This window comes from Kitasatospora sp. NPDC048365, from assembly GCF_043200835.1.
GTDB classification, from domain to species: domain Bacteria; phylum Actinomycetota; class Actinomycetes; order Streptomycetales; family Streptomycetaceae; genus Kitasatospora; species Kitasatospora terrestris.
In genome coordinates this window covers 98198-154944 of sequence record NZ_JBICYJ010000018.1, presented here as the reverse complement: position 1 = coordinate 154944, position 56747 = coordinate 98198, and the positions used below count along the sequence as shown (strand labels likewise).

Sequence of the window (56747 nt, the reverse complement as noted above, 5' to 3'; positions counted from 1 at the left end):
GGCGTCCCGGTCGCCCGGCGGAGCACGTCCAGACGCTGGTGCAGCAATGCCTGTTCGAGTTCCAGCAGCGCGGGGCCGGGTTCGACGCCGAGTTCCTCGCCGAGGACGTGGCGGGCCCGGCGCAGTGCGGCCAGGGCCTCGCCCTGGCGGTCCCGGGCCCACAGCGCCAGGGCCAGCAGCCGCCAGCCCTCCTCGTGCAACGGCTGCTCCCGGGTCAGCGCGCCCGCGTCGTCGAGGGCCTGTGCGACCTGCCCGCAGCCCAGCCGGGCGGCGGCCAGCCGTTCGCGGGCGGTGCGGTGCACCTCTTCCAGCCGGGCGCGTTCACCGGCCGTCCACGGCTCGTCGGCGAACTCCGCGTACGGCTGCCCACCCCAGGAGGCGAGCGCCTCGGCCAGGCCCTCGGCGGCGACCCGGGCGGGCAGCCCCGCCTCCGAACACGTCGCCACCCGGCTTTCGAACGCCCAGGCGTCCACCGCGTCCTGCTCGACGGCGAGGGCATAGCCGTAGGGCGCGCTGACGAGCAGCCGCGCGGGCGTGCGCGGTGCTCGTTCCGGTTCGAGGACGCGCCGCAGACGCGCGATGTAAGCCTGGAGCGATCCCTGCGCACTCGACGGGACACGTGTCGGCCACAGCCGCTCGATGATCCGCTCCGTGGGCACCACGGCCCCACGGGCCAGCAGCAGTTGGACCAGCACCATACGGGCGAGCCGACCACCGGTGTCGACCGGCCGGCCGTCGACCTCCACCCGGAACGAGCCGAGCACCTTCCATACGATCATGACAAGGACATCATAGGAGCACGGGACGGCGGCCACCGACGGCAGCGGGAATACCGGGATCGCCCCCGCGAGTTGCGGCTCGTACGTCCCACACGGGAGGGCTGTGACGATGAGGGGGAGCGCAGGATGAGGGCGGTCGGGTTCCGGACCAATGGGGGCACGGGGGTGCTGGAAGAGCTGGACCTGCCGGAACCGGCGCCGACTGCCGGTGAGGTGGCTGTGCGGGTCGCCTTCGCAGGCGTCAATTTCGCCGAGGTCCAGCACCGTCGTGGTGAGTTCGGAGCCCCTGACGGGCCTGGCGGAGTGGACGTCCCCGGGCTGGAGGTGGCCGGGGTGGTCGTCGCGCTCGGTGCGGGGGTGAGCGAACCGGCGGTCGGCGAGCCGGTGGCCGCCTACCTGCCGGCCTTCGGTGGCTACGCCGAGGTGGTGACGGCAGACGTACGGTTCGTCAGGTCCCTGCGCACCGGGGCGGGAGAGGTGGACCCGGCCGAGGCGGCGGGGTTGCCATGCGTCTATCCGACGGCCTTCGGCGTGCTCGGGGACGCGGGCCGGCTGCGGGAGGGCGAGGACGTGTTGATCCACTCCGCGGCGGGGGGCGTGGGCTTCGCGGCTGCGCAACTGGCCCGGGAGTTGGGGGCCGGCCGGGTGTACGGGACGGTTGGCGGGGCGGAGAAGATTCCGTACACCGCCGGGCTCGGCTACGACGAGGTGTTCCTGCGCGAGGGTTTCACGGAACGCCTGACCGAGGTGACCGGTGGGCGGGGCGTGGATGTGGTCCTCGATCCCGTCGGCGGTCCGATCCGGGAGCAGAGCCTGGCCGTGCTGGCGCCGTTCGGCCGTGTGGTGGCCTACGGAGACCTCGGTCGGCACCAGCAGTGGACGGCCTCGGTGTGGGATCTGTGGAAGAGCAACCGGACCATCGCGGGGTTCAACATCGGTGACCTCGCCCGTCGATCTCCCGAGCGGATCGGTCAGTACCTCGCCGAAGCACTCCGACTGCTCGCGGCGGGGCGGATCCGGTCCGGGGTGACGCAGATCCTGCCCCTGGCCGAGGCGGCAGAGGCGCACCGGCTCCTGGAGACGGGTACAGGCCGAGGCAAGATCCTCCTCTCGTTCACCTGACCCCGCTGCCGCACGCCCGCCATGGCCGTCACCCCAGGACGAGGCCCACCCGCCCCGCCCGGGCGGGTGGTGCCGTGCCTGGTGTCCTGGTTAAGCCGGTGGGCAGGGTGTAGGGCCCGCCGACGATCCATCCACGTACCCCGGCGGACTCAGCCCCTGCGCGGCGAGGGCTCGTTCTCCGACCTCTGGGTGCGGGGTGGAGCGGTGGTGGGCGCCGCGGTCGACGCCCTGCCGGTGGCTGCCCCGCGCTCGGCCTTGGACGAGGCTCGAGCAGCCGCCGCGCTGACGGACATGGGTACAGGGTGGTCACCGGCCGGGCCCTCGGCCCAGCTCCGGTCCCGGCCGAGTTTGCGGGAACTGTTCCCGGATCTCGCATCGCCGCAGCGGGTCCTTGACCTCACGCTCGCGGTGGGTCTTCGGGTCGGCTGACACGTACTCCGACATCACGACCATGAATGGCCGCGGGCAGCGGGAGAAGGGCTATCGGGCTGGGCCGCGAGACCGCCGATGGGCCACGGCATGGAGTCCGGAGCAGATCGCCGGCCTTTGGTCGTACGTCCTCGCCGCGGCTAGGGTGTGGCGCCGTACTCGGCAGATCGCTCCCGGGGGGTGGGATGGGACTCATGGACGCGGACCACACGCGGCTGGTGAAGGTGGCGCAGGCCGGTGACGACCGGGCACGCGAGGAACTGGTCGCCGCCTACCTGCCGTTGCTCTACAACATCGTCGGGCGTGCCCTGAGCGGACACGCCGATGTCGACGACGTCGTCCAGGAGACCCTGCTGCGCATGGTGCGCGACCTTCCGGACCTGCGCGCGCCGGAGAGCTTCCGGTCCTGGCTGGTGTCGATCGCGCTGCGCCAGATCAGTACCCAGCGGCACCGGCAACGCGTCCTCGCCGACCGGACCGCGGTCGTCGACGAGGCACACCGGATACCCGACCCCGGTGCCGGGGCCGAGGACATGACGATCCTGCGGCTGCACCTGTCCGACGAGCGCCGCGAGGTGGTCGCAGCGGGCCGGTGGCTCGATCCGGACCACCGGGCGCTGCTGTCGCTGTGGTGGCAGGAGGTCGCAGGCTCGCTGAGCCGCGACGACCTCGCCGCCGCGACCGGCCTCACCGCCGCCCACGTCGGAGTGCGCGTCCAACGCATGCGCGAGCAGCTGGACCTGAGTCGGACGATCGTCGCCGCGCTGAATGCCGATCCGCGCTGCGCGAGCCTGGAGGAGGCCGTCGCCGGCTGGGACGGCATCCCTGCCTCGGTGTGGCGCAAACGGATCGCCCGGCACACCCGCGGCTGTCCCAGCTGCGCGCCGGCGACGGCCGAACGGATTCCGGCCGAGCTGCTGCTCGTCCGGGTCGCACCGCTGACGGTCCCGGCCGGGCTCGTCGCCGCGCTGGCCGTCAAGGGTCTGCTGCCGGGTGCGGCCACGGGCGCCGCCGCGCTGGCCGGGGCGCCCGCCGCCGTCGGCGCGGCGACGGGGGGCGGTCTGCACGCCTCCCTGATCGCCAAGCTCTCCGCGGTGACCGCCCATCCGCTGGTGTCCCTGGCCACCGGTGCCGTGATCGTCACCGGGGCCGCCGCCACCTACGCCGCCTGGCCCGAACCGCCGCAGCGGGTGCCCGTCGCCGCCGCTCCCACGGCCGGCGCAGTCACGCCGACCCCGTCGCGCGCCGCCGCTCCGGCCGGACCGTCCCAGGCGAGCCCGTCCGTCGCCGCGGCCGTGGTTCCGCCCGGCCCGCTGTCGCTGGAGTCTGTGGCCGGTCCGGGCCTCTTCCTGACGAACGCCGGCGACTTCGCCTCGCTCGAGCGCGCCGACGCCGCCAGCCCCGCGCGGACGCGGCAGCGCGTCACGTTCACGGTGGTCCGGGGCCTGGCCGACACCCGGTGCGTCACCTTCCGCGCCGCCGACGGCCGCTATCTGCGCCACCGCGACCTGCGGCTGCGGCTGAGCACCGACGACGGCAGCGAACTGTTCCGGGAGGATGCCACCTTCTGCCCGCTGCCCGGGGCGGTCGCCGGGTCGGTGACCCTGCACGCGCACAACTACCCGGGATCGGCCATCCGCCAGCGCGACGGCGGCATCTGGCTCGACGGCGACAACGGTACGCGGGACTTCGCCGACCAGGCCTCGTTCATCGTCCGCAGCGCCTGGGCCTGACAGCGACGACCGGGCGGCGGGCCCCGGCATAACGTTTTCCGTCTGCGAGATACCTCACGGGGGCGATCGTCCGGGCGGTGCCGATTTTCCGTTACGAGGCCGCCGGACCGGAAGCCTCCTGTGTGTGGGGTGCTCCTCCCGGCCGCCCGCCCAGGACGGGCCGCCGCGGGAGGGGCCCCGACGCCCCCGTTCAGGCATCCAGGAAGAGAGCCGATCCGCATGACGCAACACACCCACCAACCCCCGGCCGGGGCACGCACGAGCGCGGCGCACCGGGTGACCCGCGGCCCCTGGGGGGAGTCGTGAAGGGCCTGCACCGGCTCAGCCGGCGACGCCGCGTGGTGGCGATAGGGACCTCGGCCGCCGCGCTGGTGGCCGGAGTCGTGGCGCTCCTCCCCGATTCCGCCGGAGCCGCCGCACTGGGCACGCAGGCGGCCCCCTCCGGCAGGTACTTCGGCACCGCCGTGGCCGCCGGGCGGCTCGGCGACTCGGCGTACACCGCGATCGCGGACCGGGAGTTCACCATGATCACCCCGGAGAACGAGATGAAGTGGGACGCGATCGAGCCGTCCCGCGGCAACTTCACCTTCGGGGGCGCCGACCAGATCGTCAACCACGCCTCCGCGCACGGCCAGCGGATGCGCGGCCACACCCTGGTCTGGCACTCGCAGCTCCCGTCCTGGGTCGGCTCGATCGGCGACGCCAACACCCTGCGCAGTGTGATGGACAACCACATCACCCAGGAGATGACCCACTACAAGGGCAGGATCTACGCCTGGGACGTGGTCAACGAGGCCTTCGAGGACGGCGGCAGCGGCCGGCACCGCAGTTCGGTGTTCCAGAACGTGCTGGGTGACGGCTTCATCGAGGAAGCCTTCCGCACCGCCCGGGGCGTCGATCCCGCGGCCAAGCTCTGCTACAACGACTACAACATCGAGAACTGGTCCGACGCCAAGACCCAGGGCGTCTACCGCATGGTCAAGGACTTCAAGTCCCGCGGCGTGCCCATCGACTGCGTCGGGTTCCAGAGCCACTTCGGCGCCGGCGGCCCGCCGTCCAGCTTCCAGACCACGCTGACCAACTTCGCCGCGCTGGGCGTGGACGTCCAGATGACCGAGTTGGACATCGCCCAGGCACCGTCCACCGGCTACGCCGACGCCGCCAACGCCTGCCTGTCCGTGGCCCGGTGCACCGGCATCACGGTGTGGGGCGTCCGGGACAGCGACTCCTGGCGCGGTGGTGAGAACCCGCTGCTGTTCGACCGCAACGGCAATCCCAAAGCCGCCTACACCGCCGTCATGAACGCCCTCAAGGCCGCCGCCGGCACCGGAACGGGCGGGACGGGCGGCGGGAGCGGAGCCGGGGAGATCAAGGGCGTCGCCTCCGGTCGCTGCCTCGACGTCAACGGCTTCACCACCGCCAACGACACCCAGCTGCAGCTGTGGGACTGCCACGGCCAGGGCAACCAGCGGTGGACCTACACCTCCAGTCGGCAGCTGATGGTCTACGGCAAGAAGTGCCTGGCCGCCAGGGCCAAGGGCACTGGCAACGGCACGGCGGTGGTGATCGGCGACTGCACCGGCGGTGCCGACCAGCAGTGGACCGTCAATGCGGACGGCTCGATCGCCGGCGTCCAGTCCGGACTGTGCCTCGACGCCGTCGGCGCGGGCACCGCCAACGGCACCAAGATCCAGCTGTACGCCTGCTGGTCCGGCGGCAGCAACCAGAAGTGGACCGGCCTGTCCGGGACGCCGACCCCGACCCCGCCGGGCGGCAGCTGCGCGCTGCCGTCGACGTACCGGTGGTCCTCCACGGGCGCGCTCGCGCAGCCGAAGAACGGGTGGGCCTCGGTGAAGGACTTCACCGACGTGGTCTACAACGGCAAGCACCTGGTCTACGCCTCGAACGTGAACGGGTCGGCGTACGGCTCGATGATGTTCAGCCCGTTCACCAACTGGTCCGACATGGCGTCGACCGCCCAGACCGGGATGAGCCAGGCCGCGGTGGCCCCCACGCTGTTCTACTTCGCGCCCAAGAACATCTGGGTGCTCGCCTACCAGTGGGGCCAGTCGCCGTTCGTCTACCGGACCTCCGGCGACCCGACCAACCCCAACGGCTGGTCCGCGCCGCAGAGCCTGTTCACCGGCAGCATCCCGGGCTCCGGCACCGGCCCGATCGACCAGACCCTGATCGCGGACGACCAGAACATGTACCTGTTCTTCGCCGGCGACAACGGCAGCATCTACCGCGCCAGCATGCCGATCGGGAACTTCCCCGGCAGCTTCGGCTCCTCCTACACCACGGTCATGACCGACACCGCGGCCAACCTGTTCGAGGCACCCCAGGTCTACAAGGTCAAGGACCGGAACCAGTACCTCATGATCGTCGAGGCCCGCGGCGCCACCGAGCAGCGCTACTTCCGCTCCTTCACCGCCACCAGCCTGAGCGGCACCTGGACCCCGCAGGCCGCCACCGAGAGCAACCCCTTCGCCGGCAAGGCCAACAGCGGCGCCTCCTGGACCAACGACATCAGCCACGGCGACCTGGTCCGCACCAACCCCGACCAGACCATGACCGTCGACCCCTGCAACCTGCAACTCCTCTACCAGGGCAAGAACCCCACCGCCACCGGCCCCTACGACCAGTTGCCGTGGCGACCGGGCCTCCTCACCCTCCAGCGCTGACCCGACCGGCGTAGAGCGAAGAAAGTTCCGGGCGCACGGCAACCCTCTGCCCGGCCCGCGACCACTAGGGAGCGGATCCCGGCCGAATCCGGTGCCGGGATCCGCTCCTCCCTCGTGCACGGCTTTCAAGGAGAACGTCTACCCATGAGCAACTCCCCCCACAGCGGACGCCGCGGACGGCACCGCCGCCGCCTGAGCGCGACCGCCCTGGTGATCGGTGTCCCCGTCGTGGTCGGGTCGTACTTCGTGGTCACCCACGAGGAGTCCCAGGCGGCGACGGTCGACGGCGACGCGTACTACCGGCTGGTCTCGGTGCGCAGCGGAAAGGTGCTGGACGTCAACGGCTTCTCCACCGCCGACGGCACCCGCATCCAGCAGTGGACCGACCAGAACACCGCCAACCAGCAGTGGCGCCTGAAGCCCGTCGGGGACGGCTTCTACGAGCTGGTGAACCGCAACAGCGGCAAGGTGCTGGGGATGGCCGGCGACTCGACCGCCCGGGCGGCCGTCGCCGAGCAGCAGACGGACAGGTCCGCCGCCTCCCAGCAGTGGCGGATCGACGACGTGAGCGGGTCCGACGCGGTGACCTTCACCTCCCGCAGCAGCGGCCAGGTGCTGGACGTGTCCGGAGCCTCCACGGCCCAGGGCGGCGCTGTCATCCAGTACCCGGGCTGGGGCGGCACCAACCAGCAGTGGAAGCTGGTGAAGGTGGCCGGGGGCGGTACCCAGACCGGCGGGAACGGCCCGTACGCGTGGAAGAACGCCCAGGTGGTGGGCGGCGGTTACGTCACCGGCCTGGTCTTCAACCAGCGGGAGAAGGGGCTGCTGTACGCGCGCACCGACATGGGCGGTGCCTACCGCTGGGACACCGGCGCCGAGCAGTGGATACCGCTCACCGACTGGGTCGGCGAGAAGGACTGGAACCTGCTGGGCATCGACGCGCTGGCCACCGACCCGGTCGACCCGGACCGGCTGTACCTCGCGGCGGGCACCTACACCAACGACTGGGCCGGCAACGCGGCGATCCTGCGCTCCACCGACCGGGGCCGCAGCTTCCAGCGCGCCGACCTGCCGTTCAAGCTGGGCGGCAACGAGGACGGCCGCGGGGCCGGTGAGCGGCTGGTGGTGGACCCGGGGAACCACGACACGCTGCTGCTCGGCACCCGCAAGAACGGGCTGTGGCGCTCCACCGACCGCGGTGCGACGTGGAGCCAGGTCGCGTCGTTCCCCGTCAAGGACGGGGCGAGCAGTGGCGGAGGCATCGCCTTCGTGACATACGGCCCGGCCGACAGCAGGACGGTCTACGTCGGCGTCGGCGACCGCTCCACCTCCCTGTACCGCTCCACCGACGGCGGCAGCACCTGGCAGGCCGTCCCGGGGCAGCCCACCGGCCAACTGCCGCAGCACGGCGTGGTGTCCGGCGACGGCTCGCTCTACCTGACGTACACCAACGCCCTCGGGCCCAACGGGGTGACGGCGGGCTCGGTGTGGAAGTACTCGCCGGCCGGCGGGGCGTGGAAGGACGTCTCCCCGTCCAAGGGCGGCTACGGGTTCTCCGGCCTGGCCGTCGACCCGCAGAAGCCGTCCACGGTGATGGTCACCACCCTCGACCGCTGGTGGCCCCAGGACGAGGTGTACCGGACCACCGACGGCGGCACGACCTGGAAGGCGCTGGCGGACAAGTCGGTGCGGGACGCCTCCGCCGCTCCGTACATCGGCACCGGCATCGGGCACTGGATGACCGCCCTGGCCATTGATCCGTTCGACTCCGGGCATGTGCTGTACGGCACCGGCAACGGCATCTGGCGCAGCAAGGACGTCACCGCCCACGACAGCGGCGGCACCAGCCACTGGACCGCGGGGGCCCGCGGGTTGGAGGAGACCTCGCTCGCCGACGCGGTCGCCCCGCCCGGCGGCGCCACCCTGGTCACCTCGATGGGCGACCAGGGCGGTTTCCGCTACGACTCGCTGACCGACGTGCCCGCCGGCCGGCTGAAGAACCCGTTGATGAGCAGCAGCACGGACATCGACTTCGCGCAGTCGAACCCGTCGGTGATGGTCCGGGTGGGCCGCGGCGGTGAGCAGGACGGTGCCTACTCCACCGACGGCGGCGTCACCTGGATCGGCTTCAAGGCGAAGCCGGCCGGTGCCCAGATGGGCCGTGTCGCGCTCGCGGCGGATGGCTCCACCATCGTCTGGACCGGGGCGGGCCAGGCCCCGTACCGCTCCACCGACAAGGGGTCGAGCTGGTCCCGGGTCAACGGCCTGGGCACCGATGCCGAGGTGGTCGCCGACCGCGGCATTGCCACCACCTTCTACGCGCTGGTCGGCGGCACGCTCCACGCCAGCACCGACGGCGGCGCGACCTTCACCGCACGCACCGGCAACCTGCCCTCCGGCCGCTTGGTGGCCACCCCGGGCGTCGCGGGGGACCTGTGGATCTCCGGCGGCGGGAACGGGCTGCTGCACTCCACCGACGGAGGCCGCACCTTCGGCGCGCTCGGCTCGGTGCGCTCCGCCTCCGCGCTCGGTTTCGGCAAGGCCGCGCCCGGCGCCACCTACCAGGCGTTGTACCTGATCGGCACCGTCAAGGACGTCACCGGAGTGTTCCGCTCCACCGACGCGGGCGCCACCTGGGTGCGCATCAACGACGACGCCCACCAGTGGGGTGCCATCGCCAGCATCGGCATCATCACCGGCGACCCCGACCGCTACGGCCGGGTCTACATCGGCACCAACGGACGCGGCCTCCAGTACGGCGACCCGTCCTGACCCACCGGCCCGCACGGGGCCGCAGGCCGTTGCGCCTGCGGCCCGTGAGGCTGCACGCGGCGCTGACGCACGGTCAGCCGAACAGGCGGCGCTGGATCTCCCGCCGGTAGTCCTCCAGCGTCCGGCCGAGGTGCACCACCGTGGCCGCGGCGGCGTCCGCGGGGCGGCCGTCGCGAATGGCCCGGTAGATCGCCTCGTGCTCCTCGACCGCTGCCTCGGCGGCGGCGCCGAGCATGTCGTGGCCGAACATCCGCAGCAGGTCGAGGGCGCGGACCTGCCCGGTCGGGCCCTGTCGGAAATTTCCGACAGGGCCCGAGGCGATCGCTCTTCGCGGTGGTCCTTGGTCTCAGCGGGGGAGCGGCGGGAGGTGGGTGACCATGCGCGGGGCCTGATCGCGGGCGCGGAAGCCGAAGCTGGCGAGGGTCACGCGTTCTCCGGCGCTGAGCGGCGTCCGGCCGTGCGGCGTGAGCGCCCCGTCGAACACGACACAGTCTCCCGGCGCGAGATCGCACTCCAGGTAGCCGTCGGTGCCGATGAAGACGGTGGTACTCGCTGTGGGCGCAGCGGGGAGGCGTTCGTGCTTGAGGCACAGGATCAGGTTGGCCTCGCCGAAGCCGAACTTGTCCACGTGGAAGTCGAGGAACTGCCCCTCTTTCAGGTAGGCGATGTAGACGGCGGTGTGCGGGTGCTCCACCTCCAGGCCGGTGGCCCGGGCCACGACCGCGGCGAGGTCGCCCCGCCCGGCGAAGCGGTTCGCCGCGTCGCCCACGGCCGCATTCCACTTGCCGTTGTGCAGGTAGCCGTCGGCGGCCACGGCCTCCTCGGCCTCCTGCGCCATGGCGGCGATGAGCCCGGCGGGGAACGGCTGGTCGCGCAGGTGGACAGGCCGTACACGCTGGTGCTCGGTGATGTCCCGCACCGCGTCCCGGATGGCGGGGAAGTCCTCCGCCCACCGATCCGGGGTGCGGGCCGTGGTGCGGGATTGCAGCCACGAGTTCCATTGCTGACTCCTGCGCGCGGCTTCTTCGTCGCCAGCGCCCTTCCGGCCGATCAGCATCTCGACGCGGCGCAGTGCGGCCCCGGTGGACTCGATCAGCTCGGTGTCGCCCTTGGCGATCCGGAGCTGCATGGACTCTTGGAGGTGGGTTCGGGCCGCAGTGAGTTCGCCCTTCTCCATGAGGTGCTTGCCGAAGTGCTGGAGGGCGAAGTCGACGAGTTCCGGGTGCGTGCTGCGGGCGGTGTCCAGGGCAGCGCGGTAGAGCGCGTCCGCGATGTCGAACTCGCCGGCGTAGCGGTACGCGTCGCCGAGGTTGAGTTCGGTGGCGACGACGGACCGGCTGTTGGCCGCCGCTACGGCAAGGTCGAGTGCCTGCCGCAGTAGGGTGCGCCCGTCGTCGTAGTTGCCCAGGACCACTGAGCCGATGCCGGCCCAGCGGGCCAGGACCCGTGTCCGGTCGGCGTCCGTGCCGGCGGGCCGCGTCCGCAGCTCCTCGCGGAGCCCTTCGACAGCGGTGGCCAGCTTGTCGCGGTCGGCGGGGACCATCCGCAGGTCCTCGTCCTGTGCGATGAGGTGCTGCAGCATCTGCCCCTCCTACAGCTCGTCGGTCTGCTGGCGCAGGTCGGCCAGCAGTTCCCTGCCGTGCACGGTGAAGTGTTCACTCAGCGACTCGAGTTGGTCCATGAGGTAGCGGACGGCCGGCATCCCCTCGTCGTAGGCGGCCTGGAAGGTCGCACGCTCGCCTGCGGTCAGGTCGTCGCGGTCGAGCTCGACCCGGCGGAAGCGCAGCAGTTGGTTGTACACGCAGGTCGCGTGGAAGGCCCGATCCACCTCCCAGAACTGGTTACTGGCCACACCCTGCGTGGCCCGCCACGCGATCTCGATCTTGGGTGAGGTCGTGGAGGAGTACCCGTCGGCGAAGACCTGGTGCGTCAGGACGTGGAAGCTGATCGACTGGTGGGTGCCCTCGTGCAGGATGTTCTCCGCGAGGAAGAGGTGGGACGGCTCCGGGCTGACGGTGTTCGGCGGGATGTGTTGCCGCGCCTTCTCGGAGAACACGATGACATAGGGCAGCGCCGGGTCGCTGGAGCTGGTCAGCGAGGAGGTGCGGACGCCGGCCTTGAGGCCCACCCACAGAAGTCCCCGGACGAACTCCCGCACGCGGGCGAAGCCCTCGGGATGGACCGAGGCCAGCCGCTCCAGCGCCTGGGACAGTGCCGCACGGCGCTCGTCGGTGTGCTCGACGATTTCGTAGTCCGCGAGGCTGATCTCGTCGGCGATCTGGCCGGGCAGCTTGCCGTCGAACCAGTCGAAGCCGGCCCCGGACACGTTCACGCTCTCGCTGCGCAGGTCGCGGGCGCGCTCCGCGTAGGGGGTGCCGGACTTCACGAGGCGCTCCATGAGGGCGAACGGGAGCGCCCACTCTGCGCCCTCCCGCAGAAGTGTCAGCGCCGGGTCCTTCCGTCGGAGGTCGAAGAAGGAGTCGGCCTTGACGGTAGTGGCGATGGTGGTCTGCATGTGGACTCTCCTTGGTCGAGATGTGCTGCGGGTTGGCGGGTGCGCAGCGGGGGGGGGGGGGGGGGGGGGGGGGGGGGGGCGGGCCCCCCCGCCCCGCCCCCCCCCCCCCCCCCCCCCCCCCCCCCCCGCCGTGGTGTCAACTCGTTGACCTCGGTTCAGGACCGGGTCAGACCTCGGTGCCCTCGGGCGCGAAGTCCGGGACGGAGTGGTCGAGGCGCCGCGTCAGGTTGTCGACGGCCGCCCCCGGCTCCGGCGCGATGTCCGGGACGGAGTGGTCGAGGCGCCGCGTCAGGTTGTCGACCTTGATGCTGTCGTTCATGCGGGTCATTCCTTTCACGAAGGTCCATCCGGCGCCGCGGGATTCGGCGCCGGCCTTGCTGCCCCTGGTGCTCGTACGGTCCAGGGGAGTCATGGAGGCTGCGGCTGCGCTGCGGACAGCGGCGCTGCAGCGGGGCTCGGGTCAGGTGGCTGGCTGGGAAACGCGCAGGTCGGCGTGGACGGTCTTGCCGCGAGGTTCCGGGGTGGCTCCCCAGTGACCGCCGGTCAGCTTGTGGACCAGGGCCAGGCCCCGGCCGGAAGTGTCCGCAAGACCGGCGGTGACCATGACGGGCAGCGCGCGGGAGCCGTCGCGAACGCTGATCCGCACCGTCCGCTCGGTAATCCGGCGAATGGCGACGACCATCTCCTGGTGGCAGCCGGTCTTCGCGGCATTGGACACCAGCTCGCTGACGATGACCAAGGCGTCGTCCACCAGGTCGGCCAGTTCCCACTGGGTGAGCTTGTCGCGCACCAGCCGGCGCGCCGCGCGGGCGGACTGGGGCTCGTAGGGAAGCCGCGCGGTCGCCGGGTGGACTGCCGGAAGCGGCTCGGTCGTGGTCGTCACAGCCGACGCCTCCGTGCCCTCGCCGCCGCGCTCGGCGCAGGCGTCTCCGCCGTGGTGAGGAACGCGTTGCGGTCGGCCGCGAGCGTGGTCAGGGTCTGCCACGTCTCGGTGGTGCCGGCCAGCATGTCCCGGGACCTGGTGACGATGCCCCGGACGCTGCCGTCCGACAGTGCCATCACCACCTGGTCCCAGCCGGTCCGGCCGGTCAGGTCGGGACCGGGCACGAGGTCGGTGGCCGTCAGGACGACCGTCCAGTCGCGCAGCTCGGCGTACCGGCGGCAGTGGACCGCATGGCGCGGGGCAGCGGTCTCGTCGTCGGCCGCGATGTACAGCGCGATCGGCACACGGCCGGGAGTCGGTCGCCCTTGCAGGTGATGGCGCGTCAGCATGCGTCCACTGTCGCGACATTCTCACGCTGAGTGAACGCTCGGGGCGTATCACTACCGAAGGTCAGACCGGCCGGGAGTGATACGCCGCGTATCACTCAGCGCAGGATCGTGGAGGTTCCCAGGATCGTGGAGAGCTTGCGCAGCTTGGCGGTGGTGGCACTGCCTTCGCCGGCGCGCTGCGCGATGACACCGGGCAGGGCCTGGTGGCGGGCCCACCCGGGAGCGGCGGAGCAGACCTCCAGCAGGGTGTCGAGCGCGGTGTCTGACTGCCGGGTGTCCACCTGGGCGAGTGCAACATCCAGCATCAGTCGGTTGCGCGCGGAGGGGGTCAGCGTGCTGGTGTCGCCGATCGACGAGAACAGTCCGAGCGCCTTGCCCGGCCGGCCGGTGGAGACGGTAATGCCGATCGCCTGCGCGGTGACCGTGGTCGGTCCGAACGCCGTACCGTTGACCGTCACGTCCCGGCCCATCCGAGCCGCGACCGCGTGGGCCTGGGACAGCAGGTCATCCGCTGCCTCGACACTTCCGGCCCGGGCCGCCACCACGGCCGCGAACGTCACGTGCCAGCCGTAAGTGGCGAGCAGGACCGGGTCACGGTCGCCATAGCGCGGTTCGATCGCCTCGTACGACAGGCGAGCGGTCTCGGCGGCCTGGTCGAGCCGGGAGTCCCGCAGGTAGATCCAGGAGCGGCCGGAGGCGACCATCGCGGCGCGCATCGCATCGCCGCCTCGCTCCGCCTGCGCCTGTGCGTGCCCGATCGCCGCGTACGCGAGATCGCGGGCACCGAACTGGTTCGCCACATACGCGGCCAGCCGGTAGGCGTCGGCCAGCACGCCGGCTGCCGCGCACTCCTGCCCGGAAGGTGTGTTCCGCTGCGCGGCGGCCGCCTCCCGCAGTGCCGGCGCGACCAGGACGCCCGCGCGCAGGAAGTCCCCGGCCCGGTAGGTCTCCCACGCTGTCCGAAGCGCGGCGGCCAGTTCGGCCGTCGTCGGCGGCCGAACATCGGTGCCGACGCCGGCGGCGGTGTCGTGCACCGCGCGCGACAGCACCCGCACCATCGCCCGGTCCGAGCCGTGCATCGCACGCCGCGGAGCCTGCTGACCGAGAATCACCGACACGTCCGCATGGAGGGCGTCCGAGATCCGCAACAGCGTCTGCAGGCTGACCCCGAGGTCCCGTTCGGCCTTGCGGATCGTCGCCACCGACAGACCGGTGGCCTCCGCCAGCTGCTCCTGCGTCACATCAGGCCCACGGAGGATCTTGATGCGCTCGCCCGTGGTGTAGTCACTCCACTGCGTCATGCCGGCTCCGCCTTCCGAACGCTCGCCTGTACTCCGGACGGTACCCGCCCCAACGGGCGGGCGGACATGGAAAGTCAAGGAGACCACCTTGGTCAGCCCCGGCGCAGCAGCGCGGGGCTAGTCGTCCTCAGTGGCGCCTGCAAGGAGACCGGCGTGCTGCAGCTGCACGAGCTTGAGTGCCGCGTCGGTGTCGTCCAGCGAGGTGGACAGGAGCTCGGCATGTTCGGCGGTCGACTTCTGCAGAGCGGCGAAGCGCCGGTAGAGCTTGTCCGCCTCATCCGGCCAGCCGCTACGGTGGGCGACGGCGATGTCCTGGGCGAGCTTGCAGGAAGTGCGCCACGCGGGCTGTTCAGCTCATTGGTGTAGCGCCCCCCACCGTGACGCCTGGTTCGATCGGCTGCGAGCGCAGAGGTACTGGGCAGGCGCCAGCCGAGCCGTGCGCCGAGCGGCTGGCGCGTGCTGGCGGCGGCACCCCTGCGCCTGCCGACGGGCGAGGCTGCGGCACACTCTTCTGCCGCCCGATGGGATTGACGCTCTGGATTCCACCGATCTCACAGTATTGATTGTGCTACGTTCCGTAAGCTAACCGACCATTGATGACCCCGGCGGTGCGCCAACACCCCGGGGTCCGGCACCAGGAGCGAAACCTCCGATGCAGGTTCATCGTAGCGCGCACGCGCGCGACTTCACCGTGTTGCCCAACGCAGCTCTTCAGGACCGTCGTCTGTCTTCACCGCTCGCGGCCTCCTTGCCGATCTGTTGTCCCGGCCGAACCGGTGGCGTGAGGACGCCCGGCACATGGCCGACACCAGCACGCAGAGCCGTGCGGCCGTCCGAAAGGCCCTCAGGGAGCTGACGGAGGCCGGTTACTACCGGGTGGAGAAGGTCCGGATGCCCGACGGCACCATCCGCTCGGAGGCGCACGTGTACGACACGCCGCAGGCGGCAGGGTCGGCGGCGACGCGGTGGCCCGTTGAAACGAGAAGTACAAAGGCCAAGCCGGATGCGCCCCGTCCGGCGCCCGGTGAGGCGGACTTCGCTGCGGCTGGCGTCCCTGAAGTAAAGAACCCGGTCAAAGAACCCGCCCTCCCCGGCGGCGTGCAGGACGAGCGCGGCGGCGCAGGAGAACGGGCGCGGCGCGCTGATGCGCGGGTGCCAGCCGACGTGGACGGGCGGGTTCGCGAGGCGGCGGTCGAGCTGCATTGCGTGCTCGCAGCCGAGCCCAGGCTTCGACTCGGTTCGGTGGAGGCGCTGCAGCTTGCGCCCCTGGTGGCCAGGTGGCTGGGGGCCGGCTGCGGTCGGGCCGAGCTCGCGGCGGCGCTGTTGCCGGGGCTACCTCGGACCATCCACTCGCCTGTGGCGATTCTCCGGGATCGGCTGATGCGGAAGATGCCGGTGACGGTTGCCGGTGACCGTTCCGCCGAACGGCTGGGGGAGTGCCCGAAGTGTGCTTGTCCGAGCCGCGGTTCACGTCTCTGCGGGACGTGCCGGGGAGTACCGGCGGCACCCGGGGGCCTCACCATCGGCAGGGGCGAGGCGGCCACGGCGTCGGGTGCGGCCCGGGCACGTGCGGCGATGAGAGGAGCTCGGGAACTCGCGGACGCCAGGCGCTGCCACTGACAACGCCAGCGGTCAGGGCACCCCCGGCGTGGTTGCGGCGATGGATTCCCGACTGGTCACGACTGCAATGTCGGGTCCGCGGCTGGGAGGGCGAGCTTGCCGAGGACCAGTTCCTTCTGGATGTCCTCGGGCGAGCGGGCGAAGGGCTATCGGTATCGGTTGCGTGCACGCTCGGTGCCATGGACATCGGCAATCTCGCGACGCATGGCACGAGCGCGTTCCTTGAAGTCGCGCGGTTCGTCGGGTTTCTGCGGGGGCGTGAGAACACTTCGGGCCCGTGCTGCCGATGCGCGTACCCGTTGTGTGTCGAGTGCGGGGTCGCCTGTGAACGCGAGTGTCTGGCGGCGATCGGCGTCGAGGCGGGCCCGGGGAAGACGAATCCCCTCCGCCGCAGCCGCCTGCCCGATCGCGGTGTCCGCGTCGGCTGAGGCCGTGCGGGCCGCGTTGTAGGCGTTGACGACAGGGACGATCTGCTCGGCCGCCGTTGCGTACCACCTGGTCCACCCTCTGGCCATCTGTGCGGCCAGGGTGTCGCCGTGCGGGTTGTACGACGGATCAGAGCTGAGGAGCACACCTCCGCGCACCATGGATGTGGTGATCTGTGGGAAGTGTTCAGCCAGTACCTCGCCGCTCGCTGCGACCGCTCGAACCGCGCTGAGAAGGTCGACCACCGAATCGGGCCCCTGAACGATCTGGTCGGTGTCGCGGGTGGGACGCCTGAACCCGTCCAGCGGAGTCCATCCGGAGGTGAAGAGCGTCCGACCGAGCCGCACTGCGATGAACTCTGCCTCGCGGAGGACCGGAGGCGAGGTGCCGGTGGGGATGGAGGCAAATGTGTCGTGCCAGACAGTGCCAACCGAACGCCAAGCCAAGCTGGAGGTTCGCAGCCGGGCCGCTGCCTCTACATAGCCGCCTGCTGAGGTCGCGTCGGACGTAATGGCATCCAGCGAATGCTCGATCAGCCTGGCACCGAGGAGCTGGGACCTGGAGATGTGATTGGCCATACTGCGGAGCTCGACGACGCTGAGGTCGGGCATCCGTTGTGCCTGCTGCCTGACCACCTGGGCCGCGAGCCACTCGGAACTGGTGACGACTGCACGGTGGGCGCTTTCCATGGACTCACCGGGTTGTACGGGGACGGGCGGGCCGGAAGGCGCGAGCGGCAGCTCGCCGATGCTTGACCCTGCCATTGCCGCAGGTGGCCATGCGAAGGAGAACCGGTTGTTGATGCTGGTTGCGGTCAGCTCCAGCTGGCCGGCCAGCACGTTGACACGCGTGCTGAGCGGCGCGCGATCCCTGGAGTAACGGCGGACCGGTGGCGACAGCCTGGCGAGGTGCATGGCGGTGAACCCGGCCATGCTTGCCGTAGCAGCAGCTTCCGCGAGGATCTCGTAGGCGGCGGCCGGTGAGTCGAGATACGCGGCGTACTGGCTGCGCGGCTGGCCGCTCGGTGCGTGATGGCTCGCGAGGACGTCGCCCCCGAGGGAGAGCATTCGTGCGGTGTCGGCGAGCCGGCTTGCCACAGGATCGGGCGCTGGCGGTGAGACGGCCGCTGCGCGCCGTAGCTCTCGGTTCAGCGACTCCAGGCCGAGCTCGAGGCTGGCGAGCTCGTCGCCGGCCACTGCGCCGGCATCTGCGACAAGGGGGCCGAAGCGCCTGACGACAGGCTGCAGGCGGCCACACACATCGGCCAGAGCCTCAGCTCGGGCTGCGTGCTCACCCTCGGAACAACGGTCTTTCGTCGCCGACAGACCGCTGAGAATCACCTGGAGTTCGTCGGCGGCGGTTCCGGTGAACTCACCCCAGGACGGTTCGGTCATGACGGCTGGCGACCGTCGGGGGCGGCGGCGTTGCGAAGCGCAATCGCAACCTTCCTCACGCACACCGCCGCTTTGTACCGGTCGTGAACCGTCCTGGGTACCGTGGCTTCGCGGCCGAGGTCAGCCAACTGATCTGCGGCCGCGTCCAGGCGCAGTGCGAGTGAATCGACTGCCGGAGTGGCGATGTCCGGGGGCCAAGCGTCGGGCACGGTTTCCGGGAGCGGAAGAAGACCGTCGGCAGAGGCGATGTGGATGGCAGCGGTGAGCGCGGAGAGCTCGTCGTACCGGTCGTCGGTCTCGGCGGCGCTGGCGATGGCCTCCGCGGTCTGTGCGGCCTTCTGCAGCAGCACTGATGTGTTTCGCTCGATGGTCTGGATCGTGGTGATGTCAGACATGGAGTCCTCCGTGAGGTCGCTGGTGCCGGTGCGGTACGTTCAGGGTTGCTCCGGGCGGAGCGCTGGGCCGCAGACTCGAGCTGTGGAGAAGGTCTCTGTCGCCGAACCTTTGTCGCGATGGCAGGGCGCCCGAGAGGCTGACCGCCTTCGAGCCTGACGCCGAGAACTGCTTCGGCTGGGAGACTCACAGACTCGAGCCTGAGGCCGTTCGACGAAGACAGTCTTGTGGAAAAGTCCGTTTCCGCGTGATTCGCTATCACCCGATCGAGTGGGTGACATCCGGGGCGCTGTTCTGGGCACTCGCCGAGAGGATGTGCGGGCTCGCAAGGAGGACTCACGATGAGCGGTTCGACACGGGCTTCGAAGCCGAAGGTGCTGGACCTCGAGGGCGCTCAATGGCTTGCTGCGCCCGGTGCGGAGGATGGCCCGCAGGTGGCCTTCGTGGGTGACTTCATCGCACTGCGCAGCGGTGCTGACTTGGACTCACCTGCCCTGATATTCGATCAGGACGAATGGCAGGCCTTTCGGCGGGGGGCAGCGCGCGGTGAGTTCAGCGACCTCCGCTGAGCGGAGCAGCGGAGTGGCTGTTGGGTGGCCGGCCCGGCGCCGTAACAGAGCTGGACCGGCCGGTCGGGTATGGGTCAGCCGACCACCGGGACGAGCGTGTCGCTTCCGACGGCGGTGGTGAACGCCGAGAACTTCGGGCCGGCGAAGACAAGGGCCGGACCGTGCGGGTCCTTGCTGTCGCGCGTCACGATCACGCCGTCCGCAAGGGCACCGCACTCCACGCAGTCATCGTTCGGATTGCTGTCGGTCGACTTGCGCCATGCCACAGGTAGGTCGGAGGCAATGAGGTATGCGGACGTCATGTGAGCTGCTCTCTCTTCTCGTTGATGAGGTCCACCGACTTGGTGGGATCGACGGCCGTCGCCATGATCTCGTTGAATGCCGAGCGGTAGATGTCCACGTGCTCGGGTTCCTCCACCCAGTTGCTGCTGAGCATCCCGCTGAGGAGGACGAGATCGAGATCGCGATGCCGGAACTCGAGCAACGCGAACGCACCGGTCATGCCGGCGTGCGGAGGCGCTGCGGTCGGCATCACCTGGACAGTGACGTTCGGCAGGGCGCTGAACTGAAGGAGCTTGTCGAGCTGATCGCGCATCACCCCATCGGGAACGTCGATGGTCAGAGCGGACTCGTGGATGACCGCCCACAGGCTGAGCGGTGCCTCTGAGCGAGTCAGTACGGCTTGCCGGTTGATCCGTACCTCGACCTGTTCCTCGACACTCGCGCGCTTGAGCACTCCACTGGAGATGATCGCCTGCGCGTATTGGCGGGTCTGCAAGAGCCCTGGGATGTAGGCCGACTGGTAGGTCTTGTGGCCGACGGCCGTCTCCTCCAGGCGAATGAGGTCGGTGTAGAGCGGGTTGAGCTGTTCGTAGCTCGCTACCCAGCCAGGGCGGCGCTTGTCTCGCAGGGTGTCGAGCAGGACCGACGCGAGGTCCCGGTCGCACTCGTAGTACTCCAGGAGCAGGGCGACGACCTCCGGCTTCAGCTGAACCCGGGCGTTCTCGTATCTCGACAGCTTCACCAGGTTGAGGCTGGGGACCGCTGCTACAACCTCCTCCGCCGAGAGCCGCTTGGACTCGCGGAGCTTCTTGAGCTCGGCGGCGATCCGCCGCATCCGCACCTCGGGAACTGCAGCTGCCATCTCGATCTACCCCTCCTGGCCTGTCCGTGCCCAGTGTGCACGGCCCACAGAGCCGCTCGCCACCACTGTCGCAGTTCGAAGCCCACCGCCTAGCCCCCAGAAATGAAAGTTTTCATATTTGGGTGACATGCCTTGCGCTAACGCTTCGTCAGGAGTCATGCTCGTTAGGTAACGGAGAGCGTTCGCCTGGTAACACTGGGCGCTGGCTCGGTTCTTTGCGTGGTCGCGTCCTTCCCTGGGGTATCCCGGGTGGGCCGGCTCGCCAGAGGTCTGCCTTAGGGCCAGCCGCCTCCGTCGGCATCGCTCCCTTGCACCGCCAGGAGGTATCCGTCATGCCTACGTTCCGAATCCGCCTGATGTCGTCCGAGTCCGCCGTCCCCGTCGCACGCAAGCGACTGCTCAGGCAGCTCGAGTTGTGGTGCGGGCCGCTGCGCGACTCCGACACCGAGGTGATGGAGCTGCTCACCTCGGAGCTGGTGACCAACGCGGTCCGGTACGGGCGGACCACCGTGGTGGCGCTCCACGTGACGGTCACGCCCGCGAACACCGTTGTCGTCGGGGTCGTCGACCGGAACCCGCAGGTGCCGCAGAGCAGGAAGGCGGACGACGACGCCGAGGCGGGACGGGGACTCTTCCTGGTGGAGGCGCTCGCCGAGCGGTTTGGTATGCAGGCCACGGCGGAAGGGAAGACCGCCTGGTTCGAGCGGACGTTGGAGACGCCGATCCCGGCGTCCTTGTGGGAGTCGCCGGCCGTCGTCACCGCAGTCGACGACAGTCCGCAGTGCCGACGAGCCCTGCTCGACGCGCGGGTCCGTGCCCAAGTCCCGCGGCCCCGCGTCGGAGTCCTTCGCCTGCCTCGGCTTGTACGGCCGTTCGGTGTCGCCGGGGTGGCCGACTACGGGACCCCCTTCGGGCGCCGCCTGCGACGACCGGGCTCGTCGGAGTGACCGTTCGGGGCTGAGGCCTGGCAGCCTGTCGGGCTGCCAGGCCCGGATGGACCGTCGCTGCTTCCGTGAAGGCCATGCCACCGCCGCGACCCTTGCGGCGGAAGTGCAGCCCGATCGGAGGCCGCCGGGCTCCCGGCGGCCCGAGCTCGGTCCGTCCCCCACCTCGCGGGTCTCGTCGATCGGCCCGAGGAAACCAGCCCAGGACGGTCGCCACTCCGGTGCGCGTGCAAACCGCGACCGCAGCTGGCGTCGATGTACAGAACGACCGGATAACTTGCACGCCTTGTAGCAGATATTAGACCGGTCGGACGTGGACGGCGTGAGCTCGGCCCTCCAATTGGAAGCTGAGGGACAACTGGCCGTCGCGGTCGAGGAACGTCTTCACCCGCTCCGCAGAACCCTCGCCGAAGAAGTAGCGGTAGGCCTCGTACTGCGTCCATCCCAACGGGAGAACCCGCAGAGCCGCCCAGAGCGCCGAGAGGGCTTCTGGGAGTCGGGAGAAGGTGGCGGGCTCAGTGATGCCCTCGATTTCGACCTGGTACTGGCGTGTGTTCCGGTCGGTGACCATGTCCGAGGGCGTCATTGCACACCGCCGACGGACAGGCGCTCAGTGCACCCCGTTTGGTGGTAGTGCCACGTGCCTTCGCTGGCGCTCGCCTGGGTGAAAGGGCCAGCCGGGTACAGCGGAGATGTGGTGTTGCCAGCCCCGCGACGAAGGAAGGCCGGGCTGGCGTCCTCCGCACGCAGGTCAGCGCTGTCCCGAATCGTGTTTGCTGTCACGTGGAGAACGATTCCGCGCCGGAATCCCGCAAAGTGACACAACGTGTGTCACTCTGCCTCAGATGGCCTTGGCCCATCGAGCGAAGGCCAGCAACTCGGAATTGCGGCCGCGATCGAGGCGGACGAGCGTCGCCAGCTCGGCGCGAACCTGGCCGTGTTCTCGGACGTGCTGTGGAGCGATCTGCCGTGCAACTTGCAGAGATTCGCGTGCGCGCTGAGGCTGTCCAAGAGCCATATGTGCCCGTCCCAGGTCGATGTAGTAGTGCGAGCGTCGCTCGGCGGGGAGGTCGCCCGGAGGCGACCAGCGAGTAGCCTCCGCCACGGCTGACCCGAGGTTGTGAAGGTCATTCAGCTCGACGGCCACCGCCAGGCAATGGATCCGTACGGAGTCGGGGCCCACCGCAGTGCCGTCGTACAGCCGCTCCGGCACGATTCGCGCAAGGCGTTCGGCTTCGGCGAGATGGTGCCGTGCGTTGTCTGCATCCCGCATTCGGCCGGCCACGACTGCAGCTCGCATGTGGAGGGCGGCCGCTGCGGCGGTCAGGCGGACAGTGCGTGGTGCCGGGAGTCTGTCGGCAGCGGCCTGGAGCGAGCGCAGGCCGCCGCCGAGCCGGTTGCTTGCGAAGAAGGTCTCGGTGCGTACGTAAGCCGCGGCGGCATCGAGGGCGGCGTCCTCAGCGATGGCGGAGGCCCAGCGCATCAACTCGACCAGCCTCGCTGACAGGTCTCGGTAGCCGTACTTGTAGGCGACGGCGTCGGCTGAGCGGATTGCCAACGCGAGAAGGTGGGACGCACGTTGCCGGTCATGGCCGACGGACTGGTCGACGGCTCGGAAGAGCTCCTCGAGCAGCGCGGGGGCCCGCTCGGCGAGCCGTCCGTATCGCGAGTTGACCCGGTCGTCGGTCATGGCCGCCACGTCACGGGCGATAGCGTCCAGGCCCCGGGTCGGGCCGTCCGCGGGGAGGTCGTAGTCCGCGATGGCCGCCTGGAGCGCGGGGATCGCCACATGCACGCGGGAGTCGGTGCGTCCCGGCCCGCCGACCAGCTCGTCCGCTGTGGTCCGCAGCGCCTGGGCGAGCGCGTCAAGGACGGCGTCACTCGGCGTCCGGGTGCCGGCCTCCACCTGGCGGATCATGCTGATGGAAACCCCGGACGCGGCGCAGAGCTGGGGCCTGGTCATGTTGGCCACCGCGCGCGCTGTGGCTACCCGGTACCCGAGCAGGGAAGCGCTGGGCATAGAAGGACTCCGTTCTGTGCGACCGCTGGAAACGCTCTACAACTGCGGTGCTGAAAGCGCTTCGTGGCTCGATCTCCGGCGGTTCATCAGTTCTGTCCGACGAGGAGTTCAGCGAGCTCGGTCAGGGAGTCGACCGTCCAGTCGGCGCCGGTCGCCTCTGCCATGAGCCCGATCGGGCCCCGGCGAAGGTGAGCGGTGCGAAGGCGGGCGGCACGGGCGGGCACGATGTCGTTGGCCGGGTGGTCGCCGACATAGACGATCTGGTCACGGCGACCTGGAGCCCACGCGGCAACGCGATCGAAGAACTCGATTGCGGGCTTGGCGACTCCCCACTCTGCAGACGTGGCGATGGCGTCAGCAGGAAGGCTCAGGCCTTGGAGAAGGCCAGCGACGACGGCGTTCTGATTGCCGGCGACGCCGACCCACACACCGGCGGCACGGAAACGCTGAAGCGCCGAGCGGACGTCGGGGTAGAGGTCGTCCTCCTCAAGTTGCTCCCCCTGCCCGGCAGCTTGCCGCGCGCGCCACTCGGCGCCCACGTCACACCCGGGCTTGACGATCCGGATCGCGTCGGCGTTGTCCCGGCCCCCGGCGACGACGGCTCCGACCAGCGCGGACATAGTGTGCTGCGGGACTCCGAGCCACCGGGCCCAGTCCGCCCAGTAACGGGTGTCGCTGGTCAGAGTCTCGCCGATGTCGAACACCACGGATCGAATCACGGGCCTGAGCCTACCCAGTGTGCTCGTATCGGGACCGTGGGGAGCGCCAGGGAGTGACCGAGCCTGCGGTATCTCGGCGTTGGCCCGCGTATCGGATGTGGCGAACCCGGCGGGGCATTCGCCTATGTGGTGGGCGGGCGGACTGCTCCGGTCGGCCACAGGATGTGGACGGGCACGGCGAGGTTCCTGGCGTAGTCGACGACGTCGGCGGTGCCGCCGTATCCGCGGGCCGGAAGTCCGTCCCAGACTGCGAGGATCTCGTCGGAGAGGCCTACGAGGATCTCGCTTCCGGCCATGTGGGCTTCTGAGGTCGATGCGGTCAGCCCGGTCTCGTGGACGTCCGAAGCCGCCTGCAGGAGGCGGTCGTAATCGGCGTGGTGCCAGTCCGGAAGTCCTGCGCGGTAGTCCTGGGCCGGGACGACTGCCTCGATCCTGCCCCCGCGGTCCAGCACCGCGTCGGCCCACCAGGTGTCGGGGCCGTCGGCGAGGCAGGTAACGGCCGTGAGGTCGGCTGGGATGTAGTCCGCGGCTGTCCGCTGCAGCAGCTCGCGGACGGTCTCGGCGATTGGCCCGGTGAGGCCGCGATGACCGGTGATTCCCACTCGCATGGGGCTGTTCCTTTCTAGAGGTGCACGTTGTGGAGCAGGTCGTCGAACGCGCCAACCGCTCGCGGAACGCTCCTGGAGTTGTGGAGTCGACGCACGGCTCGGCCGCGTTCGACGATCCGTCCGGAGCGAAACTTCACCCCGATGCGGACTGCCTGGCCCGCCATCGCCCAGCCGGACTCGGGGCGGCCGGAGGCGATATGGCTGGCGGCGAGGTCGAGGAGGGCCAGAGCACGCTGCTTCTCGTTGGGGATGGCCAGCACGACGTGTTCCTCGGCTGTGGCCCAGTCGGGTCGGCCGAGTCGGGCGGCGCACGTCAGCCGATGCGCGGCGACCTTGGTCTCGTCGAAGCTGAAGACCCACGGCCATGGCGGAGGGGTCTCCTTGGGTGAACGGCGGGCTGCGGCGAGCGCAGTTGCGAGCGTACGGTCACAGGCCCGCGCGTCACCGCTGACGGCATGGGCCAGTGCCTCGGTTGCCAGGAGCCATGCATCGGCGACATCCGGCGTGTCGTCAGCGAGACGCCGGCGCGCGTCGGCGACGTGGTTGAGCGCGACGTGCGGGTTGCCCGCGTGTGCCTCGAACTGGGCCAGTGTCCCGGCCTGATAGGCGACCAGGAGCGGGTTGCCGCTCGCCTTTGCCGCCCGTACTGCCTGGCCGTACCAGGTGCGGGCCGAGCCGAGGTCGGCCATGTCCCAGGCGAGCCACCCCGCGAAGGACGCGGCCTCGCTCGCAGCCTCGGCGAGCCGCTGCCGAGGTGCGCCGGAGCCTGCGGACGAGGCGATCGTCTGGATGAGGCGGAGGTGTCCGTGCACGGATTCGGAGAGGTCACGGGACGGGGTGCCGGCATCCAACCGACGGCTGGCGCTGGTGATCACGCGAAGGGCCGCGACCTGTTGGCCGAGTCCGTCCTCTCGCTCGGGAAAGCCAGCGAGGGGGGTTGTGGCGGCTGCCGCGGCGCTTCGAAGGAAGGCACGGCGATTCACGTCGGCTGCCCCGTTCGGGTGTGCCGAGTGGCTCTCCGCGAGGCCGACGAGGTGTAGCGGGACGCCGAGGAAAGCGGCTGCCGCCCGGAGTAGATCCATCTGGTACGGACCGCGACCTCGCTGCTCGAGCTGCCGTGAGATCCGGCTCTGGTGCACGCCGCACGCCTGAGCGAGCTGACGCTGAGTGACACCCTGTGCATGCCGCGCCTCCCTGACCACCTTGCCGTAGTTCCCGGCCCGGGCTGCCTCTCGGGCCGCCGCTGTCGCCTGCCACATGACCTTCCCCTCCTCGGCTTCAAAGCTACGAGGCGAGCGGTCCCATCACGGGTCGGATATGTGATTCCCGCATCGGCTGATGCGAATTCAGCATCCACGATGGTGACTCGTTCGTAGTCGCGCGTTCACTCAGGGTAAGAGCTTCGCCCGTTAGGGCTTGATCCGGCTTCAGCCGGCCTCGCTCCTGTGCACAACCTGGAGGTATCCGTCGTGCCTACGTTCCGAATCCGTCTGATGGCGGCCGAATCCGCCGTCCCCGTCGCCCGCAAGCGCGTCATCAAGCAGCTCACGCTGTGGTGCGGGCCGCTGAGGGACTCCGACACCGAGATCCTGGCGTTGCTCACCTCCGAGCTGGTGACCAACGCCGTGCGGTACGGGCGCACCACCGTCGTGGGGCTACGCGTGACGGTCACGCCCGCGAACACGGTGGTCGTCGGAGTCGACGACCGCAACCCGCAGGTGCCGACGCGGAAGGACGCGGCAGCCGACGCCGAGGACGGGCGGGGCCTGTTCCTGGTGGAGGCCCTCGCGGACCGAACCGGTGTCCAGGCGACGTCCGACGGCAAGACCACGTGGTTCGAGCGAACGCTCGAGACACCGGTGCTGGCATCCCTGTGGGAGTCTCCCGCGGTCGTCACGGCGGTGGACGACAGTCCGCACTGCCGGCGGGCGCTGCTCGACGCGCGTGTCCGAGCGCAGGTTCCGCAGCCGCGCATCGGGATCCTGCGGCTGCCGCGATTGGCCCGACCGTTCGGCGTGGCCGGCGTGCACGAGGGCGGGAACCGCGTCGACCGCCACCCCTGGCGCCCGGGCCCGTCGGACTGACCGTTCGACCTGCAGCCGGGCAGCTCGTCGGGCTGCCCGGCCAGGACGGACCGTTGCCTCTCCCGGTGAAAGCCATGCCACCGCCCATGAGCAGTGCGGCGGAAGTGCAGCTCAACGGGAGGCCGTCGCTACCGGCGACCCAAGCGCGTTCCGTCCGTGGACATCTTCGATGACTCGAAGCAGGACGTGCGTCCGCCGATCGAGGAGAGACGAGCCGCGTCGACGGCCAGCGCCTGCCTCTGGAAGTCATCAGCGGCGGCGGCCTTGAGCGCGGTCCGTCCCGTAGACCTCGGCGATCTCACGACGTAGGGCGCGCGTCCGTTCCTTGAAGTCTCTCGGACCGTCGGGAGTTTGGGCCGGAGTGAGGACACTGCGAGCGCGTGCCGCTGAGGCCCGTACGCGTTGATTGTCGAGGTCGGGATCGCCAGTGAACGCCAATGCCCGGCGGCGGTCGGCGTCGAGACGAGCGCGGGGAATCGGATTCCCGGTTCCCGCGGCAGACCAGGAGAGTTGGGCATCTGCGTCTGCTGAGGCCGTGCGGGCCGCGTTGTACGCGGCAAAGACCGGGTTGAGCTGGTCGACCGTCGCTGCGTACCAGCGGGTCCACCCCTTGGTCATCTGTGCGGCCAAGGTGTCGCCCCGTGGATTGAAGGCAGGATCGGAGCTGAGCAGGATTCCACGGTTCGCCATGGATGCCACAATTCGGGGGACGTGCTCCGCCAGCACCTCGCTGCTGGCCGCGATGGTCCGCACTGTGTTGAGCAGGTCGGTGACAGTGCTCGGTCCTGCTGTGATCTGGTCGGCCGGTCTGACAGGCCTGTTGAATCCGTCGCGAGGGGTCCAGCCCTGAGCGAAGAGCATGCGGCCGAGGCGGACGGTCATGAACTCTGCTTCACGCAGGGCAACAGGCCGCGCGCCGACAGGCGCGGAGCGGAGACCGGAATGCCAGGACTCGGCTGCGGTGCGCCATGCCCGGCTCGAAGTCCGAAGAGCGGACGCTGCTTCCGCGTAGGGGCGTGCTTCCGTTGATCCGTCTGCTGTGGCGTCCCATGTGTGCTCGATCAGCCGGGCGCTCAACAGGTGGCTGGCTGCCTGGAAATGGGCGAGGTCTCTGATCTCGCCCACGGTGAGGTCCGGTACGGATTGCGCCTGCTGTCTGACGGCGTGGGCCGCGAGCCACTCACAGCTCGCCGCGACCGCGTGCAGTGCAACGTCCCTGGACTCCCCCGGTAGGACAGAGCTCGGTGGCTGGGAGGGAGCCAGAGGAAGCTCTGCGACACCGGGGCCAGCCAACGCCACTGGCGGCCATGCGAAGGAGAAACGGCTGTTGATGCTTGTTGCCGCGAGCTCCAGTTGTCCTGCCAGGACGTTGACGCGTGAGCTGAGCGGCGCCCGGTCACGGGAGTAGCGGCGGACAGGCGGTGAGAGCCTGGCGAGGTGCATAGCCGCGAACCCGGCCATGCTCGCCAGTCCCGCGGTCTCTGCGAGGATCTCGTAGGCGGCGGTTGGCGAGTCGAGGTACGCGGCGTACTGGGTCAGTGGTTGGCCCGTCGGTGCATGGTGGCTGGACAGGATGTCGCGGCCGAACGACAGTATCTGTGCCGTGTCCGTAAGCCGGAGTGCGAGCCCGTCGACCTCCGGTTGGAAAAACGTTGCAGTCCGGGTCAGTTCAGCATTGAGCTTCTCGAGGCTCTGCTGAAGACGGCCGAGCTCCTCATCGCTCGTCAACCTGGCGTCTACAGCCAGCGGTCCGAAACGTGCGATGCTCGGCTGGAGCTGCCGGCAAACCCCCGCTAAAGCGTCGGCCCGGGCCGCGTGGACACCCTCGGAGCTGCGTTCCGCGGTCGTGGCGAGTTCGCCGAGGGCCTGCTGAAGGTGGTCGGTGGCGAGCCCGGTGAAGTGGCCCCAGGTCGGAGCGGATGTCACGGTGCCGTCCGCTCCACCGGCCCTACCGCGTTGCGGAGAGCGATCGCAGCGTTCCTGAGATTGAGCGCCGCTGCATGCCGGTTGTAGACCTCCTCGGGCAGGGTGGCTTCGCGGCCGAGCTGAGCGAGCTCCTCGGCTGCCTTGTCGAGGCGGACCGCGAGGGCGTGGACACCGGCGACATCAACAACTGGCGGCAGTGACGTGTCGGGGGTGGACTCACGAAGCGGCAGATGGTCCTGGGCGCGAGTCGCGTACAGGCTTGCGGTGATCGCTGCGAGCTCGTCGTAGCTGGCGTCCGTCTCAGCCAATGTGGCCAGGGCTGAAGCAGTCCGCGCGGCCTCGAACAAGGAAGCTGACGTGCTGTTCTCGATGGACTGGGCGGTCGTGAGAGGTGTCATGGAAGTCTCCTCAGATCAGTAGGTGCCGCGTATCCAGTGCAACACCTGCCAGCCACGTCGCGTCACCGGACGTCACTCACATGTGGACAACTTGGGCTTGGGATCACTCGATCGGATGGCCACGAAGCAGCGTTGGCGTCGCTGCAGGGAGTCAGCCCGTCGACTGCGGCAAGGTGGTGAAGGTCATCGAAGGGGAGCGGCATGACTTTCAGCGCGATCGGAGTAGAACTGAGCGGGCGATGGCGCGCGGAGCTGCCGTCGGCGTATGCGTCGCAGATCGAGCGGGTGCGACTTGCTGTTGCCGATGGCGACTTCGCGCTCGCGGTGACTCTGGCTGATGAACTACAGCAACGGGCCGCTGCTGAAAGCGGCGCCCTGCACCCGGATGCGCTAAATGCGCAGGAACTGCGGGCCCATGTGAGCTTCTGCTGCGGTGACTTCGCGACAGCGGCGGATATCTACTCGGCGAGCGCGATTGCGTGGGCTGCGCAGGGGCTCGGAGGCGAGACCGTGGCCGCGCGCAATGCGGAGCACTGCCGCTGGAGGGCAGAGGCGGCCGGGGCGGTGCCGGGATCTCCGCTGGCGAGGTCTGTCGGAGGTCGGTGGTGGTACGGCGGGTCGCTCCCGGCAGGGTCGGTGCGCAGCGCCCGCCGGGGCGGTGGCGCGCTGGTGCTCGCGTGTGCCGGGATTCTCGCGGGATTTGCCTTCGGCAGCTCGCCACCGGGCGCGGAGCTGCGAGCCGGGTCGATCAGTGGGGTGGCCGCTTCGGCGGGACCGGTCGCTCCCGTGTTGGTGGAGGCGCTGGACAGGATCCCGGAGCCCAGCGCACCTCCGGTCGCTGACGTGGCCGGCCCGACAGCCGCTGCGACGCAGGCGCCGGAGCCGCGTAGCGAACCTGTTGCCGTTGAGGGTGAGGAGGCTGAGCCCGCCAGTGGGTCGGTGAGTCCGTCCCGGAAGCCAGGGCGCGCTGGTACGTCGACGCTGGCTCGCCCGCGCGACCAGCGTCCGGCCGGTGTGGGCCCGTCGGCGGGTCCTGCGCTGGGGCAGGACTTCGGTGCGCCGCGCTTCTCCAAGGAGTTGTCGGCCGTCTGTGCTGCGGGTCGTGAGCACGGTCGGCTTCCCGAGGTCGTCGAGCAGATGTGTCGGAGAGTTCCCGGCCGTTGAGCGCCCGGTGCGGGACTGCGGTGGACGAGCTTGTCAGGGCTCGAGGTGCCAGTCGCTGGGGACTCGGCCGGGGAGCCGGTGGGCGATGTGGTGTTCGCCCTTGGTACAGCCGGCGAACGGGCCGCGGGGGCCGCGGAGTTCGTTCATGCAGGGGCGGTAGTGGTCGCGGTGCCAGGTGCTGGGGCCGGTGTAGCCGCAGGATGCCGGGTCGGTGAGTTCCTGCCATGCGAGCCAGAGGGCGTGGAGGTGGGCGACGGCGTCCTCGTGTTCGACCCAGCGATGGCACCAGCGGGCGTCGGCGGACGGTTCGCCGAGGTAGCCGGGCACGAGGACACCTTCGACCCACTCGGCGAGCACGCGCAGTTCGGCGTCGCGGTCGGGGGTGTCGAGGAGCAGGATGAACGGCGGGTAGCGCCAGGCGCGGTCGTCGTCGGTTTCGCGCTGCTGAGGCAGAACGGCGGCGGGGCTGCTGAAGGCCTCTTGCAGGGATGCCAGCTGGGCGGTGAGGGACCGTACCTGTGCCTTGAGGTCTTCGACGTCTTCCTCGAGGGCGGCCGGGACGAGGGACGGAGGTAGGTCCTCGGGCCGGTGGCCGGTGTCAGCCACGGCGGGCCGCCTTTCGCTGCTGGTACGCGGTGACCGCGCGCTTGGTGATGGCGGCTTCCTCGGCGGCCATCTCGGGGCCGATATGGGTCATGGTCGGTTCCTCGTACCAGGGGCGCAGTGCGATCTGGGCGACGGGCATGCCGGTGGCGAGGAGGAGTCCGGTGCCGCGTCGCATGGCGCGGATCTGGGCGGGTTCGAGGATCTGTTCGCGGTGCTCGCTGACGGAGTAGGAGCCGCCGTCGCGGCTCTTGGAGTGGGAGCCGCGGGTGATGTCGTGGTTGCCGATGAGGGTGGCGATGTCGGAGACGAAACGCGGGTCGTCGAGGCCGACGCCGACGATCTTCTTGGTTGCGGCGCCCCACAGGGCGTCCATGCCGACTTCGCCCCAGGCCTGCACGCCTTGGCGGTAGGACTGGAGAATCGTGTAGGGGGTGATGCCGCGGGATCCGAGGTGGCTGTAGAGGTCGGGCAGGTCGGCGATCTTGCAGATGTTCGCGGCTTCGTCGAGGATCGCGCGCATCGGTTCGGGGAGCCGGCCGCCGTGGCGTTCGCCAGTCTCGGCGGCCGCGGTGAAGACGGCGTCGGCGATCGCCGCGACGACGGCGGACGCTGCGCCGCCCTTCTTGCTGAGCAGGTAGAGGGTGCCCTTGCTGAGGGCGAAGTCCTCGGGCTTGAACTGGTCGCGGTGGGGGTCGGGCATAACCCAGGCGAGGACCTTCTCGTCGCGCAGCGCGGAGACGGCGGTGCGGGCGTTCTGATAGATGCCGCTCTGCGTCTCCTCGGCGATGTTCACGCTCGACTCGACCTGCTCGGCGAGGACCGGCTCGTGCTCGTACAGGACACGCAACGGCGCCTTCTCGTTCGGGTCGGCGAGCCACCCGAGCACGTCGCGGACGGTGGCGCCGCTCCACCAGGCGGCGCGGAAGTAGCCGACCAGGACGTCGGATGCGCCCTGCGCCCAGAACGGGTCGGCGGCGTCGCTGCGAACCTGGTTGACGAAGTGGCTGGCGAGGCGTTCGGCACGGTCGAGGGTCTCGGCCTCGGCGACCATGTCCCACCACCAGGTGCGCTCGATCTGCGCCACTCCCTGGGTGTCGAGGGCCCAGGTCTGTCCGACGCGGCGCCTGGTGGCGATGGTGGCGGCGTAGACGTCGGGCTTGTTGCTGGTGAGGAGCAGCGCGGCCGGAGCCTCCTGGGCGATCGGGATGGCGAGTGCGGTGGACTTGCCGGCGCGGGGTGCCATGAGCGCGAGGTAGGTGTCCTCGTCGGAGCCGCGCAGTTCGACGCCGGTCGGCAGGTGGTCGCCGAGGAGTACGCCGCGGTCGGCGGGCGGGACGGTTTTCGGCGGGACGCCGCGCAGTGAGGTGCGCAGCCGGGTGGCTGTGCGGGCGGCGGGCCGGGGGGTGAGGTCGCGGACCTGGTGGAGGGTGGCGAGGTGGGAGGCGGTGTGGAACCAGCGGAGCGCGGCGCGGATCCCGAGCGTGATGCCGACGGCGGAGGCCGCGTCGACGAGTGCCGCGCCGATGGCGCTGGCGGTGGGGGAGTGGGGCCAGACTGCGGACCAGTCGCGGACCATGTCGACGACGGTGACGGGGCTGAGCGGGGGAGCGCCGTGCCCGGTGGTCAGGGCACCGAGGGCCGCGCCGGCCCAGGTGGCGGCGGCCAGGACGACGGCGCCGCCGAGGATGATGCCGCCGGCCATCCACTGCCGGTCGTTCTCCGTCATCATCGGCCGGCGGCCTCGTGCTCGAGCGTGTTCCGGTCGGTGTGGTAGAGCCTGCGCTCGGTCGCGGTGAGGCTCATCGCGGCGGCCACGCCGGGCCGGTTGCCCAGTTTGATCAGGTACTTGCCGCGCCCCGGGTGGACCTGGTCGCTGGTGTCGAGGCCGGTGCTGGTGGCGGACGACCACGAGCTGATCATCATGCGTTCCTGTTCGGTGAGCGCCCGCTTGCCGGTCACCCGCTGGAGCTCCTCCTCGGTGGAGGCGCCGATCACCCACGTGTCGCAACGGTCCATCAGACCGCGAGCTTTGGCCCGGTCCTCCTCCGTGGGAAGGGACTCCGGATCGAGCAGGGAGTGCGTGACGTACACGGCGACGTCGTCGGTTGTGCGATTCAGACGGCTGATGGAGTCCATGGCGTCGACCAGACCGGGGCCGGAGCGAAGGGCACGCCACATCTCGTCCATCGGCAGGACCAGCTTGCGGTTCATCAGGCCGATGCTGCGGGCGCTGTCGATGGAGGAGTAGGTGTAGGCCCAGGTGGCGATCATCCCGGCGCTGACCACGTCGTTGCCACGGGCGCGCAGCGCCGAGATGTCGACCGAGACGGCGGGCGCGTCCAGGTCCAGCGGCACACTGGTCGGGCCGTCGAACATGCCCTTGAGCGGCCCGTCGCACAGGTTGTCCAGGCCTGCGATGACCGACCGGGTCAGAGCGAGGTACGCGTCGCCGGCCGCGGCGAGCTTGGCGCGCAGCGGCTCCGGCGCCTGCCGCAGCACGGCGATCACGTCCGGAATGATCGGGTCCGCGCCCGGCACGGCGTCTGCGGCGAGCTGGACCGCGGTGTTCAGCGCGGACCGCTCGATCTCGTTCGGCGCCCGGCCGAGCCCGTTGCGAGTGGAGAGCAGCGCACCCAGCGTCTCCAGACGACGGCCGGTCAGCACATCCAGCAGCGCACTGCGCTCGGTGCCCGGCAGGGACGAAAGCCTGGTCTTCAAAGGCCCCGAGTCGAGCGGATTGATACGGCCCAGGCCGTCGCCGATCCGCACCACGCTGCCGCCGAGCTCGCGCACCAGAGTGCTGTACTCGCCCTTCACGTCCGCCGGCACGCACATCAGATGGCCGTACGAGACGTACACCAGGCAGATCCGCTTCACCAGAGCCGACTTGCCGGCACCCGGCTGCGACATCACCCACACACCCGGATTGGTCGTCAGCCGACCCGTCCAGCCCGACGGGTCGATGCACACCAGCTCACCCGTCAGCACATCCCGGCCCACCGGGACACCGTGCGGCGGCAGCCCCGTACCGAGCAGGAACGGGTACAGCCCGCCGACCTGCGTCGTCGGCCCCGTGTGGACAGTGCCCGCATCCTCGACCACCGCGCGGCCACCGAAACGGCCGCCCCAACCCAGCCGGCCCGCGAACACCCGCCGCCGCCGCGAGACGAGTCGAGAGGGCGGGCGGACCACCTCGTCCGGGCGCTGCGCAGCCTCTGACCGGCGTGGTGCCAGCGCCTTCACGTCGATCCCCATACCCGCCGTCACCTGACCAGAGGGTTGTAGCCGACCGGAAGGCCCGCCGCGAACACCGACGCCTGCGCGCCATAAGCTGGCCGCATCCTGATGCCCCGAGTCGCCTTCACCGCACGGTGCAGATCCTGCCGCGCAGCCGGCAGATCCGCGGCCGAGAAGGCCGTCGTGGTCACCATCAGCGTCCAATCGACCACCTGCGCGCCGCTTGCCGCCTGTACCGCGGCCTGCTCCGCACGCTGGTGATCGGCCCGCTGACTCCACCGCGCCCGACCCCGCATTTGCGCCGTCGCCGTCGCCCGCTGCTCCGCGTTGGAGATCTCCCGCTCCAGGACCGCCTCACCCTCGTACGGATCCAGCACCCGGTACGCGAGCGTGATCCGGCGCTGGAACCGGCCGGGAGACAGCAACGGCAGCAGCACGCTGTACGGGATCGGCCGGCGAGGCATCTCCCGCAGCACCCAGGACACCGATACCGCCCCGTCGTGCACGTACTCCTCCCAGCCGTCGTCCGCCGCGACCGGCCCGCACTCACCCCACTGCAGCTCCTGGAACTCCTCCTCCCGGGCATTGAAGCAACCCGGATCGAACGCCGACCGCACGATCCGCCGAAGATCCACATCCGTAGCCCGACGGAACACATCCGTGCCGGTGCCGCTCAGATCCAGCGTGTCCACCACCCGCAGCGCCTCCGCCACCTTCTCTGCCAGGTCCGTCGGCGGGATCGCGGTCGCCATCGGGTCCACCGTCACGCTCATCCACGGCGTCACCGACGCTGTGGCCCGCGGGGTCGTGCGGACCAGTTCGTCGATCGTGTCCCGGGCGAGCTGCGGCGCCTCCGGGCGGCGGCGCAGCCTCACGTCGTCACCCAGTGCCTCACCCGCACCCGGCGTGATCTGGATCGTCACGGACGCGCCCTTGATCTGCTCGTCAGTGCTCATCGCATCCAGTACGGCGCTCCACGTCCGAATGTTGCCGCGGACCGTGTTCGTCGGCGCCATCAGGCTCCCGCCCGGCGCGAGCAACGTCGTCAGCGTCATCCGATCCGTCGCCCGATCGTGCACCACCCCCACCGAGCGACCCGTCGTCGGATCATGCGCAGCAATCAACGCCGACGGCGCACCCACCCCCGGCAAGTCCAACGCAAACGGATGAGGCAGCAGCACCTGCCGAAACGACGTCACCTCCGCACGCGACGCCCGACGCCACGCCAACTGCGCCCAGAAATACGACAACGCCGGCATCCCATGACGCCGCGCCGCCGCCAACGCAGCCACCGCCAACGTCACCGGAACCGTCACCAGCAACGTGCCCGGATGAACGACACCGAGAAGCCCGTCCGCCGTCAACGCGATCGCCACCGCGAACGTCGCATTCCTCGACATCGACCCCAGCCCGAAGCTGCGCCGCGCACGGAACCCCTCGACCCGCAGCACGTCCGGCACCTCATGAATCGTCACGAGCGCTCCCCGCCCTTCCCGAACTCGTCCGCGGCCCGCTGGACCGTGTTGTTCACGCCGTCCAAGACCTTGATCGCCAGCCCGGCCCCTCCCGGTGCCCCGCCTCCCGGAGCGGCACCGGGCTGCGGGCTGCTCGAGCCGTCGGCTCCGGAGACCTGACCGGGGATCACAGCCGACTGCGCCGCCCCCGTCCGGGCCGCCTGAGCGACAGCATCCCCACCGTCACCCGAACGGTCCCCGGAACCCATCGAACGCTCCACGTGGCGAGCATGCTCGACCGCCGTAGCCGGCTCGCCACCGCCAGCCGCGGCCCCATCGCCCACCCCGCCACGCCGCTGCTCAACGAACCCCACAACCGACGCCACGGCGCCAGCTGCGCCGCCGATTGCCATACCCGAACCGACCTCCGCCCCGAGCGGAGCGAAGATCCGGGTGAGCGGCGCCGGCGCGAGGACCGCAAGCACCAGCGTCGCCGCGCCCCGCAGCCACTCCGTGAACGTGGCGGCCTTGCCGAACTCGGTGAACCCCACGCACAGGATCACGGCCACGATCGGCTTGTAGGCGATGCACACCAGGATCGACGTGATCAGCCTCGGCGCCCACCGACGAGTCGCCTCACCGCCCGTCCTGCCAGCACCCGCGATCGGCAGGAGCAGACACTGGATCGGGATCGCGGACTTCCGCAGGTAGATCAGCAGCAGCTGGACCGCCCCGATCAGCAACAGCACCAACAGGTTCGCAGCGACGATTGCCGGGTTGCCCGTTGCCACCACGATCGGGAACATCACGGCGATGATGCGGTCGTACGCGGCCGCGTTGTCGCCGAAGGACACACTGACCACACCGGCCGTGAACTCGTCGCCCGCCTGCAGCAGCAGCGCGACGGCCGACAGCCCGAACACACAGAGCAGCGAGTTCTCAGCCCAACCGGCCATCGCCCGACCGAGATACCGCGACTTCCCCGTGATGGCCATCGCGCCCAGCTGCCACATCACACCGAACGTGGAGATCACCAGGCCCAGCCACACCATCATCCCGGCCAGCGTTGCATCCGTCCCGAAGAGCCCGGTGTCCTCGAGCTTCAGCGAGGGATCCTGCAGTGCGAACGTCAGCGCGGTGCGGATCGCCGAACGGGCGAGATCCTCTGCCGACTTGATCCAATCCCCGACCACAGAGTTCCAGACGTTCGCCCACTCCTCCTTCACCGCCTTGTCGGCAGCGGCGCCAGCTTGCCCGCAGTAGTCGGTGCCAGCAGCTGCGTCGACGAAACCCAAGGCAGTCGTGCCGCAACCGAACTCGGTGATTGCGCCAACGATCCCGGTGTCGTCAGCGAGTGCTTGCGGGGCGGCGGCTGTTCCACCGGCTGCGACCGTGAGAGTGAGCAGGAGCACAGCGAGCAGGCGCTTCATGATGCCTGCCTAATGGCCGTCCAGCCCAGGGTATTGAAGGCAGCGTCACCCGGTGCAGCGATTGCAGGCAGGGGCGAGTTCCCGAGCTGCTCCTTGAGGTGCTCTGCGGATGAGATGGAGAACTTCCAATCGCCGTCACGCCACGAGACTCCGAGAGCACCCACCTGGTAGGCGAGGCTCTCGGGCTTGAGCTCGCCTGGCCTGAGTGACAGGCGCGTGACCACGTAGGCAAGAACCTCGTCCGGCGTGGTTTTGATGATCCTGAAGCCAACCATGTCCGCTTGCACGAATACGCCGCTTGGCAGCGGTCCGGTGCTGGGGAGCTCCAATGACTTGCGGTAACCCGCTTCCGCCTGCGCGGCGTTCTGTCGAACCTTGAGTTCTCGATCCGGGGAGCGGTCTGATCGCGGCATGTAAGCGTCGTAGAGGGCCAAGTGTTCATCTGTGAGGCTCCTGGTGCCGGACATCCTGATTGACGATGCCGCGAGGACCATTCCCATGGCACCGTCTGTGGTGGCAGGAAATCCGACCGGGCGCCCGTTGGCGGCTTTGCCGCTGCCTTGCGGAAGTGCTGACCACCTCACGGGCTCCGTCCAGGTGGACGGAATCGTGTACGACTGCATCGGCTTTGGAGAGAGAGACGCCGACACGGCGGGAGGCGGCGCGGTGGCCGCCGGCAGTTGCTCGTCGCTGGTCAGCGCGGAGTACGTGGTCAACACCACGACAGCGGCCAAGACTCCGCCAGCGGTCCACAGGGCCGCAGAGCGTCCCCTCCGCCTCCTCATGTCAGCCCGCAATGCTGTTGAGGATGCTGATCAGCGAGCCGGCGATGAGGATCGCCGCGATGCCGCCGCCCATCCACTTGAAGGGCTCGCTTCCGCCGCCGTGGCGGCTCTTGTCCACGACGGCGAGCTTGTAGAGCCCGAAGCCGGCGGCGGCCACTCCGGTGAGGACGACGAGCCACAGTCCGTAGCCGAAGAGCTGTGAGACGGTGTTCTCGAGGCCCGGGATCTTGGTGGGCTTGGCTTCCGGGATCAGGCTGCCGCTCACGGCGGCAAGGTGTGTCATCAGCACCGGTCAAGGTCCTTCCAGTTGGCGTCGCAGCTGTGCTGCGGCGCGCGCCACGGTCGGGTCGTTGAGGGCGTCCCCGGGGCGCTCGACTGCCCGGAGCGCCGGGAGGTAAGGCAGCGTGATGGTCCCGGCCAGGCGGGAGCTGAGGGCGCGCAACCGGTAGCGGGCTGCGGCTGCTGGCTTGGCGGGGATGTCCGCAAGAAGTACGAGCCACGGGCGGGGCAGGTCGGCAGGCGGCCAGCCGCGCAGGATCGTCTCGACCAGCACTGTGCCGTACACGGTGGTGGGGGAGACCAGTACGGGCTGGAGCCCGAATGGGATTGGCTCTCCCGGGTGAAGTCCGCGAGCGCGGGGCCCGTCACCGTCGGCCGAGTCGAGCATACGCAGCACGGCGGCTGCGCCGATGTCGTACCCGTGGACCGGGATGACTCCGTATCCGCGTCGTGCTGCGCCCTGGTGGTCCTCCGGCCCACCGGCGCCATCTGATGTCGCACCAGAACCTCGTGGCGATACCGCCGTTGTCCGTAGCATCGTCCCTCCCGCGACTACAGAGAGTTGCGTGATCACTCGGCCACGTAGAGTAACAACAGTTGCGATGCGAAGGAAATCCGTTACCGCTCGATCGGGTTGGTGGTCATGTCCCACGGGGGAGTTGTGAAGCGAGCAAGCCTGGCCTGCGCGGGGCTCGCCGCCGCGATTGCTCTGCTGCTCGTTGCCGGTCTCGGAGCGTTGGCCTCAGCGAGTGCTTCCACTCCGGGCGTCCAGGCGCTCGACGGTGTGCCCGCCGCCTACAGGCCCTGGCTTCAGCGCGCGTCGCAAGAGTGCCGGCTTCCTGCGCTGAGCCCGGCGCTGCTCGCGGCCCAGCTCCAGCAGGAGAGCGGGTTCCGAGCCGAGGCGGTCAGTCCGGTCGGGGCGGTGGGCCCGGCGCAGTTCATGCCCGGCACGTGGGCGACCTGGGGCCGGGACGACGATCGCAACGGAGTCGCGTCCCCGCACGACATCGGTGACGCGGTGATGGCCCAGGGCAGGTTCATGTGCAGTCTGCTCGGGCAGGCTGGTGCATCGGGAATCGCCGGAGATCCACGGGCACTGGCACTCGCGGGTTACAACGCCGGCTGGGGCGCGGTCGAGCGCTTCAGCGGCATCCCTCCGTACCCCGAGACACAGCACTACGTGTCGAGCATCCTCGCAAGCATGGCCAGCTTCCAGGGCGGAGCCGTCGCGGGCCACGGAAGCGGAAACTCGGCGGTTCGACGTGCCCTCACGCAACTCGGCGTGCCGTACGCCTATGGCGGCGGCAGCCCGTCCGGGCCCGGAACCGGATTCTGCGCCGACGGCAACGGCTACCTCGACGGTCGGTGCGTTGCCACCACGACACTCGGCTGGGACTGCTCCAGCCTCGTGCAGTACGCCTACTGGCCGACCAGGCGCCTTCCACGCACCGCCGCCGAACAGTACGCGGCCACGGCCGACCGGCCGGTAGCCAAGTCCGAACTCCGTTCAGGCGACCTCCTGTTCTGGAGCCGCGGAGGCGAAGCATCCATCTACCACGTGGCGATCTACGTCGGTGAGGGGCGGATCGTCGAGGCGCCGAAGACGGGCGACGTCGTGAAGGTCGCCGACGCGTCAACCATGCCGGCGGCGGACTACTTCGGTGCGACCCGGCCGTGAACGTCGCGAGCCTGACCAGCAGCAGAATCCGGGTCTTCCAAGGCTTCGGATGGTCCTGGTGGAGGACCGCGGTGCTGCTGCGCCGCAGCGTCAGTTCCTGGTGTTCGCAGCCGTGTTCAGGATGCGCGCGAGGCGGTCGGATACTCGTGCGGCGACCCGGGGCGCACCGGGAGTGATGCCGGATGCCCGTATCGCTGCGAAGAGGCCGGTCGCCAGATCCATGGGGCACGAGGATCTCGAGGTCAGACTGCATCCCAGGTGCCGCGCAGCGTCGAGCGTCTCTGCACCCCGGCCCGGCGGAACAGCTTGCGTCGGCGTCTCCATCGGGCAGCCGGACGGCGATGGCCAGGTCGCCTCGAACGAAAACTCCGACACGCCGCCGTGTCGGCGATCGTGCACGGACAGGCGGTTCGCCGATTCGAGCAGGATCGTTGTCGCCGCGCTCCGCTCCGTTTCGCCGGCAGGTAACGGGCCGGAGAGCTGGAGGCAGCCGCAGTCCAGCCGCGCAATCCGGACACCGCTTGGCAGATGCGGCGACAGAGCGACCGCCGTCTCCTGCGGGGTCCGGATCTCCGGACTGTTCATCATCGGGCGCCTCGGCGGCCGCACTGGGTCTGGTTGCCATACCTGGACTCCCTGGAGCCCGTCACCGGCGTCGGGAGGGGCGGATGACAATGCTGTGGGAGCGGTCGCAGAGGCGGAAGCTCAGCCGGACCTCGCCGTGGCGCTTGAACAGGTCCTGCACACGGTCGACGGCTCCATCACCGAAGAAGACCTCGTACGCGGCATACTGCGTGTGCCCGATGGGGAGCGCCCGAACGGAGTTCCAGACAGCGGACACCGCGTCGTCCAGCCGGCTGAACTCGGCCAAGGCCGTGATGCCCTCGATCTCGGTCTCGTAGCGGAGACCTGCGGCCCGCGCTGGACTGATCACCACGCGTTCCTCCATTCCATGGACAAGAGCTCGGCAGCCCCTTCTGGAGATCAACACGGATGCCACGTGTCGACCTCCCCATGGTCGGCCAGACCGGGCGCTATCTGAATGCCATGCATGAGCCTCTTGTATGCCGCTTTGCTGCCATTACAGTCGGAGAGCCCATCTGAGTGCTCCTCATATGGCAGATATACGGCTACTGTTGAGAGTGAGGTCAGCTAGCCCTGCTGGAGGCGAGTCATGGCGCGGCAAACCGGGAACATCGCACTCAAGAGCGCACGCAACGCTGCAGGCCTGAGCAGTCAGAAGGCGCTCCTCGTCGCACTGCGGAACGCCGCTCTCGAGCTCGGCCTGGGGGACGTCAGTATCAGCCCCCGACAGGTCGCGCGATGGGAGTCCGCAACGCCTGGCTGGCCACGATCCGAGTATCAGAAGCTCCTGGTCCACGTGCTCCGGCTGCCTGTTGAACGGCTCGGCTTTCGACCTCCATGGGCCAGCGACACGCCGGCCATCGAGGATCCCGTGGGGGCACCTGCGCGGGTGCGTTCGTCTGCCACGGCGATTCGCTCCGGTGGCGCCCAGCCGGACACGATCGGCGCCGACTACGCAGTGGTCACTGATGCGCACCGTCGCATGTACTGGTCCGTCAGCCCGGCCACGCTGCATCAGGCCGTCGCGGAGCACGCCAACCTCGGCAGTGAGCTTCTCAACGAGACGAGGGGAGTTGCCCGCCGGATTCTCGCCACCGCACTCGCCGAGTCGCTACTGCTCTGCGGCCGGATCCAGTTCTTCGACCTGCGGCAGCCCGAGCAGGCGGACGGGACCTATCTGAGGGCGCTGCAAGCGGCCGGTGAGGCGGATGACGCCCTGCTCGGCGCCGCGATCCTCGCGCACATCGCGTTTGTCCCAGGCTGGCAGGGACGCCGTGCGGATGCCCAGGAGCGGATGCAGGCAGCACGGACGTACGCCCGTCGCGCTCCGGCCTCGACCGAGCTACTGGCATGGCTCGATGCTGTCGAGGCCGAGTGCCTCACCCGATGCGGCGACCACCAGGGCGCGCTCCGGCTGATCTGGCGCGCCGAGGAACTGCTTGCCGACGGAGCCGATCGCCCTGCCAGCCCGAGCTGGATGACGTGGTTCTCGGCGAATCGGCTCGCCGCGTTCAAGGGCAATACGGAGCTCGCCGCCGGGCACCTTCCGCAAGCTCGCACCACGCTGCAGGGAGTCCTCGAGGCTCTTCCAGCGAAGGACGGAAAACAGAGGGTGGTCGTGCTTGCCGACCTTGCCACAGTCGAGGCAACCGCGGGCAGGATCAGCGAGGCATGTGCCCTGCTCGGGCAAGCGCTCGATCAGCTCGACCTCACGTGGTACGCGACGGGAATGGAACGCGTTCGAGAGGCTCGCCGCACGCTGACCGAGTGGTCGAGCGACCCGCAGGTCCAGCGGCTCGATGACCGGCTGTACAGCTGGTCGGCGACCGTCAGCTCACTTCAGCGTTGAATTTGGCAATCAGATCCGGGAGTTCGGCCAGCGAGTCGATCCGGAACGTCGCCTCGGCAGCCGCTGGGTCGTGTTGCTGGATCCAGCCCCAGGGACCCCGGCGGATCAGCGCAGTCCGCATGCCCGCAGCTGCGGCGGGGAGGATGTCGTTGTCCAGGCGGTCGCCGACGTAGAGGATCTCTTCGGCCAGGGTAGGAGTGACGGCCGAGACCCGGCGGAAGAATTCGGGGTCGGGCTTGCTCGCGCCCCAGTCGTCCGAGGTGCCGATGAGGTCGACATCGCCCGTGAACAGTCCGCGCAGGATCCCGCCAGCGCGGACGGTCTGATTGCCGGCGATGGCGAGCCACAGACCCTCCGCCCGAAGGCGGGTCAAGGAGCGGCGAACGTCGGGATAGAGGTCGTCCTCCCCGAACCACTCAGCCTTGCCGGCAGCGGCGCGGCGCTCGCGCTCCTCGTGCAGGTCGAATCCCGGCCGGAAGACCTGGAAGGTCTCGCGGTAGTCCAAGCCGCGGGCGATCGTGGCGCCGAATTGTGCGACGAAGGTATGCCGAGGGACCCCGAGCCAGTCGGCCCACGTGCCGTACTCCCGGCTCTCGTCCACGAGACACTCGCCGACATCGAACACCACGGCCTTGATCGTCATGCAGGTCAGCCTATCCAGTGGTCCTGGAGGGCGATCACCAGTGTCAGAGGCCTACCTGGAGCCGGCAGTCTGGACGGCCCCCGCCCGAGGTACGGACATTGGGTGCGATACGCGCAGGGAAGCGGCGGCAGAAGCCTTCTCCCGCCCGTGCACGAGCGCCTATCTGGTACCCCGGCCTCGTGCCGGCACCTGGTCGGTGCTGCCGGCCTTCCGGCCGGGACCGGCCTCATAGGGTCAGCGTGCCCGGGTGGAACGTGAATAGATACAGCCACGCCTCCCGCGCGTCGGCTTCGGCCCGCACGGCGGCGGGACTGGACGCGGCGGTGCGCCGTGGCGAGGAGTCCGAAGCCGCGCCCTGTGGTGTTGAGGGATCGGCCCTACGGGCAGGGGTTGCGTGCGAGGGCGCTGCTGGCGGCGTACAGGCCCTCGGGACTGCCGCAGTCGAGAAGCTGCCCCGAATCAGTTGGATGAGCACGTCGTGGTCGCGGGCGAAGGCGGTGATGGCGTCGGTTGCCCGCAGCTCGCCGTCGACGGCGGGCTGGACCGCGGCGAAGTACGGCAGCACGGCAGCCGGGAGCAGGGTCCTGCTGATGTTGATGTGCGCGGTGCCGTGCCCGCGGTCGCCGGGGTTCCAGGCCCGTACCGAGTCCATCAGCGGCCGCGCCCTGGTGCCGGAGTGGTGTTGGACCACTCCGTAGCGCAGCGGCTGGTCGGAGGGGCGGACGGCGACGGCGACCGCGCCCGCAGTGCCGGCGTCCCGGCGGGCGGCCGCGAGGTCCGCGAGGTCCGATCCCTGGTCGGGGCGCAGCAGGAGGTCGTCGCCGGAGACGAGGAGGAAGTCGTCGTCGCCGATCCACCCGGCGGCGCAGATGGGGGGCAGGGCGGTGCCGTAGTGGCCGGTGTCGCGGGGTTGCTCGATGACGGTGGTCTCGGCGGCGATCGGCGTGGCGATCGGTGCGTACTTGTGCTGCCAGCCGCAGGCGGTGAAGTAGCGCTCCATCTCCGGGTCGGGGGTGAGGAAGTGGCGGACCTGGCGGGTGCACTCGCCGGGGGCGGTGACGACGGCGATCCGCTCGGCGACGGCGGCGATGCAGTCGGCGACGGTGTAGGACAGCAGGGGTCGGCTCCAGACGGGCAGCAGGCACTTGGGGGTCGTCTTGCCGATGGGGAAGAAGCGGCTGCCGACGTCGGCGGCGGCGATGACGGCGGTGAGTCCGGGCATGATCCACCTCTCGTGGGGTCGAGCGGGTTCGGGTGATCGTGCGCTGGTCCTCGGGCGGGAGCGTGAGTCAGTGGGCCGGGTGGGTCGGCGGGTCGAGCAGGAGAAGCGAGGGCGCGAGTTCCTCGAAGGAGCGCTCGCTGTCGGCCCGGGCGGGCAGGAGGGACCAGTTCGGTCCGGTGGCACGCCAGCGGGTGTAGTCCTCGGTGAGGTAGTACCGCCCGGCCTGGGAGGCGTGGGCCTGCAGCGCCTTGACCTTGTCGTCGATGTAGGGCGTGATGTCGACGAGGACGGAGGTGGTGAAGTCGTGATGGGGGGCGTGCGGTTTGCCGTGCAGGATCGTGGTGCAGGTCGGCACCCGGGCGGCGGCGTTCAGCGCGGCGCGGGCGACGGCCCGGTGGTCCTGATGGTCGTTGCCGCCGTGGGGTGCGTGGGTGAGCAGCACGGTGCAGCGCAGCCGGGTGAGCGCCGTCTCGATGGCGGTGACGAGTTCGCGGTCGGCCTCCAGCGCGCCGTCCTCGAAGTCCAGGCACTCCACGGCGATGCCGGTGTCCTGGTAGCAGGCCCCGAGTTCCACCAGTCGCTGGGTGGGGTTCAGGGTGATGCCGGCGGCGCGGTCGGCGACGGACACGCCGTTGGCTCCGTGGGTGGCCACGATGACGGTGACGGTCGCGCCCGCGTCGCTCCAGGTGCGCAGTGTCCCGTAGAACATGAGCAGGTCATCATCCGGATGGGCGACAACGGCCACCACGCGGGCGCTGGCGGTCAGGGCGATCGACATGTCCACTCCCCTTGGAGTCGCCGGAGGGCCGAGGCCGCCGGGCGGCGTACGGGGTCTGGCGGCGGATACCCATCACACCGCCGTACCGCGAGCCGGGGGAGGGCCCATGAGGGGGCCGATGGACGGCGGGAGGGCGCAGGCCGCGCGGTGCCGGGCGGGCTGAGGCGGGTGGCGGGTCCGTGGCAGTCGGGGCCGGTGGGACGGTCCGTGCCGCGTGGGCGGCGGGAGGGCGCAGGCGGGGCAAGCTAGCACAGCCGGGCCGGTTGCGCAGACGGGGCCGGTCGGGGCGATCCGGTCTGCCACGATGGTCGGGTGACCGCCACCGATGCCGCAGCTGTTGAGTTCTTCGACGCCCGGGCACTGCGCCTGGAGCAGGTGCCCGTTCCCCGGTTGTCGTCCGAGGAACGAGCGGCCATGGACCGATTCTGGGACGAGGCCGTGGCCCGGCAGCCAGCCCTGTTCGACGGCCCGGCGGTGGCCTGTATCGGAGTCGAAGCGAACGACGACGATGCCGCCCTGGTGCTGTCGTGGGCGCCGGTGACCTACCGCTACCGCGCGCTGCGCCGGATCGAGGGCTGCTCCTGGCTGCCCGCGTCGATCTTCGTCACCGTGCTGCAGCCAGTGGAGGGCGGCGGGCTGGTCGTCGGCCGGAGCGCCGACTTCACTGTGCACCCCGGACAGTGGGCACTGCCCGGCGGATCGGCAGAGCCGCCGACCGACGGCAAGAGCCTCGACCTGGCGGCGCTGCGGCGGCACGCCGCGCAGGAGCTGGTGGAGGAGATCGGTGTCACCGCCGATCCGGAAGACATGACCGTGTGGGGCGTCACCCGCGGCGAGCACGGCAACATCGGCGTGCACTTCCTGGCCCCGCCGGTCCCGACCTCCCTGGTGCTCAAGCACCACGAGATCCTGGCCGAGGAGGAGCACGCCCGCGGCGCCGGTCCCGAGCTGGACCGGCTCGCGATCGTTGGCAGCGTGCAGGACCTGACCGGTCTCGGGCGCTGCGCCGACTTCCTGCCGATGGTCGTCTCCCGATATGCCGGCGAGCGCACCCAGGCCTGACCACTCCCGGCTGGATCCCGGCCGCCGGGGCTTGTCGGCCCTGCCGTCGGTCCGTCGGCCCCCCCCTGTGAGCCCTGCCGCCGTCGGTGCCCGCCGGGCTGTGATGGCCACCGGTGCAGATGCGCTGCACCAGGACCTCACACCTGGGGGACGCCATGTCCGTACGCTCCCGAGGCCCCGTCACTCCGCCACCCGCCGCCGTGCGGCGACCGGGCGGCGACGAGTTCGCCGGCCTTCCGCCCCTGCTGCCGCACCTGGCCTATCTCGGTGCCGCCCTCGACGGACGCATCGTCGGCACCGATCCGGCAGCGGGCGGCGAGATGCCGCAGTGGGTCGAGCAGGAAGCCCTCGCCCTGTGGCAAGCCGAACGCACGGCCGAGCCGCTCGACGCACTGACCGTCCGCCGCCCGGGCCTGGACCTGGCGGACGCCTACCGGATCCAGTGGGCCGGCGCCGCCCACCGGATCACGGCCGGGGCCCGGCCGGGGCCCGGCCGATCGGCCACAAGGTCGGCCTCACCTCCGAGGCGATGCGCCGTCAGATGGGCATCGACGAACCGGACTCCGGCATCCTCCTCGACTACATGGCCGTCCCCAGCGGGGCCGAGCTCGCCATCGCCGACCTGGTGTCCCCGAGGGTCGAGACCGAGTTCGCGTTCCGCCTCGGCGAGGACCTGACCGGCGAAGCGGTCGACGTCGCCGCCGCACGCGGAGCAGTGTCCGAGGTGATGGTCGCCCTGGAGGTGATCGACGTCCGCGACATCAAGGGCTGGCCCGTGCGAAAGGCCTCTGTTCCTCCGACACCTTGAGAACCTCCGCGTGCCCGACGCCATCAGCTCGGCGGGGCGGGTGCTTCAGGGCTTCTTGTCGGCTGCTGGCTCATCCTCCTGCGGGAGGGCTAGCTTCTTCACGGCAAGGCCAGCGTGGCGCGCCCGCAACGCCTGGCCCGTGTCGTAGGTGAAGAGCTTGACCGGGCTGGCAGCTATCGGCTGGACGGCGAGAGCTCGATCAATGATCTCGTCGTCCGTGTCGGGCAGCCGCACGTGGCCCGGCGGGTCAACGAGCACTTCGACGGTGACCTTGGGGTGGGGCAGGCCGCCAGCTGCTGTCTCCGAGAAGTCAGGTTGGCGGTAGACCGCAGAAGAAACGCCGCTCCGGAAGAGGCCGTCCAGGACGCCGAGCGTGTGTCCGGCGCGCCAGCGAACGTGCCGGTCCCGGCTGTCCTTGAGACGGTCGAGCTCGTCGATCACCGCTATGGGAACCATGAGGTTCAGGGTGCCGTCGAAGACCTTGGTCACGTCCCGGAAGCTGAGCAGCTCCAGCTTTTCAGGGTGCCTGAAGAACATGCTGGTATCGAAGACGACATTGAGCGTGGGCTGGACTCGGAAGCGAATTGCCTGGCTCAACGACGCGACGGCGATGGCGAGGTCCTCGGTCCGTTGCCTGAGCTCAATGTTCAGCATGCCGTTTGCGAGCCGCACCAGGTCAGGCGAGGCAAGGACCTCCAACTTGCCGAAGATCTGCTCGTACCGGCGGGTGAAGACCAGACTGTCGACGTCCTTCGGGGCGAGGAGTGGGGCCAGTAGGCCTGCAGCTTCGTCGGCCCACTCCAGGTACGAGATCAACCGCTCGAACGCAGTATGCGGGCCGCTGGTGTAGAGGTTGCTCACCTTCTCGTGAACCCTGCTGAGCGTGACGAGGAGGTGGTCCCGGTCTGTGCCGGGGCGGAGGGTGAGGTGCATGGCGGGATGATGCCAGCGCCTCGGGGTCCACCTACGGCCTTTCCCGTAAGCCCCCTCATGAACGACGAGAAGGCCCTGCCCTGCCCTCAGCATGACGCCGAACCGCTGGGGCCTTCTGCATTCCTCAGCTCGGTCGGCGCCGCCACGCCACAACCTGCCCGGCCAGCATCAGCGCCACGCCGACCACGAGCAGCAGCACCACCGTGTCCTGCCGACCCGACAAGGCCGAGGTGCACACCAAGCCGCTCGCGTGAATGCCCGTCGGCTGGAACACCGACCCGCAGTCGTCGCTCACCGGCACCAGGCCCATCACCGCGCCCGCCACGGTCAGCACCCGGCCAGGCCACCGCAGCGCCGCCGACACCCGCTCCACATCGCCCATGGCCCCGCAGCCTCCCAGCCCGGTGCAAGGGCCGGTGGGCGGGTCGCCGAATCGTGACCCGCCCGCAGTCACGCCGAGCGATGCCCGACGCCCTACGCCACCGGTCCGATCCCGCCGGGCCCGGGATCCACCGGCGGCGCAGGTGCCCGACCGAGCGCCTTGCTCAAGAACCCGCCGACTGCCGCCGTGTCCCCCGTCTCGCTCGTACGCAGGAGGAACATCCGGATCAGCACGACCAGAACCGGTCCCACGAGCAGCCCCATCGGCCAGTAGTGGCCGGCCACCCCGAACCAGATCGCGCCGCCGATGCAGCTCAAGCTCACCAGCACGCCAGCGGCCACGCCCACAAGGTGCTGTCGATCGGCGTCCTTGAGCTTGGCCATCTCCAGCTCGTGGAGCCGTTCGCCGTCCTTGAGCTTGGCCATCTCCAGCTCGTGGAGCCGTTCGCCGTCCTTGAGCTTGGCCATCTTTAGCTCGTGGAGCCGTTCGCCGTCCTTGAGCTTGGCCATCTCCAGCTCGTGCTGGAGCTCCGCCCGCTTGATGCTCAGCTGCTGTTTGCGCTCGGCCTCTTGGTTCAGCGTGGCCAGCATGGTGACGACACGCGGCGTGGGGATGTCGCCCAACTTCTCGGCCATCTTGCTCGCCTGCTCGAACGCCCTGCTCTGCCACAGGTCGTCCGGTTCGAAGCCCTCCCCGTACTGCTCGTCCTCAGCCACGATGCTCCCCGGTGGGCCTGTCCGTCAGATCGTCGCCCAGAGCCCCACTCGTCGGGGTGGGCAGTTGGTCGAGCCGTTCCAGCAGTTCGACGAGGCCCCGGTCCAAGGTGTCCACGATCTCTTCCAACGAGGCCTCGTCGAGTTTGCCGAGCGCTGTGAGGTCGGTGTTCAGAAGCTGCCGCACCTGGTCCCGGACGAGCTCGGGCGAGCGGGTGGCACCGGGGCCTGTGTCCTCGTCGAGGCCCGCCTCGCCACTCAAGACGCGCGGCAGGAACCCTTTGAGACCGAATGCGCCGGTACTGCGCCATCGGTAGAAACCGGCTGAGCCGAGTTTGGGCTTGAGGGAGTCGAACGCGGAAAGCCCAGGGTCACCGCCGACACGCGGCGAGTTCAGCGGGGCAGAAAGCCCGCCGCGAAGCTGCAGCGGGCTGAGCAGGCTGTACGCGGTGCCAGTATTCAGCGCCGCTTGGCTGATGTCCTCATTCTCGTTCAGGTTGCTCGCTAGCCTGTCCATCTTGGCGGCGGTATCGCGGAACGAGGCGAGGATCCGTTCGACGGCGTCTTCGGCAATGGCCCGCCGAATCTTTTCGGTGGCCTCGATCGCCAACTTGCCGAAGGGGTCCTGTGGTTCGCCCGCCTTGAGGCTCTGCGTGATCCGTCGGAGGCCTGCACCGTGCGACTCAATGTCGTCCGCGGCGCCACGCAGGCTGGCCGCGCACTCCGCGAGCTGGGCGAGGTCGATACTGAAGCCCTGGCCGCCGGAGCCGCCAGCCGGGGTAGGGGGGATCGTCTGCGCGGCCTGATCGGCCATATCCTCGATCGGCCGGACAACGGTTCGGGCGAACCTGGCGGCCGCCGCCTCCAGCAGCTGGTTCAAGATCTTGCGGCGCACCCGCAGCGCCGCCGCCGCGCGCCACGAACCGGCAGCTGAGGCTTTCGCAAACTGGGTCTGGGAAACGGCGAGTTGCGTGATGACCTGGGCCTTGGTCAGCTCGACCACTACCGCTGCCGCACGCAGCACCTTGGCCGCCATGTGGCAGGTCTCGGCGGTCACCCTCGAGTACCCGGTGACGGTGCTCCACAGCTCGGCGAGCTTGTCGGCGGAGTCGCCCCGGTAGACCTCGTGCAGCCGGGCGAGCGCCGTGTCCGCCGCCGCCTGGGCGCTGTCCAGCGCCTCGGCGAACTCCTCCAACTGGTCTGCCAGTCGCCTGAGTTCGTCCTCATCGGCCCCCGGGAAGCGCACGCCAAGCAGGGCGATGACGTGATCGAGTCCCGGTGGTGGTTGCACAGCCATTGCCGCCCCCAGCTGCCCGCGACAGTCGTCCGGTCGCGCACTGCGACGATACACACGCGCGGCGGCACTTACCACTGGATCGCAGTGACCTCAGGGCGGCTGCACGCCAGTACACGGCAGTGACCCACGGCAGCGCCGCGCCTTCAGCTGCCCAGCCAGCTCGTAGGCCTCGGCGACCTCTACCAGCCGGGCCTGCTTCCGCAGCGCCCCCTCGATCAGGGAGAACCGGGCGCCGTCCTGGTCGCCGGACCGCGGCCGCCACTCGTACAGGCCCAGAACTGACGCAGCTCCTCCCGTTCGAATTGGTGGACGACGTGCTGGAACGAACCATGACGGTGCAGCGCAGACTGCGTCTGATCCCCTCTCGCGTCGGGGTGTACTTCGTCCTTGCGATGTGTCTCTTCCCGGACGCCGGATACCTGCGCGTGTGGAGTCACCTGGTTGCTGGGGTGCGGGACCTGGTCTCGTGGATCCCTTCGGAGAAGGCACTGCGCGAGGTGCGCCGGCGCCTGGGGCCTGCACCGTTCCGGGAGCTGTTCGAGACCGTGTCCGGCCCGCTGGCACAACCTTCGACGCCCGGAGTGAGCTACCGCAGATGGCGAACGGTCGCCTTCGACGGCTGCAGCTCCCTGGAGGCCCCCGACAGCCTCCGGATCCACGAAGCGCTGGGAAAGACGCGCCACCACCGGGGAATCGAGGGCATCCCGCACGTCCGCCTGATGGCCCTGTGCGAGACCGGCACCCGCGGCCTGCTCGGATCGGTGTTCGGACCGACGAGCACCGGCGAACCCGACTACGCGAGGCAACTGCTGCCGCTTCTGGACGAGAGCATGCTGCTTCTCGCCGACCGGAACTTCTCCGGCGACGAGTTCCTGAACGACGTGGCCGGCACCGGAGCCCAGATCCTGGCACGGCTCGCCTACCGTCGCCGCCCGGCCGTGATCGCTGTCCTGCCGGACGGGTCCTACCTGACCCGCCTGCGCGGCCGCACCCTCCGGATCATCGAGGCCGATGTGACAGCCGACTGCGCTGACGGCAGCCGCTTCGCGGACCGATACCGGCTGGCGACGACGCTCCTGGACCACCGGACCGATCCGGCGAACCGGTTGATCGCGCTCTACCACGAGCGATGGGAGGTCGAACTGTCCTTCCTTGCGCTCAAGGACACGCTCTTCGCAGGCCGGGTCATGCGCCCCCGCGACCCGGTGGGCATGCAACAGGAACTCTGGGCACTCCTGGTCGTCTACCAGGGCCTTCGCCGCGCGATGGTGGACGCAGTCGAGTCCCGGCCGGGCACAGACCCGGACCGCGCCAGCTTCACTGTCGCGCTCCACGCGGCGACTGAGCAGGTGATCACTGCGCATGGAGTCCTCGATTCAGACGGCGACCAGGGCGGCATCACTCTGGCCGTGCTCGGGGCACTACTGCCGCCCCGCCGTGCACGTACCAGCGCCAGACTCGTAAAATGCCCGGTCTCGAAGTACACCCTGGTCTCTCAGGACCGTCCCCGGAAGAGCCAAAGGATCAGCCTCATCGGCATCGCCGTCCTCCGGCGCGACGAGATCGAGCCCGACGACCTGGGCTTCAGAGAGCGCACCCTCCGCCTCCTGCGCACCGACCCCGGCCGAGCCTGGAGAACCGTCGAGATCAGCCGGGCGCTCGGCATCACCGTGACAGCGAAGTACCGCAGCCTGTGCACCCAGATCAACCAGTGGGCCGAGCAGACCATGCTGATCAGAGAGGGCCGAGGTCGATACCGGATCGCACCTGAATGGCTGCCACCGACAGACTGAAGGCTGATTAACTTGACTTCGTGCAGGGCGGCTTAACTCCGCGGCATTGGCTGTTCAAGACGGAGCTGATCAAGCCCCGACGGCCCTGGCGGACCCTCTCGCAGGTCGAGCTCGCCACCGCCGAGTGGATCGATTGGTACAACCACCGGCGACTTCACGGTGAGATAGGCCACGTCCCGCCCGTCGAGTACGAGAACACCTACCACCTCACAACCGCAAAACCACAGGTCACAACCACAAGCTGAGGTCTCTACCGAACCCGGGCGATTCACCGACCCCTGGGTGCGTCCGGCTGGCAACGGGTGGGTGGCGAGCGAGGGGGTGCAGGCTATTGGGACGCGGCCGCGGCGGATGCGGTGCTGTAGGGGGTCAGGTCCCGGTCCGGGTGGTGCGCCGCTTCAATTCGGCCTCGGTGACGACCTCCACGCCGACGGCGTGACGGCCGTGGAGGCCGGCCAACGCCCTGGGCGCAGCACTATGGCATCTGGGCCGCCGGTGGTGTGGTGAGGCGCGTGGGATGGGTAGGTCCGGGGCGGGGGTGGCCCGGGCCCCGGGCCCGAGAGTTGTGAACGAGGTGGGTGGGCAATGGCGCCGATCGTGCTGGTGCACGGGATCTTCAATTACGTCCGCGGGGCAGCTCCGGAGCAGGCGGCGGCACGTCGGCTGGCCGATTGCCGGCCCCGGCTGGTCGAGAGCCTGAGCCGGCTGTCCGTCGAGGCGCCGGAGATGGTGATGGCCTACTACGCGGACCTGCTGCGCCCGGATGGTCCAGAGCAGGCCCAGTCCGCGGGTGGCGATATGACCTTCGATGATCTGGGGCCAGCGGAGCGTGTGGCGGTGGCCGAATGGCTGGCCGCTGCCGGGGCCGTGCTACCGGAAGACTCCCAGAACGTGGCGCTGGCACCGCTCCGGCAGATGCTCGGCTGGCTGGTCGACCAGCGGGACGGCGGCCTGTCGGGCATGCTGCGGGAACAGACGATCCGCCGTCTGGAGCGTGTGCTCGTCGCGAACCTGCGCGAGGTGGAGGCCTACACCACCTGGCCGCAGCGGCGGAACCTGGTACGTGAGCGGGTCGCCGGGGTGATCCGGCAGGAGGCTCCGGTGGTGGTGATCGCGCACTCGCTCGGCTCCTACATCACCTACGAGGCCCTGCACGCTAGCCCAGATCTGCAGGTGGAGCTGCTGGTGACGGTCGGCTCACCACTGCGGGTTCCATCGCTTGCCCGCCGCCTGGACCCGGCGCTGCGCGCGGGTCGGGGTGCTCGGCCGGCCGGGGTGAAGCGGTGGGTGAACATCGCGGATGTCGGTGATGTGGTGGCTGTGCCACCCAAGCTTGGCGAGGTGTTTCCCGTCGATGCGGACGAGACCTGCGACAACGGTCTCGGGTTCCACGGGATCGGCGGGTATCTCGCCAACGGCCTGCTGGCGGCGGCTGTTGCACCGTATCTTTCCTGACAGACAATCAGGAGAAGGCGGGTCGCCGCGCGGGCCGCGCCCAGCTCTGAAAGCACGGACCGGGCACGTTCCGGGGCAGGGACTGGCGGATTGTTGCCTTCCCCCGGGACCTGGGTTCGGCTTCCTGAACCGTGCTGCTGGCCTTCGGCCGGGGCCGGGGCGGACGAGGGTCTGGCCGGCGGCGGGCCGTGAGAAGGAGGTCCGATGGTCAGGGCGCTGGTGGCGGGAGTCGGAGATTTCCCCGAGCCGTACGTGAGCGAGGACGACCAGGCCGACGGCGTCACCGCGTTCGAACCGCTGTCGGCCGTCCGGGAGGCGGTGCAGGAACTGGCCTTCGCCATGGATCGGGCCGGTGCCATCACGGGCGGGGACCCGCTGCTGGACTGCACCAAGGCGGAGTTCACCCGTGTCTGGGACGAACTGCGCAGGCAGGCCAGTCCGGTTGAGCCACTCGTCGTGCACTTCGCCGGCCACGGCGCCCGGCCCACCGATGGTGGCGCACTGTACCTGGCTGCCGTCGGCGGCGAAGCCCGCGACGACCTGCTGGACGACACCTGCCTCAGCGTCGAGAACCTTCTGCGCATCGCCAGGAACAGTGCTCGGCAGGTGCTGTTCCTGCTCGATGTATGTGGGGCCGGGCAGGCTGTTGTGCAGCAGCAGCTCGCCGACCTTGCCACGCGCCACCCGCAGAACGGACAACGCAACGTGTGGGTCATCGGCGCCTGCACTGCCGACGCCATCACCTACGATGCGCGTTTCACGACCGCCACCACCGAGATCCTGCACCGTCTCACCGAGGGCGACCTCGACATCAGCCCGGACCAGGAATACGTGCCGGTGGCGACCCTCGCCCGGGCCATCGACCGCCACCTCGCCGCCACCGACCGCTCCGCACGGCGCCCGGGCCAGAACCTCGTGCACACCCCCCACGTGCACGCCGACCCCCAGCCCCAGCCGTTCTTCCGCAACCCTGCCCACCGCGCGGACCTCCGCACAGGCCTCGTGTCCGGCATGAACCCGAGGCTGCGCGAATTCGCCCTCGCCTGCTCACCCGGCCTGGACCCGCTGCACTTCGCCACCCGGGCCGCGGGCCAGCCCACCGCCACCGACATCCTCTTCTCTGGCCGCACCTCACAGCTCCGGCAGATCCAGGCCTGGACCGATGAAACCGACGAGCGGTCGAGTCGGATGCTGGTGATCACCGGCGGCCCCGGCAGCGGCAAATCCGCACTCCTCGGCGTCACGACCTGCCTGCTACATCCCGAACTTGAAGAGTTCGGCGCCCGCGTCGCCCGCGTCGTCCCGGACTTTCGCCCTCGCCAGCCCGGCACCGTGCTGGCTGTCCATGCCCGCCAGCTCACCCTGCAGCAGATCACCGACTCCCTGCGCCACCAGCTTCACCGGCAGCACAACCCCGAACCCAGCCACGCCGGACCCCACGCGTCGACACACGCCGACGCTTCAGAGCAGGCATCCACGGCAGACCTGCTTCGGGAACTGCAGGAAGCCCACGACACCGTGGTGATCCTGGACGCCCTCGACGAGGCCGACAACCCCGCCGCCGTCCTCGACGAACTCATCCTGCCGCTCACCGCCACCAACTCCGTCAGCAGTACGGTCGGCTGTCGCGTCCTCATCGGCACCAGGCCGTGGTGGGACACCCTGTCGGCCCTGCACGACTACCTGATCGAATACCCGGACGTGCTCCTCGACCTCGACCCCGTCACCGAGGACGATCGCCGGGCCCTCGCCGACGACCTCAGCATCTACCTGGGCAAAATACTCCCTTGGCGGTACCCGCCCGAGGAGACCCGCAGCATCGCCGAACGGCTCGCCTCCTACAGCGACCACGGGGCCTTCCTCGTCGCCTACCTGTACGCCGACCACCTCAACACCACCCCACACCCATCCACCTCGGTCCCCCCACCCTGCAGCGTCACCGAGGTCTTCGACCTCCACCTCAACTCCCTCGCCGCCACCGAAGCCTGGGTCGGGCCGGTCCTCACCGCCCTCGGCCACGCCCGCGGCCAAGGCATGCCCCTCGACCTCATCCACGCCGCCGCCCTAACCCACCAGCCCCCCGCCCCCGGCCGGCCAACCCCCCAACTTGCCGACACCCGCCGAGCCCTCACCAAAGCCGCCTTCTACCTGCGCACCACCCCCGACACCGACCACCGCCTCCTCTACCGCTATTTCCACCAGGCCCTCGTCGACCACACCCAGCCTCGTACCGACCCTGCGGCCCTCCACTACACCCTGATCAGCACCGTCCCCACCACCGCAGGCGGGACCCCCGACTGGCAACACGCTCACGCCTACCTGCTCCGCCACGCAGCCGAACACGCCGCGGCCGCGGGCGGCCTTGCCCTCGACGAGCTCCTCACAGACCCTGGCTTCCTGGTCCATGCCGACCCCGACCACCTCATCCCCCACCTCCAGCAGGCAGGCACCAAACATGCCCAGCTGAACGCGCACATCTACCGCACCACCACCGCCCACGATCCGCGCAGGCACCGTCTCGAAGCCCGCCGCGATCTCCTCGCTCTCGACGCATCCAGCTGGCAGCAGGAGGACCTGGCCCGCATCATCAGCCACACCCCACCCGCCACCCCAACCACCCCGCTGACTTCGCGCTGGGCTACCCGGCGCATCCACCCCGCCCGAGTGCACACCCTGATGGGCCACACCGGCTCGGTAACTGCGGTGGCGGTGATTGCCGGCCCGGACGGCCCGCTGGCCGTCACCACCAGCAGCGACCGGACTGCCATCGTCTGGAACCTGGCGACCGGCCGGCGTCTGCACACCCTGACGGGCCACACCGGCTCGGTGAGTGCGGTGGCGGTGGTTGCTGGGCCGGACGGCCCGCTGGCTGTCACCACCAGCAGCGACCGGACTGCCATCGTCTGGAATCTCATCACCGGTCGGCGCCTGCACACTCTGGAAGGCCACACCGGCGAAGTGAGGGCGGTGGTTGCCGAGCCGGACGGCCCGCTGGCCGTCACCACAAGCTGGAACGGGACTGCCATCGTCTGGAATCTCATCACTGGTCGGCGTCTGTACACCCCGACCGGCCACACCGGCTCGGTGACTGCGGTGGCGACGGTGGCCGGTCCGGATGGCCCGCTGGCCGTCACCACCAGCAACGACCGGACTGCCATGGTCTGGAACCCGGCGACCGGTCGGCGTCTGCACACCCTGGAAGGCCACGCCGGCTCGGTGACTGCGGTGGCGGTGATTGCCGGGCCGGACGGCCCGCTGGCCGTCACCACAAGCTGGGACGGGACTGCCATCGTCTGGAATCTCATCACCAGTCGGCGTCTGCACACCCTGACCGGCCACACCGGCTCGGTGAGTGCGGTGGCGACGGTGGCCGGTCCGGACGGCCCGCTCGCTGTCACCACCAGCAACGACCGGACCGCCATGGTCTGGAACCCCATCACCGGCCGACGCCTGCACACCCTGGAAGGCCACACCAACTGGGTGAGGGCGGTGGCGACGGTGGCCGGGCCGGACGGCCCGCTCGCCGTCACCACCAGCCACGACCGGACCACCATCGTCTGGAACCCAGTGACCGGTCTGCGCCTGCGCACCCTGGAAGGCCACACCGACGTGGTGAGTGCGGTGGCGGTGGTCGCTGGGCCGGACGGCCCGCTGGCTGTCACCACCAGCAGCGACCGGACTGCCATCGTCTGGAATCTCATCACCGGTCGGTGTCTACACACCTTGGAAGGCCACACCGGCG

Annotated in this window: 52 protein-coding genes and 1 pseudogene (1 of these 53 cut by a window edge); 18 read left to right on the top strand and 35 right to left on the bottom strand. The window is 69.8% G+C overall.

The annotated features are described in order from the left end of the window. On the bottom strand, nt 1–779 hold the beginning of the coding sequence (locus ACGFX4_RS20165; protein ID WP_393076013.1) for a BTAD domain-containing putative transcriptional regulator. Its footprint begins 2602 nt before the window's first position; the window shows 779 of its 3381 coding nt (coding positions 1–779); the start codon lies at nt 777–779; the stop codon falls past the left edge of the window. A gap of 165 nt (nt 780–944) precedes the next feature. On the opposite strand from ACGFX4_RS20165, the gene ACGFX4_RS20160 reads away from it, so the two are divergent. The 4 genes from ACGFX4_RS20160 (at nt 945) to ACGFX4_RS20145 (ending at nt 9519) form a co-directional block, all read left to right on the top strand. After that, nucleotides 945–1901, top strand: coding sequence for a zinc-binding alcohol dehydrogenase family protein (locus ACGFX4_RS20160; protein ID WP_393076010.1), 957 nt, complete (start codon nt 945–947; stop codon nt 1899–1901). Nucleotides 1902–2524: 623 nt separating this feature from the next. Further along, nucleotides 2525–4063: a sigma-70 family RNA polymerase sigma factor gene (locus ACGFX4_RS20155; RefSeq protein ID WP_393076007.1), complete on the top strand. Its 1539-nt coding sequence runs from the start codon at nt 2525–2527 to the stop codon at nt 4061–4063. A gap of 302 nt (nt 4064–4365) precedes the next feature. After that, the gene (locus ACGFX4_RS20150; protein WP_393076004.1) at nt 4366–6747 is read left to right on the top strand and encodes a non-reducing end alpha-L-arabinofuranosidase family hydrolase; all 2382 of its coding nucleotides are present in this window, start codon (nt 4366–4368) and stop codon (nt 6745–6747) included. A 144-nt stretch (nt 6748–6891) separates the two neighbouring features. Further along, on the top strand, nt 6892–9519 hold the full coding sequence (locus tag ACGFX4_RS20145; RefSeq protein ID WP_393076002.1) for an RICIN domain-containing protein: 2628 nt from the start codon (nt 6892–6894) through the stop codon (nt 9517–9519). A gap of 73 nt (nt 9520–9592) precedes the next feature. Here the strand turns inward: ACGFX4_RS20145 and ACGFX4_RS20140 are convergent. The 7 genes and pseudogenes from ACGFX4_RS20140 to ACGFX4_RS20110 all read right to left on the bottom strand — a co-directional run. Beyond that, nucleotides 9593–9736, bottom strand: a pseudogene (locus ACGFX4_RS20140) (GntR family transcriptional regulator); the annotation flags it as partial. A gap of 129 nt (nt 9737–9865) precedes the next feature. After that, nucleotides 9866–11101 carry a tetratricopeptide repeat protein gene (locus ACGFX4_RS20135; RefSeq protein WP_393075999.1) on the bottom strand — a complete coding sequence of 412 codons (1236 nt, stop codon included), beginning with the start codon at nt 11099–11101 and terminating at the stop codon, nt 9866–9868. A 9-nt stretch (nt 11102–11110) separates the two neighbouring features. Next, the gene (locus ACGFX4_RS20130; RefSeq protein WP_393075996.1) at nt 11111–12034 is read right to left on the bottom strand and encodes a hypothetical protein; all 924 of its coding nucleotides are present in this window, start codon (nt 12032–12034) and stop codon (nt 11111–11113) included. Between the two features lie 166 nt (nt 12035–12200). Continuing rightward, entirely contained in the window at nt 12201–12353 is a 153-nt protein-coding gene (locus tag ACGFX4_RS20125; protein ID WP_393075994.1) for a hypothetical protein, read from the bottom strand. A 141-nt stretch (nt 12354–12494) separates the two neighbouring features. Continuing rightward, nucleotides 12495–12917, bottom strand: a complete 423-nt coding sequence (locus ACGFX4_RS20120) for an ATP-binding protein (RefSeq protein WP_393075992.1) — start codon at nt 12915–12917, stop codon at nt 12495–12497. Continuing rightward, the gene (locus tag ACGFX4_RS20115) at nt 12914–13261 is read right to left on the bottom strand and encodes a hypothetical protein (RefSeq protein WP_393075989.1); all 348 of its coding nucleotides are present in this window, start codon (nt 13259–13261) and stop codon (nt 12914–12916) included. The genes ACGFX4_RS20120 and ACGFX4_RS20115 overlap by 4 nt, the downstream gene beginning before the upstream one ends. Before the next feature lie 140 nt (nt 13262–13401). Then, nucleotides 13402–14685 carry a helix-turn-helix domain-containing protein gene (locus tag ACGFX4_RS20110; RefSeq protein ID WP_393075988.1) on the bottom strand — a complete coding sequence of 428 codons (1284 nt, stop codon included), beginning with the start codon at nt 14683–14685 and terminating at the stop codon, nt 13402–13404. A gap of 75 nt (nt 14686–14760) precedes the next feature. Between ACGFX4_RS20110 and ACGFX4_RS20105 the strand changes: the two genes are divergently transcribed. Beyond that, a complete protein-coding gene (locus ACGFX4_RS20105) occupies nt 14761–14973 on the top strand; it encodes a hypothetical protein (protein ID WP_393075984.1) in 213 nt (70 codons plus the stop codon). Nucleotides 14974–15405: 432 nt separating this feature from the next. Next, nucleotides 15406–16227, top strand: a complete 822-nt coding sequence (locus ACGFX4_RS20100; protein ID WP_393075981.1) for a hypothetical protein — start codon at nt 15406–15408, stop codon at nt 16225–16227. 146 nt (nt 16228–16373) lie between these two features. Here the strand turns inward: ACGFX4_RS20100 and ACGFX4_RS20095 are convergent, their stop codons facing one another. Together ACGFX4_RS20095 and ACGFX4_RS20090 are read right to left on the bottom strand one after the other, a co-directional pair. Next, a complete protein-coding gene (locus ACGFX4_RS20095; protein ID WP_393075980.1) occupies nt 16374–18047 on the bottom strand; it encodes a hypothetical protein in 1674 nt (557 codons plus the stop codon). Further along, nucleotides 18044–18442, bottom strand: coding sequence for a hypothetical protein (locus tag ACGFX4_RS20090; RefSeq protein ID WP_393075977.1), 399 nt, complete (start codon nt 18440–18442; stop codon nt 18044–18046). The genes ACGFX4_RS20095 and ACGFX4_RS20090 overlap by 4 nt, the downstream gene beginning before the upstream one ends. Before the next feature lie 339 nt (nt 18443–18781). Here ACGFX4_RS20090 and ACGFX4_RS20085 point away from each other — a divergent pair, with 339 nt between their 5' ends. Beyond that, nucleotides 18782–19009: a DUF397 domain-containing protein gene (locus ACGFX4_RS20085; RefSeq protein ID WP_393075974.1), complete on the top strand. Its 228-nt coding sequence runs from the start codon at nt 18782–18784 to the stop codon at nt 19007–19009. A 74-nt stretch (nt 19010–19083) separates the two neighbouring features. Here ACGFX4_RS20085 and ACGFX4_RS20080 read toward each other — a convergent pair whose 3' ends face one another. Next, nucleotides 19084–19311, bottom strand: coding sequence for a DUF397 domain-containing protein (locus ACGFX4_RS20080; protein ID WP_393075971.1), 228 nt, complete (start codon nt 19309–19311; stop codon nt 19084–19086). Further along, the gene (locus ACGFX4_RS20075; RefSeq protein WP_393075968.1) at nt 19308–20153 is read right to left on the bottom strand and encodes a helix-turn-helix domain-containing protein; all 846 of its coding nucleotides are present in this window, start codon (nt 20151–20153) and stop codon (nt 19308–19310) included. Before ACGFX4_RS20075 ends, ACGFX4_RS20080 begins: the two co-directional genes overlap by 4 nt. A 332-nt stretch (nt 20154–20485) precedes the next feature. On the opposite strand from ACGFX4_RS20075, the gene ACGFX4_RS20070 reads away from it, so the two are divergent. Next, complete coding sequence (locus ACGFX4_RS20070; RefSeq protein ID WP_393075965.1) at nt 20486–21100, top strand: ATP-binding protein; 615 nt, start codon at nt 20486–20488, stop codon at nt 21098–21100. 295 nt (nt 21101–21395) lie between these two features. Here the strand turns inward: ACGFX4_RS20070 and ACGFX4_RS20065 are convergent, their stop codons facing one another. The 5 genes from ACGFX4_RS20065 to ACGFX4_RS20045 all read right to left on the bottom strand — a co-directional run bounded on the left by ACGFX4_RS20065 (nt 21396) and on the right by ACGFX4_RS20045 (nt 25703). Then, on the bottom strand, nt 21396–21668 hold the full coding sequence (locus ACGFX4_RS20065) for a hypothetical protein (RefSeq protein WP_393075963.1): 273 nt from the start codon (nt 21666–21668) through the stop codon (nt 21396–21398). 270 nt (nt 21669–21938) lie between these two features. Then, entirely contained in the window at nt 21939–23117 is a 1179-nt protein-coding gene (locus tag ACGFX4_RS20060) for a helix-turn-helix domain-containing protein (protein WP_393075960.1), read from the bottom strand. A gap of 86 nt (nt 23118–23203) precedes the next feature. Further along, a complete protein-coding gene (locus ACGFX4_RS20055) occupies nt 23204–23836 on the bottom strand; it encodes an HAD family hydrolase (RefSeq protein ID WP_393075957.1) in 633 nt (210 codons plus the stop codon). 122 nt (nt 23837–23958) lie between these two features. Next, nucleotides 23959–24444: a hypothetical protein gene (locus ACGFX4_RS20050; RefSeq protein WP_393075954.1), complete on the bottom strand. Its 486-nt coding sequence runs from the start codon at nt 24442–24444 to the stop codon at nt 23959–23961. 14 nt (nt 24445–24458) lie between these two features. Further along, nucleotides 24459–25703, bottom strand: coding sequence for a helix-turn-helix domain-containing protein (locus ACGFX4_RS20045; RefSeq protein WP_393075952.1), 1245 nt, complete (start codon nt 25701–25703; stop codon nt 24459–24461). A 234-nt stretch (nt 25704–25937) separates the two neighbouring features. On the opposite strand from ACGFX4_RS20045, the gene ACGFX4_RS20040 reads away from it, so the two are divergent. Beyond that, nucleotides 25938–26528, top strand: a complete 591-nt coding sequence (locus ACGFX4_RS20040; RefSeq protein ID WP_393075950.1) for an ATP-binding protein — start codon at nt 25938–25940, stop codon at nt 26526–26528. 249 nt (nt 26529–26777) lie between these two features. On the opposite strand, the gene ACGFX4_RS20035 is transcribed toward ACGFX4_RS20040, so the two are convergent. Beyond that, complete coding sequence (locus ACGFX4_RS20035) at nt 26778–28454, bottom strand: hypothetical protein (RefSeq protein WP_393075947.1); 1677 nt, start codon at nt 28452–28454, stop codon at nt 26778–26780. Then, nucleotides 28451–28852 carry a hypothetical protein gene (locus ACGFX4_RS20030; RefSeq protein WP_393075944.1) on the bottom strand — a complete coding sequence of 134 codons (402 nt, stop codon included), beginning with the start codon at nt 28850–28852 and terminating at the stop codon, nt 28451–28453. Before ACGFX4_RS20030 ends, ACGFX4_RS20035 begins: the two co-directional genes overlap by 4 nt. Nucleotides 28853–29053: 201 nt before the next feature. On the opposite strand from ACGFX4_RS20030, the gene ACGFX4_RS20025 reads away from it, so the two are divergent. Beyond that, on the top strand, nt 29054–30016 hold the full coding sequence (locus tag ACGFX4_RS20025; RefSeq protein WP_393075941.1) for a hypothetical protein: 963 nt from the start codon (nt 29054–29056) through the stop codon (nt 30014–30016). A 33-nt stretch (nt 30017–30049) separates the two neighbouring features. Here ACGFX4_RS20025 and ACGFX4_RS20020 read toward each other — a convergent pair whose 3' ends face one another. From ACGFX4_RS20020 to ACGFX4_RS19990, 7 genes are read right to left on the bottom strand one after another with little or no spacing between them, the layout of a single operon-like run. Beyond that, nucleotides 30050–30622, bottom strand: a complete 573-nt coding sequence (locus ACGFX4_RS20020) for a DUF4913 domain-containing protein (RefSeq protein WP_393075938.1) — start codon at nt 30620–30622, stop codon at nt 30050–30052. Further along, nucleotides 30615–32351, bottom strand: coding sequence for a type IV secretory system conjugative DNA transfer family protein (locus ACGFX4_RS20015; RefSeq protein WP_393075935.1), 1737 nt, complete (start codon nt 32349–32351; stop codon nt 30615–30617). Before ACGFX4_RS20015 ends, ACGFX4_RS20020 begins: the two co-directional genes overlap by 8 nt. After that, on the bottom strand, nt 32348–33877 hold the full coding sequence (locus ACGFX4_RS20010) for an ATP-binding protein (RefSeq protein WP_393076058.1): 1530 nt from the start codon (nt 33875–33877) through the stop codon (nt 32348–32350). Before ACGFX4_RS20010 ends, ACGFX4_RS20015 begins: the two co-directional genes overlap by 4 nt. Nucleotides 33878–33885: 8 nt before the next feature. Then, nucleotides 33886–35334, bottom strand: coding sequence for an SCO6880 family protein (locus ACGFX4_RS20005; RefSeq protein WP_393075933.1), 1449 nt, complete (start codon nt 35332–35334; stop codon nt 33886–33888). After that, nucleotides 35331–36743 carry a hypothetical protein gene (locus ACGFX4_RS20000; RefSeq protein ID WP_393075930.1) on the bottom strand — a complete coding sequence of 471 codons (1413 nt, stop codon included), beginning with the start codon at nt 36741–36743 and terminating at the stop codon, nt 35331–35333. The genes ACGFX4_RS20005 and ACGFX4_RS20000 overlap by 4 nt, the downstream gene beginning before the upstream one ends. Continuing rightward, nucleotides 36740–37477, bottom strand: coding sequence for a hypothetical protein (locus ACGFX4_RS19995; RefSeq protein ID WP_393075928.1), 738 nt, complete (start codon nt 37475–37477; stop codon nt 36740–36742). Before ACGFX4_RS19995 ends, ACGFX4_RS20000 begins: the two co-directional genes overlap by 4 nt. A gap of 52 nt (nt 37478–37529) precedes the next feature. After that, nucleotides 37530–37793, bottom strand: coding sequence for a hypothetical protein (locus ACGFX4_RS19990; protein ID WP_393075925.1), 264 nt, complete (start codon nt 37791–37793; stop codon nt 37530–37532). A gap of 675 nt (nt 37794–38468) precedes the next feature. Here ACGFX4_RS19990 and ACGFX4_RS19985 point away from each other — a divergent pair. Continuing rightward, entirely contained in the window at nt 38469–39485 is a 1017-nt protein-coding gene (locus ACGFX4_RS19985) for an NlpC/P60 family protein (RefSeq protein ID WP_393075923.1), read from the top strand. Nucleotides 39486–39575: 90 nt separating this feature from the next. Here the strand turns inward: ACGFX4_RS19985 and ACGFX4_RS19980 are convergent, their stop codons facing one another. After that, the gene (locus tag ACGFX4_RS19980; RefSeq protein WP_393075921.1) at nt 39576–40070 is read right to left on the bottom strand and encodes a hypothetical protein; all 495 of its coding nucleotides are present in this window, start codon (nt 40068–40070) and stop codon (nt 39576–39578) included. Between the two features lie 61 nt (nt 40071–40131). Beyond that, complete coding sequence (locus ACGFX4_RS19975; RefSeq protein ID WP_393075919.1) at nt 40132–40434, bottom strand: hypothetical protein; 303 nt, start codon at nt 40432–40434, stop codon at nt 40132–40134. A gap of 225 nt (nt 40435–40659) precedes the next feature. Between ACGFX4_RS19975 and ACGFX4_RS19970 the strand changes: the two genes are divergently transcribed. Beyond that, nucleotides 40660–41919, top strand: a complete 1260-nt coding sequence (locus tag ACGFX4_RS19970; protein ID WP_393075917.1) for a transcriptional regulator — start codon at nt 40660–40662, stop codon at nt 41917–41919. Here ACGFX4_RS19970 and ACGFX4_RS19965 read toward each other — a convergent pair. The 3 genes from ACGFX4_RS19965 to ACGFX4_RS19955 form a co-directional block, all read right to left on the bottom strand. Further along, nucleotides 41900–42562, bottom strand: coding sequence for an HAD family hydrolase (locus tag ACGFX4_RS19965; RefSeq protein WP_393075914.1), 663 nt, complete (start codon nt 42560–42562; stop codon nt 41900–41902). The genes ACGFX4_RS19970 and ACGFX4_RS19965 overlap by 20 nt on opposite strands. A 226-nt stretch (nt 42563–42788) precedes the next feature. Next, nucleotides 42789–43784 carry a sugar phosphate nucleotidyltransferase gene (locus ACGFX4_RS19960; protein WP_393075912.1) on the bottom strand — a complete coding sequence of 332 codons (996 nt, stop codon included), beginning with the start codon at nt 43782–43784 and terminating at the stop codon, nt 42789–42791. Between the two features lie 67 nt (nt 43785–43851). Continuing rightward, on the bottom strand, nt 43852–44562 hold the full coding sequence (locus ACGFX4_RS19955) for a PIG-L deacetylase family protein (protein ID WP_393075909.1): 711 nt from the start codon (nt 44560–44562) through the stop codon (nt 43852–43854). 312 nt (nt 44563–44874) lie between these two features. Between ACGFX4_RS19955 and ACGFX4_RS19950 the strand changes: the two genes are divergently transcribed. Beyond that, nucleotides 44875–45624 carry an NUDIX domain-containing protein gene (locus ACGFX4_RS19950; protein WP_393075907.1) on the top strand — a complete coding sequence of 250 codons (750 nt, stop codon included), beginning with the start codon at nt 44875–44877 and terminating at the stop codon, nt 45622–45624. A gap of 529 nt (nt 45625–46153) precedes the next feature. Continuing rightward, entirely contained in the window at nt 46154–46432 is a 279-nt protein-coding gene (locus ACGFX4_RS19945; protein WP_393075905.1) for a hypothetical protein, read from the top strand. Between the two features lie 45 nt (nt 46433–46477). On the opposite strand, the gene ACGFX4_RS19940 is transcribed toward ACGFX4_RS19945, so the two are convergent. The 4 genes from ACGFX4_RS19940 to ACGFX4_RS19925 form a co-directional block, all read right to left on the bottom strand. Continuing rightward, nucleotides 46478–47365: a PIN domain-containing protein gene (locus ACGFX4_RS19940; RefSeq protein ID WP_393075902.1), complete on the bottom strand. Its 888-nt coding sequence runs from the start codon at nt 47363–47365 to the stop codon at nt 46478–46480. Between the two features lie 124 nt (nt 47366–47489). Continuing rightward, nucleotides 47490–47747: a hypothetical protein gene (locus ACGFX4_RS19935; protein ID WP_393075900.1), complete on the bottom strand. Its 258-nt coding sequence runs from the start codon at nt 47745–47747 to the stop codon at nt 47490–47492. A 92-nt stretch (nt 47748–47839) separates the two neighbouring features. Continuing rightward, nucleotides 47840–48463 carry a hypothetical protein gene (locus ACGFX4_RS19930; RefSeq protein WP_393075897.1) on the bottom strand — a complete coding sequence of 208 codons (624 nt, stop codon included), beginning with the start codon at nt 48461–48463 and terminating at the stop codon, nt 47840–47842. Then, a complete protein-coding gene (locus ACGFX4_RS19925; RefSeq protein WP_393075895.1) occupies nt 48456–49757 on the bottom strand; it encodes a hypothetical protein in 1302 nt (433 codons plus the stop codon). The genes ACGFX4_RS19930 and ACGFX4_RS19925 overlap by 8 nt, the downstream gene beginning before the upstream one ends. A gap of 278 nt (nt 49758–50035) precedes the next feature. On the opposite strand from ACGFX4_RS19925, the gene ACGFX4_RS19920 reads away from it, so the two are divergent. From ACGFX4_RS19920 to ACGFX4_RS19905, 4 genes are all read left to right on the top strand, one after another. Then, a complete protein-coding gene (locus tag ACGFX4_RS19920) occupies nt 50036–51550 on the top strand; it encodes an IS4 family transposase (RefSeq protein WP_393076055.1) in 1515 nt (504 codons plus the stop codon). A gap of 20 nt (nt 51551–51570) precedes the next feature. Beyond that, nucleotides 51571–51795, top strand: coding sequence for an IS3 family transposase (locus tag ACGFX4_RS19915; RefSeq protein ID WP_393075893.1), 225 nt, complete (start codon nt 51571–51573; stop codon nt 51793–51795). A 340-nt stretch (nt 51796–52135) separates the two neighbouring features. Continuing rightward, nucleotides 52136–53005 (top strand): hypothetical protein, encoded by an 870-nt coding sequence (locus ACGFX4_RS19910; RefSeq protein ID WP_393075891.1) that lies wholly within the window; start codon nt 52136–52138, stop codon nt 53003–53005. Nucleotides 53006–53209: 204 nt separating this feature from the next. Then, nucleotides 53210–56747, top strand: a 3538-nt coding sequence (locus ACGFX4_RS19905) for an AAA family ATPase (RefSeq protein WP_393075888.1), incomplete at its 3' end; no start/stop codon positions are given.

What these genes read in the sequence shown, in the direction of transcription:
- ACGFX4_RS19965 (WP_393075914.1), bottom strand. Translation starts at nt 42,562, where the DNA reads ATGACGATCAAGGCCGTGGTGTTCGATGTCGGCGAGTGTCTCGTGGAC.
- ACGFX4_RS19980 (WP_393075921.1), bottom strand. Translation starts at nt 40,070, where the DNA reads ATGAACAGTCCGGAGATCCGGACCCCGCAGGAGACGGCGGTCGCTCTG.
- ACGFX4_RS19925 (WP_393075895.1), bottom strand. Translation starts at nt 49,757, where the DNA reads ATGGCTGTGCAACCACCACCGGGACTCGATCACGTCATCGCCCTGCTT.
- ACGFX4_RS20085 (WP_393075974.1), top strand. Translation starts at nt 18,782, where the DNA reads ATGAGCGGTTCGACACGGGCTTCGAAGCCGAAGGTGCTGGACCTCGAG.
- ACGFX4_RS20155 (WP_393076007.1), top strand. Translation starts at nt 2,525, where the DNA reads ATGGACGCGGACCACACGCGGCTGGTGAAGGTGGCGCAGGCCGGTGAC.
- ACGFX4_RS20080 (WP_393075971.1), bottom strand. Translation starts at nt 19,311, where the DNA reads ATGACGTCCGCATACCTCATTGCCTCCGACCTACCTGTGGCATGGCGC.
- ACGFX4_RS19970 (WP_393075917.1), top strand. Translation starts at nt 40,660, where the DNA reads ATGGCGCGGCAAACCGGGAACATCGCACTCAAGAGCGCACGCAACGCT.
- ACGFX4_RS20030 (WP_393075944.1), bottom strand. Translation starts at nt 28,852, where the DNA reads ATGACACCTCTCACGACCGCCCAGTCCATCGAGAACAGCACGTCAGCT.
- ACGFX4_RS20135 (WP_393075999.1), bottom strand. Translation starts at nt 11,101, where the DNA reads ATGCTGCAGCACCTCATCGCACAGGACGAGGACCTGCGGATGGTCCCC.
- ACGFX4_RS20100 (WP_393075981.1), top strand. Translation starts at nt 15,406, where the DNA reads ATGGCCGACACCAGCACGCAGAGCCGTGCGGCCGTCCGAAAGGCCCTC.
- ACGFX4_RS20095 (WP_393075980.1), bottom strand. Translation starts at nt 18,047, where the DNA reads ATGACCGAACCGTCCTGGGGTGAGTTCACCGGAACCGCCGCCGACGAA.
- ACGFX4_RS20015 (WP_393075935.1), bottom strand. Translation starts at nt 32,351, where the DNA reads ATGATGACGGAGAACGACCGGCAGTGGATGGCCGGCGGCATCATCCTC.
- ACGFX4_RS20010 (WP_393076058.1), bottom strand. Translation starts at nt 33,877, where the DNA reads ATGGGGATCGACGTGAAGGCGCTGGCACCACGCCGGTCAGAGGCTGCG.
- ACGFX4_RS20130 (WP_393075996.1), bottom strand. Translation starts at nt 12,034, where the DNA reads ATGCAGACCACCATCGCCACTACCGTCAAGGCCGACTCCTTCTTCGAC.
- ACGFX4_RS20090 (WP_393075977.1), bottom strand. Translation starts at nt 18,442, where the DNA reads ATGTCTGACATCACCACGATCCAGACCATCGAGCGAAACACATCAGTG.
- ACGFX4_RS19940 (WP_393075902.1), bottom strand. Translation starts at nt 47,365, where the DNA reads ATGCACCTCACCCTCCGCCCCGGCACAGACCGGGACCACCTCCTCGTC.
- ACGFX4_RS19960 (WP_393075912.1), bottom strand. Translation starts at nt 43,784, where the DNA reads ATGCCCGGACTCACCGCCGTCATCGCCGCCGCCGACGTCGGCAGCCGC.
- ACGFX4_RS20040 (WP_393075950.1), top strand. Translation starts at nt 25,938, where the DNA reads ATGGCGGCCGAATCCGCCGTCCCCGTCGCCCGCAAGCGCGTCATCAAG.
- ACGFX4_RS19910 (WP_393075891.1), top strand. Translation starts at nt 52,136, where the DNA reads ATGGCGCCGATCGTGCTGGTGCACGGGATCTTCAATTACGTCCGCGGG.
- ACGFX4_RS19955 (WP_393075909.1), bottom strand. Translation starts at nt 44,562, where the DNA reads ATGTCGATCGCCCTGACCGCCAGCGCCCGCGTGGTGGCCGTTGTCGCC.
- ACGFX4_RS20145 (WP_393076002.1), top strand. Translation starts at nt 6,892, where the DNA reads ATGAGCAACTCCCCCCACAGCGGACGCCGCGGACGGCACCGCCGCCGC.
- ACGFX4_RS19935 (WP_393075900.1), bottom strand. Translation starts at nt 47,747, where the DNA reads ATGGGCGATGTGGAGCGGGTGTCGGCGGCGCTGCGGTGGCCTGGCCGG.
- ACGFX4_RS19945 (WP_393075905.1), top strand. Translation starts at nt 46,154, where the DNA reads ATGCGCCGTCAGATGGGCATCGACGAACCGGACTCCGGCATCCTCCTC.
- ACGFX4_RS20000 (WP_393075930.1), bottom strand. Translation starts at nt 36,743, where the DNA reads ATGAAGCGCCTGCTCGCTGTGCTCCTGCTCACTCTCACGGTCGCAGCC.
- ACGFX4_RS20125 (WP_393075994.1), bottom strand. Translation starts at nt 12,353, where the DNA reads ATGAACGACAGCATCAAGGTCGACAACCTGACGCGGCGCCTCGACCAC.
- ACGFX4_RS20075 (WP_393075968.1), bottom strand. Translation starts at nt 20,153, where the DNA reads ATGGCAGCTGCAGTTCCCGAGGTGCGGATGCGGCGGATCGCCGCCGAG.
- ACGFX4_RS20045 (WP_393075952.1), bottom strand. Translation starts at nt 25,703, where the DNA reads ATGTGGCAGGCGACAGCGGCGGCCCGAGAGGCAGCCCGGGCCGGGAAC.
- ACGFX4_RS20070 (WP_393075965.1), top strand. Translation starts at nt 20,486, where the DNA reads ATGCCTACGTTCCGAATCCGCCTGATGTCGTCCGAGTCCGCCGTCCCC.
- ACGFX4_RS20050 (WP_393075954.1), bottom strand. Translation starts at nt 24,444, where the DNA reads ATGCGAGTGGGAATCACCGGTCATCGCGGCCTCACCGGGCCAATCGCC.
- ACGFX4_RS20065 (WP_393075963.1), bottom strand. Translation starts at nt 21,668, where the DNA reads ATGGTCACCGACCGGAACACACGCCAGTACCAGGTCGAAATCGAGGGC.
- ACGFX4_RS19975 (WP_393075919.1), bottom strand. Translation starts at nt 40,434, where the DNA reads ATGGAGGAACGCGTGGTGATCAGTCCAGCGCGGGCCGCAGGTCTCCGC.
- ACGFX4_RS20025 (WP_393075941.1), top strand. Translation starts at nt 29,054, where the DNA reads ATGACTTTCAGCGCGATCGGAGTAGAACTGAGCGGGCGATGGCGCGCG.
- ACGFX4_RS20060 (WP_393075960.1), bottom strand. Translation starts at nt 23,117, where the DNA reads ATGCCCAGCGCTTCCCTGCTCGGGTACCGGGTAGCCACAGCGCGCGCG.